The 57,671-nt window shown below is 60.9% G+C and carries 55 protein-coding genes and 1 tRNA gene (1 of these 56 running past the window's edge); 37 read left to right on the top strand and 19 right to left on the bottom strand.

Annotation, left to right across the window (positions count from 1 at the left end; genetic code table 11):
• The 13 genes from pilO to OSA81_09760 form a co-directional block, all read left to right on the top strand.
• Positions 1 to 475 (top strand): type 4a pilus biogenesis protein PilO (gene pilO, locus OSA81_09700; protein MDE0899280.1); only part of this gene is annotated, 475 nt, incomplete at its 5' end.
• Complete coding sequence (locus OSA81_09705; protein MDE0899281.1) at positions 472 to 954, top strand: hypothetical protein; 483 nt, start codon at positions 472 to 474, stop codon at positions 952 to 954. The genes pilO and OSA81_09705, both read left to right, overlap by 4 nt.
• Positions 954 to 1,934: an AMIN domain-containing protein gene (locus OSA81_09710; protein MDE0899282.1), complete on the top strand. Its 981-nt coding sequence runs from the start codon at positions 954 to 956 to the stop codon at positions 1,932 to 1,934. Before OSA81_09705 ends, OSA81_09710 begins: the two co-directional genes overlap by 1 nt.
• Positions 1,935 to 2,077: 143 nt before the next feature.
• Positions 2,078 to 3,283: a chorismate synthase gene (gene aroC, locus OSA81_09715; protein MDE0899283.1), complete on the top strand. Its 1,206-nt coding sequence runs from the start codon at positions 2,078 to 2,080 to the stop codon at positions 3,281 to 3,283.
• Between the two features lie 11 nt (positions 3,284 to 3,294).
• A complete protein-coding gene (locus OSA81_09720) occupies positions 3,295 to 3,825 on the top strand; it encodes a shikimate kinase (protein MDE0899284.1) in 531 nt (176 codons plus the stop codon).
• Positions 3,822 to 6,413 (top strand): type I DNA topoisomerase, encoded by a 2,592-nt coding sequence (gene topA, locus OSA81_09725; GenBank protein ID MDE0899285.1) that lies wholly within the window; start codon positions 3,822 to 3,824, stop codon positions 6,411 to 6,413. Before OSA81_09720 ends, topA begins: the two co-directional genes overlap by 4 nt.
• Positions 6,410 to 7,798: a methylenetetrahydrofolate--tRNA-(uracil(54)-C(5))-methyltransferase (FADH(2)-oxidizing) TrmFO gene (gene trmFO, locus OSA81_09730; GenBank protein ID MDE0899286.1), complete on the top strand. Its 1,389-nt coding sequence runs from the start codon at positions 6,410 to 6,412 to the stop codon at positions 7,796 to 7,798. The genes topA and trmFO overlap by 4 nt, the downstream gene beginning before the upstream one ends.
• Positions 7,799 to 7,800: 2 nt before the next feature.
• On the top strand, positions 7,801 to 8,721 hold the full coding sequence (locus OSA81_09735; GenBank protein ID MDE0899287.1) for a tyrosine recombinase XerC: 921 nt from the start codon (positions 7,801 to 7,803) through the stop codon (positions 8,719 to 8,721).
• Between the two features lie 165 nt (positions 8,722 to 8,886).
• A complete protein-coding gene (gene hslV / locus OSA81_09740) occupies positions 8,887 to 9,450 on the top strand; it encodes an ATP-dependent protease subunit HslV (protein ID MDE0899288.1) in 564 nt (187 codons plus the stop codon).
• The gene (hslU, locus tag OSA81_09745; protein MDE0899289.1) at positions 9,447 to 10,922 is read left to right on the top strand and encodes an ATP-dependent protease ATPase subunit HslU; all 1,476 of its coding nucleotides are present in this window, start codon (positions 9,447 to 9,449) and stop codon (positions 10,920 to 10,922) included. Before hslV ends, hslU begins: the two co-directional genes overlap by 4 nt.
• Before the next feature lie 76 nt (positions 10,923 to 10,998).
• Complete coding sequence (gene gcvT, locus OSA81_09750) at positions 10,999 to 12,108, top strand: glycine cleavage system aminomethyltransferase GcvT (protein MDE0899290.1); 1,110 nt, start codon at positions 10,999 to 11,001, stop codon at positions 12,106 to 12,108.
• A 32-nt stretch (positions 12,109 to 12,140) separates the two neighbouring features.
• Entirely contained in the window at positions 12,141 to 12,668 is a 528-nt protein-coding gene (locus OSA81_09755) for a MogA/MoaB family molybdenum cofactor biosynthesis protein (protein MDE0899291.1), read from the top strand.
• Entirely contained in the window at positions 12,668 to 14,260 is a 1,593-nt protein-coding gene (locus OSA81_09760) for a sigma-54 dependent transcriptional regulator (GenBank protein MDE0899292.1), read from the top strand. The genes OSA81_09755 and OSA81_09760 overlap by 1 nt, the downstream gene beginning before the upstream one ends.
• Positions 14,261 to 14,290: 30 nt before the next feature.
• On the opposite strand, the gene OSA81_09765 is transcribed toward OSA81_09760, so the two are convergent.
• The 9 genes from OSA81_09765 to dnaK all read right to left on the bottom strand — a co-directional run bounded on the left by OSA81_09765 (position 14,291) and on the right by dnaK (position 25,381).
• On the bottom strand, positions 14,291 to 14,857 hold the full coding sequence (locus OSA81_09765; GenBank protein MDE0899293.1) for a hypothetical protein: 567 nt from the start codon (positions 14,855 to 14,857) through the stop codon (positions 14,291 to 14,293).
• Between the two features lie 38 nt (positions 14,858 to 14,895).
• Positions 14,896 to 15,501 (bottom strand): ribosome biogenesis GTP-binding protein YihA/YsxC, encoded by a 606-nt coding sequence (yihA, locus tag OSA81_09770; GenBank protein MDE0899294.1) that lies wholly within the window; start codon positions 15,499 to 15,501, stop codon positions 14,896 to 14,898.
• Positions 15,498 to 18,110: an endopeptidase La gene (gene lon, locus OSA81_09775; GenBank protein ID MDE0899295.1), complete on the bottom strand. Its 2,613-nt coding sequence runs from the start codon at positions 18,108 to 18,110 to the stop codon at positions 15,498 to 15,500. The genes yihA and lon overlap by 4 nt, the downstream gene beginning before the upstream one ends.
• Positions 18,111 to 18,268: 158 nt before the next feature.
• Positions 18,269 to 19,513 (bottom strand): ATP-dependent Clp protease ATP-binding subunit ClpX, encoded by a 1,245-nt coding sequence (gene clpX / locus OSA81_09780; GenBank protein ID MDE0899296.1) that lies wholly within the window; start codon positions 19,511 to 19,513, stop codon positions 18,269 to 18,271.
• A gap of 21 nt (positions 19,514 to 19,534) precedes the next feature.
• On the bottom strand, positions 19,535 to 20,164 hold the full coding sequence (locus tag OSA81_09785; GenBank protein MDE0899297.1) for an ATP-dependent Clp protease proteolytic subunit: 630 nt from the start codon (positions 20,162 to 20,164) through the stop codon (positions 19,535 to 19,537).
• A gap of 17 nt (positions 20,165 to 20,181) precedes the next feature.
• Positions 20,182 to 21,459 (bottom strand): trigger factor, encoded by a 1,278-nt coding sequence (tig, locus tag OSA81_09790; GenBank protein ID MDE0899298.1) that lies wholly within the window; start codon positions 21,457 to 21,459, stop codon positions 20,182 to 20,184.
• 44 nt (positions 21,460 to 21,503) lie between these two features.
• Positions 21,504 to 21,586 (bottom strand) — tRNA-Leu (locus OSA81_09795).
• A gap of 123 nt (positions 21,587 to 21,709) precedes the next feature.
• Positions 21,710 to 23,275, bottom strand: coding sequence for a trypsin-like peptidase domain-containing protein (locus tag OSA81_09800; GenBank protein ID MDE0899299.1), 1,566 nt, complete (start codon positions 23,273 to 23,275; stop codon positions 21,710 to 21,712).
• Positions 23,276 to 23,434: 159 nt separating this feature from the next.
• Positions 23,435 to 25,381 (bottom strand): molecular chaperone DnaK, encoded by a 1,947-nt coding sequence (dnaK, locus tag OSA81_09805; GenBank protein ID MDE0899300.1) that lies wholly within the window; start codon positions 25,379 to 25,381, stop codon positions 23,435 to 23,437.
• A 523-nt stretch (positions 25,382 to 25,904) separates the two neighbouring features.
• On the opposite strand from dnaK, the gene OSA81_09810 reads away from it, so the two are divergent.
• The gene (locus tag OSA81_09810; protein MDE0899301.1) at positions 25,905 to 27,272 is read left to right on the top strand and encodes a hypothetical protein; all 1,368 of its coding nucleotides are present in this window, start codon (positions 25,905 to 25,907) and stop codon (positions 27,270 to 27,272) included.
• A gap of 10 nt (positions 27,273 to 27,282) precedes the next feature.
• On the top strand, positions 27,283 to 28,089 hold the full coding sequence (locus tag OSA81_09815) for a purine-nucleoside phosphorylase (GenBank protein ID MDE0899302.1): 807 nt from the start codon (positions 27,283 to 27,285) through the stop codon (positions 28,087 to 28,089).
• Between the two features lie 11 nt (positions 28,090 to 28,100).
• Here OSA81_09815 and thiD read toward each other — a convergent pair whose 3' ends face one another.
• Positions 28,101 to 28,904 (bottom strand): bifunctional hydroxymethylpyrimidine kinase/phosphomethylpyrimidine kinase, encoded by an 804-nt coding sequence (thiD, locus tag OSA81_09820; GenBank protein ID MDE0899303.1) that lies wholly within the window; start codon positions 28,902 to 28,904, stop codon positions 28,101 to 28,103.
• A gap of 20 nt (positions 28,905 to 28,924) precedes the next feature.
• On the opposite strand from thiD, the gene OSA81_09825 reads away from it, so the two are divergent.
• Both OSA81_09825 and OSA81_09830 read left to right on the top strand, forming a co-directional pair.
• Complete coding sequence (locus tag OSA81_09825) at positions 28,925 to 29,710, top strand: RNA methyltransferase (GenBank protein MDE0899304.1); 786 nt, start codon at positions 28,925 to 28,927, stop codon at positions 29,708 to 29,710.
• Between the two features lie 58 nt (positions 29,711 to 29,768).
• The gene (locus tag OSA81_09830) at positions 29,769 to 30,590 is read left to right on the top strand and encodes a prepilin peptidase (GenBank protein MDE0899305.1); all 822 of its coding nucleotides are present in this window, start codon (positions 29,769 to 29,771) and stop codon (positions 30,588 to 30,590) included.
• Positions 30,591 to 30,956: 366 nt separating this feature from the next.
• Here the strand turns inward: OSA81_09830 and OSA81_09835 are convergent, their stop codons facing one another.
• From OSA81_09835 to OSA81_09845, 3 genes are all read right to left on the bottom strand, one after another.
• The gene (locus OSA81_09835) at positions 30,957 to 31,517 is read right to left on the bottom strand and encodes a gamma carbonic anhydrase family protein (protein ID MDE0899306.1); all 561 of its coding nucleotides are present in this window, start codon (positions 31,515 to 31,517) and stop codon (positions 30,957 to 30,959) included.
• On the bottom strand, positions 31,510 to 32,757 hold the full coding sequence (locus OSA81_09840; GenBank protein MDE0899307.1) for a hemolysin family protein: 1,248 nt from the start codon (positions 32,755 to 32,757) through the stop codon (positions 31,510 to 31,512). Before OSA81_09840 ends, OSA81_09835 begins: the two co-directional genes overlap by 8 nt.
• Before the next feature lie 61 nt (positions 32,758 to 32,818).
• On the bottom strand, positions 32,819 to 33,835 hold the full coding sequence (locus OSA81_09845; GenBank protein ID MDE0899308.1) for a MoxR family ATPase: 1,017 nt from the start codon (positions 33,833 to 33,835) through the stop codon (positions 32,819 to 32,821).
• A 278-nt stretch (positions 33,836 to 34,113) separates the two neighbouring features.
• Here OSA81_09845 and OSA81_09850 point away from each other — a divergent pair, with 278 nt between their 5' ends.
• The 12 genes from OSA81_09850 (at position 34,114) to OSA81_09905 (ending at position 42,817) form a co-directional block, all read left to right on the top strand.
• Positions 34,114 to 34,434, top strand: coding sequence for an AtpZ/AtpI family protein (locus tag OSA81_09850; protein ID MDE0899309.1), 321 nt, complete (start codon positions 34,114 to 34,116; stop codon positions 34,432 to 34,434).
• Positions 34,431 to 34,805, top strand: a complete 375-nt coding sequence (locus OSA81_09855) for a hypothetical protein (GenBank protein MDE0899310.1) — start codon at positions 34,431 to 34,433, stop codon at positions 34,803 to 34,805. The genes OSA81_09850 and OSA81_09855 overlap by 4 nt, the downstream gene beginning before the upstream one ends.
• Entirely contained in the window at positions 34,806 to 35,726 is a 921-nt protein-coding gene (atpB, locus tag OSA81_09860) for a F0F1 ATP synthase subunit A (protein ID MDE0899311.1), read from the top strand.
• A 71-nt stretch (positions 35,727 to 35,797) separates the two neighbouring features.
• On the top strand, positions 35,798 to 36,064 hold the full coding sequence (locus tag OSA81_09865; GenBank protein ID MDE0899312.1) for an ATP synthase F0 subunit C: 267 nt from the start codon (positions 35,798 to 35,800) through the stop codon (positions 36,062 to 36,064).
• A 98-nt stretch (positions 36,065 to 36,162) separates the two neighbouring features.
• Positions 36,163 to 36,753: a F0F1 ATP synthase subunit B gene (atpF, locus tag OSA81_09870; protein ID MDE0899313.1), complete on the top strand. Its 591-nt coding sequence runs from the start codon at positions 36,163 to 36,165 to the stop codon at positions 36,751 to 36,753.
• Positions 36,750 to 37,322, top strand: coding sequence for an ATP synthase F1 subunit delta (gene atpH, locus OSA81_09875; GenBank protein MDE0899314.1), 573 nt, complete (start codon positions 36,750 to 36,752; stop codon positions 37,320 to 37,322). The genes atpF and atpH overlap by 4 nt, the downstream gene beginning before the upstream one ends.
• Positions 37,323 to 37,352: 30 nt before the next feature.
• On the top strand, positions 37,353 to 38,918 hold the full coding sequence (gene atpA, locus OSA81_09880; protein ID MDE0899315.1) for a F0F1 ATP synthase subunit alpha: 1,566 nt from the start codon (positions 37,353 to 37,355) through the stop codon (positions 38,916 to 38,918).
• A gap of 38 nt (positions 38,919 to 38,956) precedes the next feature.
• Positions 38,957 to 39,817, top strand: coding sequence for an ATP synthase F1 subunit gamma (gene atpG, locus OSA81_09885; protein ID MDE0899316.1), 861 nt, complete (start codon positions 38,957 to 38,959; stop codon positions 39,815 to 39,817).
• Between the two features lie 15 nt (positions 39,818 to 39,832).
• Entirely contained in the window at positions 39,833 to 41,266 is a 1,434-nt protein-coding gene (atpD, locus tag OSA81_09890) for a F0F1 ATP synthase subunit beta (protein ID MDE0899317.1), read from the top strand.
• Positions 41,267 to 41,269: 3 nt separating this feature from the next.
• On the top strand, positions 41,270 to 41,581 hold the full coding sequence (locus tag OSA81_09895; protein MDE0899318.1) for a F0F1 ATP synthase subunit epsilon: 312 nt from the start codon (positions 41,270 to 41,272) through the stop codon (positions 41,579 to 41,581).
• A 13-nt stretch (positions 41,582 to 41,594) separates the two neighbouring features.
• A complete protein-coding gene (locus tag OSA81_09900) occupies positions 41,595 to 42,002 on the top strand; it encodes a hypothetical protein (protein ID MDE0899319.1) in 408 nt (135 codons plus the stop codon).
• Positions 41,999 to 42,817, top strand: coding sequence for a PHP domain-containing protein (locus tag OSA81_09905; GenBank protein MDE0899320.1), 819 nt, complete (start codon positions 41,999 to 42,001; stop codon positions 42,815 to 42,817). Before OSA81_09900 ends, OSA81_09905 begins: the two co-directional genes overlap by 4 nt.
• Before the next feature lie 41 nt (positions 42,818 to 42,858).
• Here the strand turns inward: OSA81_09905 and thiE are convergent, their stop codons facing one another.
• The 4 genes from thiE to OSA81_09925 are packed head-to-tail and all read right to left on the bottom strand — an operon-like array spanning position 42,859 to position 45,486.
• Positions 42,859 to 43,497: a thiamine phosphate synthase gene (gene thiE / locus OSA81_09910; GenBank protein MDE0899321.1), complete on the bottom strand. Its 639-nt coding sequence runs from the start codon at positions 43,495 to 43,497 to the stop codon at positions 42,859 to 42,861.
• Between the two features lie 21 nt (positions 43,498 to 43,518).
• Positions 43,519 to 44,505 (bottom strand): endolytic transglycosylase MltG, encoded by a 987-nt coding sequence (gene mltG, locus OSA81_09915; GenBank protein ID MDE0899322.1) that lies wholly within the window; start codon positions 44,503 to 44,505, stop codon positions 43,519 to 43,521.
• Complete coding sequence (gene ruvX, locus OSA81_09920) at positions 44,502 to 44,939, bottom strand: Holliday junction resolvase RuvX (GenBank protein MDE0899323.1); 438 nt, start codon at positions 44,937 to 44,939, stop codon at positions 44,502 to 44,504. Before ruvX ends, mltG begins: the two co-directional genes overlap by 4 nt.
• Positions 44,940 to 44,943: 4 nt before the next feature.
• Positions 44,944 to 45,486, bottom strand: coding sequence for a 4-vinyl reductase (locus OSA81_09925; GenBank protein ID MDE0899324.1), 543 nt, complete (start codon positions 45,484 to 45,486; stop codon positions 44,944 to 44,946).
• Between the two features lie 81 nt (positions 45,487 to 45,567).
• Between OSA81_09925 and OSA81_09930 the strand changes: the two genes are divergently transcribed.
• Positions 45,568 to 45,759 (top strand): YtxH domain-containing protein, encoded by a 192-nt coding sequence (locus OSA81_09930; protein ID MDE0899325.1) that lies wholly within the window; start codon positions 45,568 to 45,570, stop codon positions 45,757 to 45,759.
• 93 nt (positions 45,760 to 45,852) lie between these two features.
• Here OSA81_09930 and OSA81_09935 read toward each other — a convergent pair whose 3' ends face one another.
• On the bottom strand, positions 45,853 to 48,060 hold the full coding sequence (locus tag OSA81_09935; GenBank protein MDE0899326.1) for a PBP1A family penicillin-binding protein: 2,208 nt from the start codon (positions 48,058 to 48,060) through the stop codon (positions 45,853 to 45,855).
• A gap of 241 nt (positions 48,061 to 48,301) precedes the next feature.
• Between OSA81_09935 and OSA81_09940 the strand changes: the two genes are divergently transcribed.
• The 4 genes from OSA81_09940 to OSA81_09955 all read left to right on the top strand — a co-directional run bounded on the left by OSA81_09940 (position 48,302) and on the right by OSA81_09955 (position 54,513).
• Complete coding sequence (locus tag OSA81_09940; protein MDE0899327.1) at positions 48,302 to 49,501, top strand: hypothetical protein; 1,200 nt, start codon at positions 48,302 to 48,304, stop codon at positions 49,499 to 49,501.
• A 5-nt stretch (positions 49,502 to 49,506) separates the two neighbouring features.
• Positions 49,507 to 50,643 (top strand): 3-dehydroquinate synthase, encoded by a 1,137-nt coding sequence (aroB, locus tag OSA81_09945; GenBank protein ID MDE0899328.1) that lies wholly within the window; start codon positions 49,507 to 49,509, stop codon positions 50,641 to 50,643.
• Positions 50,644 to 50,708: 65 nt separating this feature from the next.
• The gene (locus OSA81_09950; protein ID MDE0899329.1) at positions 50,709 to 52,310 is read left to right on the top strand and encodes a class I adenylate-forming enzyme family protein; all 1,602 of its coding nucleotides are present in this window, start codon (positions 50,709 to 50,711) and stop codon (positions 52,308 to 52,310) included.
• Between the two features lie 118 nt (positions 52,311 to 52,428).
• On the top strand, positions 52,429 to 54,513 hold the full coding sequence (locus tag OSA81_09955) for an NYN domain-containing protein (protein MDE0899330.1): 2,085 nt from the start codon (positions 52,429 to 52,431) through the stop codon (positions 54,511 to 54,513).
• Between the two features lie 131 nt (positions 54,514 to 54,644).
• Here the strand turns inward: OSA81_09955 and OSA81_09960 are convergent, their stop codons facing one another.
• Positions 54,645 to 54,848: a hypothetical protein gene (locus tag OSA81_09960; GenBank protein ID MDE0899331.1), complete on the bottom strand. Its 204-nt coding sequence runs from the start codon at positions 54,846 to 54,848 to the stop codon at positions 54,645 to 54,647.
• Positions 54,849 to 55,014: 166 nt separating this feature from the next.
• Between OSA81_09960 and OSA81_09965 the strand changes: the two genes are divergently transcribed.
• From OSA81_09965 to OSA81_09975, 3 genes are all read left to right on the top strand, one after another.
• On the top strand, positions 55,015 to 56,427 hold the full coding sequence (locus OSA81_09965; GenBank protein ID MDE0899332.1) for a hypothetical protein: 1,413 nt from the start codon (positions 55,015 to 55,017) through the stop codon (positions 56,425 to 56,427).
• 92 nt (positions 56,428 to 56,519) lie between these two features.
• On the top strand, positions 56,520 to 57,269 hold the full coding sequence (locus OSA81_09970) for an electron transfer flavoprotein subunit beta/FixA family protein (protein MDE0899333.1): 750 nt from the start codon (positions 56,520 to 56,522) through the stop codon (positions 57,267 to 57,269).
• A 57-nt stretch (positions 57,270 to 57,326) separates the two neighbouring features.
• Positions 57,327 to 57,671 carry the 5' portion of an electron transfer flavoprotein subunit alpha/FixB family protein gene (locus tag OSA81_09975; protein MDE0899334.1) on the top strand. The gene runs 645 nt beyond the window's last position, so the window shows 345 of its 990 coding nt (coding positions 1-345); the start codon lies at positions 57,327 to 57,329; its stop codon lies beyond the right edge, outside the window.

Below are 57,671 nucleotides of genomic sequence, written 5' to 3' on the forward strand. Positions count from 1 at the left end.
GGAGTCGCTTGAGATTCAGAATAGACAGGCGGGTGTGATCCTTTCCCGTGAAGGAGCCGATCTCGAAGAGAGGATGGAGCTCTACGAGCGTCACGTTGCGCGCTTAGAAGAACTGATTCCCGCGCGGGAAGAGGTCGCGATGTTTTTCGATGACATCCAGAGCAGAGCTCGTCGACAGAACGTGGACGTTCTGGGTCTCAATCCTGAGCCCATAGAGAGGGCCGGCCCTTACGACAAGACTGGATACCACATGACGGTCGTAGGCGAATATCACGACGTCGCTCGGTTCCTGGTCGACATCGCAAGCCTCTCTCGCATCCTCACTCCTGTCCAGGTAGACCTTTCCCTGTTCGCAACCCCGCTCACGCGTCCGAATATGGAGAACCCGGTACAAGCCACTTTCCGTATCGAAACATACTTGCTCCCGGATCAAGCTGCGCTCGCCCCAGCCGAATTGCCCGGAGGCTCAGGATGATGCTACCCCGATATTTGACGGTGACTGCGGTTGCATTAGTTCTTGTTCTGGCCCCCGCTGAGGTGCGAGCTCAGAACCCCGACACACCGCCACCGGGACCGACAGTGGATGTGGAACTTGTGGGTGAACGGGAGGTGTTCCAGTATCCCGAGTGGACTCGCCGCAATCCATTCACCGCGTTCGCTGGTGGGACGAGCGGCGGCCCCCGATTTGAGCGACTGTCCCTCATCGGCTTGATTTATTCGCCAGAGGGGAACAGCGTCGCTGTGCTCAGTACCCGTGGCGTCGCAGTGGCGGAGGACGGCACAACCAGGCCCATCGAAGGTGATTCGTACAGTATGAAAGTTGGTGACAGCATTGGTAATACCACAGTCGTCGAAGTCCGCCGCGACGCCGTAATCGTCGACGTCGAAGTCTTTGATTCAATCGCGCGCCATACCATGACATTCGTATCCAGGATCCAGGGAGGCACCCCTTGATGTCGATTTTTGCTCTATGGGTGAGCACGCTCCTGGCATTCGGCGTGTCCGTCACCGAGGTGACGATCATCCCGATGGCGTCGCAGACGAGCGTCCTCATTGCGATGGACGGGGAAGTTTCCTATCGAGACTTCACCTTGGAGGCACCACACCGGCTGGTGCTCGACCTCATGGGTGCACAGCATGCGCTGTCGGCGGATGACTTCGCCGCAGTGAACCGAGGTGGGATTGTCTCGATGCGGACGAGCCAGTATTCAGACGACGTTGTTCGAATCGTCTTAGATCTAGACCGTGAGCTTGGGTACAGCGTGATCCCGGATCAGCGGGGCCTTCGAATCTCTCTTGAAAACCCGATGGGAGATTTCGAGCCGTGGTCCTCTGCCCGGATCGCGCGTCCGTTCGATCCGGCCGAGATAGTCTTTGCGCCGCAGTCCTCGCAGGTGCAGGAAGCGCGACGGATCTCCGCCACATGGATGGAAGCACCCGTCAATGACGTACTCCTCGCGTTCGCCGCATTCTCCGGGAAGTCGGTCGTACCGAGCTCCAATGTGACTGGCTTCGTAACCGCGGACATTAACGATCAGCCCTGGGATATCGCCCTCAGGTACATCTTGCAGGGCCAAGGCCTCAAAGCTGAAGAGTCGTCCGAAGGAATCATCCGGGTCGACAAGATCTCTGATTTGAAGGATCGGGAGGGGATCGAGAAGATCCTGACTCATCGCCACCGAATCTCACACGGCACCGCCGATGAGACGAATGCGGCTGTGACCGCATTCCTGCGGGAGCGCGGTAGTTCGACGGGCAGCACCGCTACGAACACGCTCGTAGTTTCTGATATCGCACGCGTTCAGGATGCCATCGCGGGGTTGTTAGGGCAGTTCGACATCGAGACACGCCAGGTCTCTGTTGTGGTCATCGAAGTGACAGGTGCCTCAAATCAGGCCGGTACCGACTCGGTGAAGGTGACGATTATTCGATAGAGGCACCGACTTGGCCTCCATTAGGACTAATTCTATAAAGTTAAGGACGCACTCCGGCTAGACCGTGGGATCAAGCCCGGCGTTAAGGGGTTGGTGCGCCTTGCTCGGTTCTCTCCCTAGGACGCTCATGCGCTGGTGTAAACATGGCCCGGATCACATTCCATACGGCTGGTGAATCTCACGGACGGGCGCTTACAGCCTTGACCGAAGGGATCCCTGCGGGTCTGGATCTTGATGTTGTTAGAGACATCAATCCGGAACTGAAACGACGTCAGGCAGGCTACGGTCGCGGTCGCCGCATGCAAATCGAGTCCGACCAGGTCGAACTCCTAAGTGGTGTGCGCCTAGGGGAGACCCTCGGCTCGCCAATTTCGATGTTGATCTGGAATCGGGACTGGGAGAACTGGACGACTGCTATGAGCCCGACCACCCCGGCTGAAGGTGAGAACCCCAAAGCTCTGAGACCCCACTATCTGCCGCGTCCAGGACATGCGGACTTGGTCGGAGCGTTCAAATATGACCGCCGGGATGTCAGGGATGTTTTGGAACGCGCCAGCGCGCGAGAGACGGCCGCTCGGGTGGCGTGTGGCGCCGTGGCCCGGCGGATGTTGACGGAGGCAGGGATCAGCCTCGGAAGCCATGTCACGTCCATTGGCGGTGTGGAGGCTGACGTCGGTTCACCCCCCCAGGGCCTCAACGAGGAATCGGACAGCAGCCCCGTGCGATGCCTGGACTCCGCAGCTGCAGAGGCGATGATGGAGGAGATCGACAGAGCCAAGGAGCGGGGGGACACACTGGGTGGTGTGTTCGAGGTGGTGGCTACGGGTCTTCCGGTGGGCTTGGGGAGCTACGTCTCATGGGATCGGCGCCTAGACGGTCGACTCGCCCAGGCGGTTATGTCCATTCAGGCCGTGAAAGGTGTCGATCTGGGTATTGGATTTGCCGGGGCGATGAGATCTGGGTCCGAGGTTCACGACCCCATCGTTCGAGATACCGCCAAGCTACGATCAGGAGGAATCGGGCGCGCATCGAATCGTGCGGGCGGGCTCGAGGGTGGTGTGACGACAGGAGAACCGCTCGTGGTCAGGGGAGCTATGAAGCCGATCTCTACCCTTCGCAAGCCGCTTGCCAGCGTTGATCTAAGGGACGGTGCGGTCGGCGACGCCGCGGTAGAGCGCAGTGACGTCTGCGCCGTGCCGGCCGCCGGTGTGGTTGCCGAGTCCATGGTCGCGCTCGTTCTCGCGGATGCACTCCTCGAGAAATTCGGTGGAGACTCGATGGGTGAACTCATGCGCAACATGGACGGGTATCTGGACAACCTTCGACGGCGAGGCTTCGGCCCACGTTGATCGGTGGCGAGGTGTCGCGTGTTTTACTGATCGGCTTCATGGGTGCCGGCAAGACGGAGGTCGGCAAGGCACTCGCCGACTCCCTCGGTTGGCACTTTTCCGATTTTGATCAGGTGGTTGAGCTGGACGCAGGGGAGACCATCGCTCAGATATTCGACAAGGAAGGAGAAGTTGGCTTCAGGCGGCGTGAGGCCGATGTCGGCCGCAGACTGCTGGCTGAGCCGGAGGTTGTTCTGGCCACGGGGGGAGGTTGGGCGTCCGAGGAGGGTCGTGTGCGTGCTGTGCCGCCGGGTACGGTGACTGTTTGGCTGGACGTCACCGCTCCGGAGGCGCTCCGTCGAACGAGAGAGGGAGGCCTGACCCGACCGTTACTTGTTGGCGGTGACATCGCGGAATACGTCGCTGAGCTGATGAAAATTCGGACTCCATTTTACTCCGAGGCACAGTACAGAGTGGACACGGAGGGCTCGACCGTAGAAGATGTCACGGCGCGGATCCTGAAGATCCTCGCGAATCACCATCACAAGATCAGCGCTGAATGAGCGATAACGGCGACAAATATCTCGTCATCGTCGAGTCCCCCGCGAAAACGAGGACCATCGGCAAATACCTCGGCCCGAACTATCAGGTCGAGGCTTCGGTGGGGCACGTACGTGATTTGCCGACGAAAGAGTTGGGTGTCGACGTCGATCACGATTTTGAGCCGACCTATGTGACGATTCGAGGCGCCGGCCCGGTTCTGACCAAGCTTAAGAAAGCGGCCAAAGAGGTCGACTCGATCATTCTCGCGACCGATCCGGATCGTGAAGGCGAGGCGATCGCGTATCACGTCGCAGAACAGCTTGGATATAAGAAGAACCCTGAGCGTTTCCAACGTGTGATCTTCCGCGAGATCACGAAGGCTGCGGTTCAGAAGGCCATCGAGAACCCGGAGGAATTAGATCTCAAGAAGTTCGAAGCGCAGCAGGCCCGGCGTATTCTCGACAGGCTCGTGGGGTACAAAGTCAGCCCGCTTCTCTGGAAACCGATCAGGCCCGGACTGTCGGCGGGTCGAGTGCAAACCGTGGCGCTCCGCGTCATCTGTGAGCGAGAAGACGAGATTAAGGCGTTCGACCAGGAAGAGTACTGGTCCATCACGGCTCAGCTGGAGCGAGCCGAGCAGCCATTCGACGCCAAGCTCCATCAGATCGACGGCAAATCGTTCACGATCGACAATGAGGCCACCGCCACCGCCGCCGTTGACGCGGTGCGCGCGGTGCCTTTCTCGGTCACGAGCGTAAAGCGCAGAGAACGTAGGAAGAATCCGACCGCGCCGTTCAGTACTTCGACGCTTCAACAGGCGGCGGCCAAGGGCCTGCGCTTTTCGGCGAAGCGAACCATGTCGAACGCGCAGCGCCTGTACGAGGGGCAGGAGATGGGCTCCCGCGGACAGCTGGGTCTCATCACCTATATGAGAACCGACTCCACACGAGTGGCGCCGTCAGCTGTGGAGCAGGCGAGGACCTGGGTGAAGGATGAGTTTGGTGACGACTACGTCCCCGCCGCTCCGAATCTGTACGGTGGGAAGAAGCAGCGCGCCGCCCAGGACGCCCACGAAGCGATTCGTCCGACGGACGTCACGATCCTGCCGAGTGAGGTCGAGCAGTACGTTGAGCCTGATCAGGCCAAAATGTACGAGCTCATCTGGCTGCGTTTTGTCTCGAGTCAGATGTCTCCTGCCATATACGACACCACCACGGCTGACTTCGACCTGAAGGGCGTGGACGGCAAGGCGTATCTGTACCGTTCCACCGGATCGATTGTGAAGTTCCAAGGCTTCACCCGGCTGTACCTGGAAGCCACGGAGGCAGGTGAGAAGCGTCGTCTGGATGACCTCGAGCCGCTACCCGAGCTTAACGAGGGCGATGGCGCGGACACGAAGGGTATCGAGCCCCGTCAGCACTTCACGCAGCCGCCGCCCCGCTACTCCGAAGCGAGTCTGGTCAAGGAACTGGAGAAGCAGGGGATTGGCCGGCCGTCTACATACGCGTCGATCATTTCTCTCCTTTTGTCTCGAAAATACGTCGAGCTGGAGCAACGCCGATTCCACCCGACCGACTTGGGTGAGGTCGTCGCGAAGCTGCTCGTTCGAGTGCTGCCGAATATTTTCGATGTAGAGTTCACGAGTCGAATGGAAGACGAACTCGACCGAGTGGAAGATGGCGAGGTCGAGTGGCGAGTTCTCCTCGCGGACTTCTATCCGGGCATGATGGAGCGCATTAAGGCCGGCGAGAAGGAGTCCGACAGCATTATCAAGGAGATCTTGGCTGCCGAAGGGGAGGTCTGCGACAAGTGTGGCAAGCCGATGCTCGTCCGCTGGAATCGGTACGGCCGCTTCCTTGGCTGCTCCGGTTACCCGGATTGCCAGAGCACCCGCTCTCTCGACGGATTCAATCCCGAGGGAGAGGAACTCGGCGTGCACCCGGTAGAGGGACGTACCGTGCGACTCAAGTATGGCCCGTATGGCCCTTACGTTGAGCTCGACGCAGAAACCGAGGACGCGAAGCCGAAAAGGGTAAGTGTCCCGAAGGAAAAAGAGCCGACTGACGTCGACTTTGACTACGCCCTGAAGCTGCTGCTGCTTCCGCGTTCCGTAGGCGTCGATCCCGCGACGGGGAATGAGATCGTCGCGGGCATTGGACGCTTCGGTCCCTTTGTAAGGAGCGGAAAAGTATTCGCGAGCCTAGCAGTGACCGAGGAACTGTGGACCGTGACCGTGGAAGAGGCGGTTGAGCTCGTAAAGGCGAAGCTTCCGCTCAAGGAGTTGGGCCCACACCCGGAGACCGGCGATGATGTGGTGGTGAAGCCCGGCCGATTCGGGCCCTATGTTACCGACGGAAACGTCAACGCCACGCTCCCGAAGGGTGCGGAGCCCGAAGAGGTGGACATGGCGATGGCGGTTGAGCTGCTCGCTGAGAAGGCCAAGCGTGGCGGCGGGCGGGGACGCAGGGGTGCGAAGAAGAAGGCCGCACCTAAGCGGAAGCCCGCCAAGAAGAAGACTGCCGCGAAGAAGAAGGCCGCACCTAAGCGGAAGCCCGCCAAGAAGAAGACTGCTCCGAAAAAGAAAGCCGCGACGGAAGCCGACGGGTGAGCGACGTCACTGTGGTCGGTGGGGGACTCGCCGGCTGCGAGGCCGCGCTGCAGCTGGCGGGGACGGGGCATTCGGTGCGCTTGGTTGAGATGCGTCCTGAAAAGGGCACTGAGGCCCACCAGTCCGACCGGTTGGGTGAGCTGGTGTGCACCAACTCGTTCAAGAGCGAGGCGCCGGAGAACGCACACGGACAGCTCAAGCGTGAGATGCGATCGCTGGGCTCTGTTCTGCTTCGCTCCGCTGATGCCACCAAGGTGGCTGCCGGCTCCGCTCTCGCAGTGGACCGCCAACTGTTCGCGGCAGCGATGACGGACGCGGTGGAGTCGGAACCAGCGATTGAGATCGTCAGGGAGGAGTGTTCTGTGATTCCCGATGGGCCGACGATCATCGCTACCGGCCCGCTTACCTCCGGCGCGCTCTACAAGTCGATCGAATCGGCGCTCGGCGATGGCGGACTGGCTTTCTTCGATGCGATCGCGCCCATCGTGCATCGGGACAGCCTCGATGATTCGATCGTCTTTGCGGCCGGCCGGTTTGATGAAGATGCAGATTACCTGAATTGCCCGATGGATCAGCCCGAGTACGAGGCCTTCATCGTTGCGTTGAACGCGGGGGAGGCCCACGCCGGTCATGACTGGGATGCCGTTCCATACTTTGAAGCCTGTCTCCCGATCGAGGTGAGTAGTTCGCGCGGAGCCGAGACGCTCCGCTTCGGGCCCATGAAGCCGATCGGGCTGACGGACCCCCGAACCGGCGACCGGCCGTGGGCGGTTGTGCAGCTCCGCCGAGAAGACCGGGCCGGGCAGATGTGGAACATGGTCGGTTTCCAGACCCGCCTTCGCACCGGAGAGCAGCGTCGCATCTTCTCCATGATCCCGGGGTTGGCCGAGGCTGAATTTCTCCGGTGGGGTTCGATCCACCGGAACAGCTATCTGAACTTTCCGGAACGCCTCACTGAGTACGGTGCACTCCGCGACCGTCCCGACGTCGTGTTCGCCGGGCAGCTGACGGGTGTCGAGGGATACACGGAGTCCGCCGCCAGTGGGATACTGGCCGGTTTGAATATGAACCGGCTGTTGTCTGGGGAAGATCCTGTTGTTCCGCCGCCGACCACGATGATGGGTGGGCTCTACAGGTATCTGCGAGATGCCGCACCCGGCCGCTTCCAGCCGATGAATTCGAACTGGGGCCTAGTCGATCCGCTACCGCGCCGGGTCAAGAACAAGAAAGAGAAACGGGTCGTGCTCGCGAAGCGTGCTCAGGAGGACTTTTTGGCCTGGATGAGCGCCAACGGTTTCGAGGTGGCCGACGACGCACCTGCCTATCCCCCGGTGCCCGTGACCGAGCCCGCAGCCATAGACGCGGAGCCGGCGCCCGCCGGCTGATCGTGACCCCTCGTCGCCCTGAGGTCTCGGAGTTCCTCCGTCATCTCGCCGACGAGCGTCAGCTCGCCGAGAACACGACAAAGGCCTACGCCCGCGACCTGAGCGAACTCGAGGCGTTCCTCAGCGACTACCTCGGGCGAGAGGGCTGGAGCTGGGACGATCCTGAGATCGATCGACTGGCGCTTCGTGCGTTTCTGGGATGGTGTGGCCGGAAGGGATGGGCCAAGCGCACGACCGCGCGAAAACTTGCGACGGCGCGCACCTTTTTCGCCTTCCTTCATCTAGAGGAGCGGATACCGGTGAATCCGGGTCGCACGGTGCGGGCTCCCAAACTCGAGAAGAGGTTACCCGGCCACCTGACGAGCGGAGATATAGCAACCGTCTTCGACTTCGCCGAGGCGGGGGCGGCTGAAAACACACTCGCAGGGACGCGTACGCTTCTCATACTTGAGATGGCGTACGGAAGTGGGCTGAGACTTTCAGAGATCTACGACATCGACGAGGGCTCGATCGATCGAAAGTCGGGGCAAGTACGTGTCATGGGGAAGGGGTCTAAGGAGCGAATCGTCCCCGTGACGAGTTCGGCGCTTCGAGCACTGGACCGGTACGAGAATCGCCGCGGAGAGGTCATTGCTTCCGATGAGACGGCGCTGCTCGTGAACGCGAAGGGCGGTCGACTGTCTCGCAGGTCCATTCAGACCGCGGTCCGCAGCTGCCTCGAGAAGTCTGCGGGCGCGAGTGGCCTCTCCACGCATTCGTTGAGGCACAGCTTTGCGACCCATCTCATGGAGGCCGGTGCGGACCTTCTCGCGGTTAAGGAGCTTCTCGGGCACGTATCCCTTTCCACCACGCAGATTTACACGCACACGAGCAAGGAGCGCCTTCTTCGGGTATACAAGGACGCCCATCCGCGCTCCGACTGACGAATCCAGACCATCAGTCGGAGATTGTTGCGACCACCTGCCAGATCGGCAGAATTCTCGTTAGATTCGTAGCCCCGCACTTGCTGATATTCGTCGAACACGCCGTGGATGCCCCGCTGGGGCGATCTGGCCCTCTTCGACGCTGAAACGAGAGACGTTCCGCTGATGAGTCTGCCCGAAGTTCGTGCCACCACCGTACTCGCCGTTCGAAAGGACGGAGCAGTTGCCATGGGAGGCGACGGCCAGGTCACGATGGGAGATACCGTTGTGAAGAATACCGCCCGAAAGGTGCGCGTCCTCATGGACGGTCGCATCATCGCGGGCTTCGCTGGCGCGGTCGCTGATGCGTTTACCCTGTTCGAGAAGCTTGAGGAGAAGCTGGAGCGTTATCCGGCAAACATGCCGAAGGCCGTGGTCGAGCTGGCCAAGGATTGGCGCATGGACCGCTATCTCCGTCGACTCGATGCGCTCCTGGCGGTTGCCGACTCCGACCACCTCTTCCTCGTGTCTGGAAACGGTGACGTCATCGAGCCCGATGACGATGTGATCGCGATCGGCTCGGGGGGTTCGTATGCCCTCGCCGCAGCGAGAGCATTGATGGAGCATTCGGAACTCGCCGCACCTCTGATCGTGCGAAACGCACTCGAGATCGCTGGAGATATCTGTATCTACACCAACCGTGACATCGTCGTCCTGGAACTGGGCGCGGATGAGGGAGACGAGGGATGACGACCGACGCCCTAGAGCGTAGCGAGGAATCCCCACCGGTGACGCCCCAAGGTGCCGAAGAAGAGGTGCCGTGGCTCGATGAGTTGACCCCCCGACAGATTGTCGGAGAGCTCGACAAGTACATCGTGGGACAGGCCGACGCGAAGAAGGCGGTTGCGATCGTGCTCCGCAATCGCTGGCGGCGTCAGCGCGTCGAGGAAGAGATGCGCGACGAGATTGCACCCAATAACCTGATCCTTATCGGACCGACCGGCGTCGGAAAGACCGAGATCGCCCGTCGTCTGGCCCGTCTTGCGGGTGCTCCATTCCTCAAGGTGGAAGCGTCGAAGTTCACGGAAGTCGGATATGTCGGCCGAGACGTCGAGTCCATGATTCGTGACCTCGTCGACATCTCCATCAATCTTGTTCGAGCCGATCGGGAGTACGAGGTGCAGGGAACCGCTGAGGATCGCACGCACGAGAAGTTGCTCGATCTGCTTCTCCCCGCTGCGAATCCGGAACCGGTGCAACAGGAAGGGGAGGGCGTCAGTGTTTTCGTGGCGGGGCCGCAGGGAGTCGAGGCCCAGGATCCTGAGGGGGTCGAGGAGCGTCGCGCCCGGACTCGGGAGAAGCTCAGTAAGCTCCTGAAGGACGGGAAGTTGGAAGAGCGAGAGGTCGAAATTGAAGTCACGCAGTCGACATCCATCGATGGCATGATGATTCCGATGGGTGGCGGTGAAGGAATGGACCACAACTTCACCGAGATGCTTCAGGACCTGCTCCCGAAGAAAAAGAAGCGCCGGACAGTGTCGGTTGCGGAGGCCCGTCGCATCCTCATGCAGGATGAGCTGGACAAGCTCGTCGACATGGATGAGGTGGTGAGTGACGCGCTGTACCGTGCGGAGGAAATGGGCATCATCTTCCTCGACGAGATCGACAAGGTCGCGGGGACGCGGGGCGGCCAGGGGCCGGACGTAAGTCGTGAGGGGGTGCAGCGCGATCTGCTTCCGATCGTCGAAGGTTCGACGGTCACCACGAAATACGGACTGGTTCGGACCGACCACATCCTCTTCATCGCGGCTGGGGCGTTCCACGTCTCCAAGCCGTCAGACCTGATCCCGGAACTACAGGGTCGATTCCCGATTCGTGTCGAGTTGCAGACGCTCGGTGAGGCTGAGTTCATCAGGATTTTGACCGAGCCGAAGAATGCGTTGATCGATCAGTACAAGGCACTTATAGAGACCGAAGGCGCCTCGATCGAGTTCTTGGAGGAAGGAGTCGAGGAGATCGCGCGGGTCGCAATGGAACTGAACGATCGCATGGAGAACATCGGTGCCCGGCGGCTCCGGACCGTCCTGACCACCGTACTTGAAGACGTCATGTTCGAACTGCCGGAGACCTCAGCGGACGGAGTCCTTGTCGACCGCACTTTTGTCCAAGATCGCCTGAAGGGCGTGGCCGAAGATGAGGATCTCAGCCGCTACATCCTTTAGGCGGCTGAGCGGACTGGTTCGATATCACCATCTTTTCATCCAATAACACTACCCTAGACCGACGGGAGCGCGCCGCATGAGCGACGTCCTCAAGAACACCCCGCTGAATGACCAGCACGTTGCCCTCGGCGGCAAGATGGTCCCCTTCGCTGGCTACTCGATGCCGGTTCAGTACCCCTCCGGTATCACGGCCGAGCACCACGCCGTTCGTACTGCATGCGGCTTGTTCGACGTGTCCCATATGGGCGAGTTCATGGTCCGCGGCCCTGGTGCACTTGATCTGGTCCAGAGGATCTCAGTGAACGATGCGGCGACCATCGAGATCGGGCAGGCGCAGTACAGCGCCATGTGCCTGGAGTCGGGGTGCGTCATCGATGACCTCATCATTTACCGATTCGAAGATCGGTACATGCTGGTGGTCAACGCGTCGAACATGGAGAAGGATTGGGCCTGGGTGCAGCGACACGCGACCGATTTCGAAGTCGATGTCGAGGATGTTTCTGATCAGACCGCATTGTTGGCCTTGCAGGGACCCAACGCCCGGGAAATCCTTCGCCCCCTGGCGGATCTCGATGTCGACACCGTGAAGTACTATCGCTTCCGCGAAGGCACCGTGGCTGATGTACCCGCGGTGATCTCGGGGACCGGGTACACCGGCGAAGATGGCTTTGAGCTCTATGTGCCGGCGGATCGAGCCGCTGAACTATGGGCTACGCTTCTCGCCGCCGGCTCTGAGCAAGGGCTGATCCCGGCCGGACTGGGGTCACGTGACTCGCTTCGCCTCGAAGTCGGGTACGCGCTATACGGCAATGACCTCGACGAGGAACACACGACACTCGAGTCGGGACTGGGCTGGGTCACGAAGCTCGACAAAGGCGACTTTGTGGGACGAGAGGCTCTCGCTGCGCAGAAGGCATCGGGTGTGACAAGGCGACTCGTCGGGTTGCGCTTGACGGAGAAGGGATTTCCCCGCCCGGGCTACTCCGTGGTCTCTGAAGGAGCTGTCGTCGGGAACGTGACCAGCGGTACGGTCAGTCCGACACTCGGTTTCGGGGTCGCGCTTGGTTACGTACCGGTCGAGCTGTCCAAGGCCGGAACAACCGTGCAGATCGACGCGCGTGGTCGTCTTATCGACGCGGTCGTGCAACGTCCACCTTTCTACACCGAAGGCTCGATCCAGCGCTGATCGACGTTCGACGTCGGCCCGCCCATCACACTATGACTGAGACCCCTGACATTCGAGTCGGTATCCTGACTGTGAGTGACCGGTCTGCCCGAGGCGAACGGAAGGACGTCAGTGGCCCGCGCATTGCGGCCTGGTGTGAGGAGCGTGGTTACGCTGTGTCGGAGCAGAGCATTGTCGCTGACGAACAGGAGTTGATATCACCTCGTTTGACCGAGTGGGCGGCCGGCGGCTGCGCTGTCGTGATCACGACGGGTGGCACGGGCCTCACGATTCGCGATGTCACGCCGGAGGCGACACGGTCCGTACTCGATCGGGAAGCGCCGGGAATCGCTGAGGAAATCCGGCGCCGGGGGTTGGAGGCCACGCCCTACTCGATCCTGTCACGTGGAGTCGCGGGGACGATTGGACGCACGCTGGTGGTGAACCTCCCGGGCAGTCCAGGCGGGGTCGCGGATGGCCTCAGCGTTCTGGCCCCGATTCTGGAGCACGCCGTCGCACTCTTGCGAGGCGAAGATGCCCCGCACAGGGTTCTGGACTCTCCTGCCAAACTGAGGGAGTGATGGACGCCCACGTCCTAATTTCAACGCACGATCTGCCGCGGGCGGGTGAACTGCGCCTTGGGTTCGAAGCGGCAGGCTACGCCACCGATCTCGTCACGCCGGCGGAGCGCCTGGGTGCCGATGATGGTGCCGCACTCCTTATCCTGACAGGTGGGCTTGAGAATGCGGGAGGGAAGCTGGCCCAGCAGGCAGCCGACGTCCTGCACATTCCGATATTCGCATTGGGTGCGGCTGAGACCCAGTCCTCCGGGCAGTTGGCAGGCTTCGAGGAGGTCTTTCCTTGGTCGGCCTCGGTCGATGATATTGTGTTGCTTGGATCGCGTGCGGTTGAGCGAAAGCGCCTTCGACTTGTTACGGGAATCGTCGGGTATACCGACGCGATGCGTCAGGTTCTGGAGCGTGTCGTTCAGATCGCCCCGACTTCCTCGACGGTTCTCGTGACCGGAGAGTCCGGTACGGGTAAGGAGCTTGTCGCTCGGGGGATACACGCGTTGTCCGCTCGGCGTCACCGGCCGTTCATAGCTGTCAACGTCGCAGCTCTCTCCGACACGCTTTTGGAGTCTGAGTTGTTCGGCCACGAGAAGGGCGCCTTCACTGGAGCGATCGCGGCCCGAAAGGGTCTGTTCGAGCTCGCCGATAGTGGGACAATCTTCCTGGATGAGATCGGCGAGATGCCCTTGTCGACACAGACCAAACTGCTCCGTGTTCTGGAGCAACGGGAGTTCCATCGAGTCGGAGCGGAGTCCACGATTAAGGTCGATGTGCGCATCGTCGCGGCTACCAACCAAGACCTGAAGCAGCTGATCACGATCGGTGACTTCAGGCGAGACCTCTTCTTCCGGCTGAATGTGCTTGGCATCGAACTACCCGCACTCAGGGAACGAAAAGCTGACATCCCGCTACTCGTCGAATCGTTTGTCAAAGATGTCTCCGACCGGAACGACAGGGAGTTCCCTGGAATCTCGCCCGAAGCCATGCAGCTACTCATCGAGTACACATGGCCGGGCAACATTCGGGAGTTGAGGAATCTGGTGGAGTCCATGGTGGTGCTGTCCCACGGACGAGTGATCCGGCCCGAGGACATCCCAGAGGAGGTCCGCGCAGGGCACGGCGGGGCAATGCTGTCTGCACCGGTACCGCGGGTCACTGAGGGTACCGGTGGGACGCTGAGACCCGAGCTCGAGTTCGTTTTTCGGACGTTGGTGGAGCTCCGTGTCGACATGGATGACCTGCGACGGGACTTCGACGTCTATCGAGGGGGCGTCCCCCATGACGGGAGTCGGGCGATCGTCGGTCGCGTGGGGAGCGGAGACGCAGTTCTGTCCACGCGGGGGGAGGACGAAGCACTGGGAGGTATCGAGATCGCGGCGTACTCACCGGGCGTCGTCGAGGACGTCCCTGAGCCCGCGGTGGTGCCGGAGGCTGGTGTGGTAGTGTTCCGGCCCGGCATGACGATCGATGACATGGAGAGGGCCGCGATCGCCGCGGCCCTGGATCAGGTGAACGGTAATCGGAGAAAGGCGGCAGAACTCCTGGGTATCGGTGAGCGCACGCTCTACCGGAAGATTACGAAGTACGACCTCGAAGCCTGACATGGCCTGCTTGGCATTGTTCGGGCGATCTCAGCGGCCGATGCCTGACCGCGCTCGAGTTCGACCTCGCTCCGCCTGGACTCGAGGCAGGATGCCGCTCCAGGCGCTCGTCTGCTCGAGCCCGTAGGCCAGTATCAGGTCGGAACCCAGATCTAGGTCACCAGAGAACGCATAGACCGCCATCTCCGTCTGCTGCTGTTGTACCCGCCGCTGGCCCCAGCTTGGAGTGATCGGCAGGATCGCGAGTGAGCGCATCCGAAGCCCCCGAGAAATGAACTGGACGTCTTCCGGAATAAACCGAAGATCCGCCTGGACTGAGTAGAACGACACGACAAAGAGTGAGCTGCCGGGCGGTGCGGATGAGCGGCTGGCGTCCGCGATCCCCGACAGACGAGCGTAGGTGTCGGGGGCGGTGACTCTAGTGACTGCTTCATCCAGAGGGATTGCTTTGATTTCGAGGCCTCGGCTCACGAGCGAGATCGTGACTTCATCCTGGAGCATCGTCCCAAATCCTGCCGGGGGCAGTTCCTGTGAGCCGACGGCCGAAAATCCGTTCTCGGGTGCAGGGGCGATCGTGCATGCGGATCCGATCAGCACTAGTGCGACGCACCCGACGGAGAGTCGCCTGCTCGGGATCACGTGTCGCCCGCCGATGCCTCGAGTATGTCGTCGAGGGCCCCAAGGAGTGCATCCCGGCCCTCGCCCGTCTTGGACGAAAACGGGATCAACTGCGAGTCGTCCAAGGCCAGCGCCTCCATAGCTCCAGAGATGGCCTGGGCTCTCTCGCTACGCTTCAGCTTGTCAATCTTGGTCAGTACAATCATCGCTGGGAGACCCACATCGGACAGGTACCCGACCATGCGGTGGTCGTGCTTCGTCGGTTTGTGCCTGGCATCGACAAGGTGCACGACCGCGCGAACACCCCCGGACTCCCCGAGATACCACTCAATGAGTCCACTCCAGGCATCCTTCATCTCTCCGGGCACCTTCGCGTAACCGTACCCTGGAAGGTCGACCAGAAAAAAATCGTCATTGACCCGGTAGAAGTTGAGGGCCTGGGTTTTCCCTGGCTTGGCAGAAACGCGCGCGATCTTCGCACGGGTCCGCCGGAGCAGGGTATTGATCAGTGAAGACTTGCCGACGTTCGATCGCCCGGAAAAGGCGACCTGAGGCAGTGTCCCGGGCGACGGGCCGCCCACATTGGCGATCGTGCCCGCGTATTCGACGGTCTTGATCTTCATCCGTGCGGCAGCGGAACCCCGATATCCGGGTTCGTCTCCTTTCGAGCCGAGTCAGGTCGCCGTGCGAGCACCGCGTCCATGACCTCGTCCATGGACTTCACAAGTGTGAATGTCACACTGTCGAGCACTTCGCGGGGAAGCGTCTCCAGGTCGTTCTCATTAGCCTTCGGAAGCACGACCTGCGTCATACCGGTCCGCAGGGCCGCGACCGCCTTTTCCTTTACTCCACCGACGGCGATCACTCGACCCCTCAGAGTGATCTCTCCGGTCATCGCGACATCGGCTCGCGTTGGGGTGTCCGTAAGCGCGGAAATCAGAGCGGTGGCGATCGTAATACCGGCTGATGGTCCGTCCTTCGGAGTCGCGCCTTCGGGGATATGGATGTGAACGTCGATTCTCTTGTGAAAGTGGGAGTCCAGTCCCAACAGCTGGGCGCGTGACCGGGCATATGTGACAGCAGCCTGGGCCGACTCCTTCATGACGTCGCCCAGGGTACCTGTGAGCCGCAGATTGCCCGAACCCTCGACGATCGCGACTTCAACGTCCATAACCTGACCGCCCGCGATCGTCCATGCGAGTCCGTTTGCGATCCCCACCCGATCACCGTCCTCGTCGCGCTCGGGCGGCTGGTAGCTGGGTGGCCCCAAGAGTTTTTTCAGACCGGATGCCTCTACGATTCGTGAACCCTCCGCGCCCTCGGCAACTGCGCGAGCGATCTTTCTCGCCACCTTGGACAGGCGCTGGTTGAGCTCGCGTACACCGGCTTCTCTAGTGTAGCGATCGATGATTTCGTGGAGAGCTTCAGGAGCCAGCGTCACCGCGTTCTCTGGAAGGCCATGCTGCTCGGCCTGCTTTGGCCACAAAAAGCGCTCGGCAATTGCGCACTTTTCCGTGTCCAGATACCCCGGCAATCGGATGACCTCCATTCGATCACGTAGCGGCTCCGGAACCTCCTGGAGCGTGTTCGCCGTCGCTACGAAAAGGACATCGGACAGGTCGTAGTCGAGTTCTAGATAGTGGTCAGTGAACGACCGATTCTGTTCCGGATCGAGCACCTCGAGAAGTGCAGCCCCTGGGTCTCCGTGGAAGTCCCTGGCGAGCTTGTCGATCTCGTCCAGCAGGAAGACCGGATTTTTCGTGCCGCTGCGACGCATGCCCTGAATTATCCGCCCTGGAAGAGCTCCGACGTAGGTCCGCCTGTGGCCGCGGATCTCGGCCTCGTCTCGCACCCCCCCAAGGCTCACCCGCACGAACTCGCGCCCGAGCGCGTGTGCAATGCTTCGGCCCAGTGACGTCTTTCCGACCCCGGGTGGGCCGACCAGGCAGAGGATCGGCCCTCGCATTTCTTTGACGAGCGAAAGCACCGCGACGTGGTCGAGCACTCGCTCCTTCACTTCGCTCAGTCCGTGATGTTCGGCCTCCAGGATTTCGGAAGCGTGTGCCACGTCGAGGTTGTCTTCGGACTTCGCCGCCCATGGCAGGGACACGAGCCAGTCGAGGTGGGTACGGATCACCGCCGCTTCGGGCGCAACCGGGTTCAGCTTCTTCAGCCGCGAGAGCTCCTTCTTTGCCCTCTTTCGCGCGTGAGGAGGGAGGTCTCGCTCCTCGATCTGGGTTGCGATCTCTTCCCACTCCTCGGGCTCGTCGTTGACCGCATCTCGGCCGGAGGATCTCGCCCCAAGGTCGAAGGGCGAGTTTTTCCCTCCGAGCTGTAACTGAATCTGCCGATCGAGCTTTCGCTCGATCCGAAGGATCTCAAGCTCTCGTAACAGCATTTCACCAAGGATCTCGAGCTGTGACTCCAGCGCCGTCGCCTCGAGCACTTCCTGCTTCTCGAGGGAGGGGACGATGAGGTGCCCGGCCACGAGGTGAGCGAAGCGCACCCGGTCCCCGTCGGTTGAGAGCATCGCGGAGAACTCCTCGGGAATGCGCTCATGCAGGCGGGCGTACTCCGCATACAGGCGGCGGACTTTCTCCCATGCGGCGTCGAGGCCTTGGCCGCTGGCGACTAAGCGCGCGATGTCCGCAGCTGAATCCGCGGAGGGCTCGGGCTTGTCGTTGGATTCCGCCCGAGATGCCTCCCGCGGGATCGGCACTGACTCTCCAGGCTCAAGACCCGCATCAAACGCGTCTTCGGCTTCCTGAATCGCGTCAGAAAGTCTGGACGGGGTATAGGGCAGGAGGAGGGAGTCCGGGGGAGGAGCGCTGCGTTCGACATCAACCTCGGCCTCGCGGGACACGAGAAGCTCGATCTTCGCGCGCAGGGCTTCCGTGGTGGTTGTCAGCCGGAGAATCCGCGCCCGACCCAAACCCTCTAGCACCACGCGTGAGGTACCATCCGGGAGCGTCGTGACTTGGACGACCCGCGCGACGGTCCCTATCCGAAACAGATCGTGGCTGGCCGGGTCGTCAACGGACGGATCTTTCTGCGCTACCAAGAGCACTAGACCGTCGTCCTCCTGAGCCGCCTCGAGTGCGGCGATCGAACGGTGGCGCCCAATTAGGATCGGCAACACGATATACGGAAAAAATACGAGGTCGCGGAGCGCCACCACGGGGAGGCGCTCCGGGACTTCTACGTGGTCTTCGGCCCGGATCAGGGTGGCCATGTTCGAGGCGGTCTGCGAGCTCCCGAGGGGTGCTCTGGAGTTCTGTGCGGTTTGCAACGACTGCGTATCGTACGCCCGTGTACCCAGGCACAAAAGGGAGAGCCCCCGGTGACGTGGTCACTGGGGCTTATGTCGCCTAGACAACATCTTTCTGCCGGTTACGCCTCCAGAGCTTGCTCCTGAGCGTGAAGCAGAAGGAGCGGCGAGACATCGTCCTCGATGGACTCTTTTGTGATCACGACTTTCCGTACGTCGCTGCGCGAAGGAATCTCGAACATGACGTCGCGCATCGTTGTTTCGATGATTGAGCGAAGACCACGTGCACCGGTGCTCCGGTCGAGTGTCTTCTTCGCGATGGCTTGAATCGCTTCTGCGTCGAAGGTGAGGCCAACGCCCTCCAGCTCGAACATCTTCTGGTATTGCTTCACGAGCGCGTTCTTCGGTTCCTGGAGAATCTTGGTGAGTGCCTCTTCGTCGAGCTCGTCGAGGTGTACGCTGACTGGCAGTCGTCCGACGATCTCAGGAATCAGCCCGTAGCGCTGCAGGTCTTCGGGCTCGACATATTGCATGAGCCCACCCTCGACGTCCCAGTCCTTCCGTTCTCCGGCTTCGGAATCAGCGAAGCCGATCGATTTCTTGCCGATGCGTGCCTCGATGATCTGTTCCATACCGTCGAAGGCACCACCGCAGATGAACAGAATGTTGCGTGTGTTGATCTGGATGTATTCCTGCTGGGGGTGCTTTCGGCCACCCTGAGGAGGGACACTCGCGATCGTGCCCTCCAAGATCTTCAGAAGAGCCTGCTGAACACCTTCACCCGAAACGTCTCGCGTGATCGAGGGGTTCTCGGACTTCCGCGCAATCTTGTCGATTTCATCGATGTAGACGATCCCGCGCTCGCACTCGGCGACGTTGAAGTCGGCCGCCTGCAGAAGTCGGACGAGAATGTTCTCGACGTCTTCACCTACGTACCCCGCCTCGGTGAGCGTGGTGGCGTCTGCGATGGTGAATGGGACGTGCAGTGTCCGCGCGAGCGTCTGAGCGAGAAGGGTCTTGCCGACACCTGTCGGTCCGACCAGCAGGATGTTGGCTTTGTCGATTTCTACGTCGTCGAGCACCCCCTGATGACTGACCCGGCGATAGTGATTGTACACCGCCACCGAGAGGGCCTTCTTCGCGGTCTCCTGTCCGATCACGTACTGGTCGAGCGTGGACTTGATCTCGGCCGGAGTGGGTGACGGGATAGTCTGTTCCTGAGCTTCCCGCTCCTCTTCCTCTGCGAGGATCTCGTTACAGAGCGAGATGCACTCGTTGCAAATGTAGACGTTCGGTCCGGAAATGAACTTCTTGACGCTTTCCTTGGACTTCCCACAGAAGCTGCAACGAAGATGCTTGTCGGTCATATCGACTCCCTAGTCTCCTGACTACTCGGCATGATCCGAGTCAGCTGGTTTTCCTGCGGCCGGCTGAACAGGACCTTCGATCACCCGGTCGATCAGGCCGTACTCAACGGCCTGGTCCGGGCTCATGAACCGGTCGCGATCTACATCGCCCGCGACCCGCTCGATCGTTTGCCCCGTATGCTTGGCAACAATACCATTCAATTTTTCGCGGATATGCAAGATTTCTTGTGCTTGGATCTCGATGTCTGAAGCCGTTCCGTGTGATCCGCCGGACGGCTGGTGGATCATAATTCGGGAATTTGGCAGCGCATTTCGCTTGCCAGGTTCGCCCGCGGTGAGAAGAACCGCGGCCATGGAGGCAGCCATGCCGACGCAGAAGGTGGACACCGGCGCCCGCAGGTGCTGCATGGTGTCGTAGATCGCGAGCCCGGCGTAGACGCTTCCGCCCGGCGAGTTGATGTACATAAAAATGTCTCGATCTGGATCTTCCGCATCGAGGAAGAGCAACTGGGCGAGGATGATGTTCGCCACGTTGTCGTCGATCCCGGTGCCGAGAAAGACGATCCGGTCCATGAGGAGCCGGCTGAAGATGTCGTAGCTGCGTTCGCCCCGGCTGGTGCGCTCTATAACATACGGTGGGTAGATCGCCATGTGGTTTGCTTGTCCTGTCAGGCTTCTGGTGCGTCGGTGATTTCGGACTGTCCCATCAGGAACCCGAACACAGCGTTCTCGGTCAGTTCCCGTTCCATCGTCTCGAGGCGGCCGGCTTTCTGCAATTCGGCATACACCTTCGCCGGCTCGGTGTTGTTGGCCTCCGCGATCTCTTCGATACGTGCGTCAATATCGTCGTCACTCGCCTGCAGGCTCTGGATCTCCGCGAGTCGTTCGATCACGAGAATCCTCTTTACTGCACTTTCTGCTTCCGGACGGATCTGCTCCCGGAACTCTGCGATCTTCTCGGCATCGACGTTCTCCGGGTTCCCGATGATCTGATCGGAGTAGCGAGTCACCATCGATCCCGGCACCTCAAACGGGTTCGCGTCGATCACGAAGTCGAGAAGTCGGCCACGCACTGCCGCGTCGGCCTGCTGGCCGGCTTCCTTCTCCATGTCCTCGCGGATTTTGGCCTTGAGTTCATCGATCGTCTCGAAATCACCGACCTGTTTCGCCAGTTCGTCGTCCAGGGCAGGAAGGTCCATCGCTCGGCGGGACTTCATAACAACACGGATTTTCTCCGAGTCCCCTCGCCGCTCCTCGTCCGGGAAATCCTCTGGGAACGAGATGTCGAAGTCGCCGGTTTTGCCCGGCTCAAGTGTCCGGATTGCGCCTTCGATATCAGGAATCGCATCTCCAGACCCGACCACGAGGTCGTAGTCCCGCCCCTCGTCAGCAGCTTCGCCGTCGTCGCCGAGGCGGGTGATGCTGACGGAGACCATGTCTTTTTCCTCCGGCACCCCTTCCTCCATCGGCTGCCAGACACCGTTCTGCTCCTGAATGCGCTCGAGAACTCCTTCGATCTGCTCGTCGGTGACCGGCTGTGACGGGCGTTCAACGACGAAACCACTCGTGTTGGACACGTCGAAGACTGGCTCGATGTCGAACGTGATCGCGAACGTCAGGTCTTCTTCAGGCTTGTATTGGAGGTCCTCGATCTCCCCTTCACTGATCGGCCGGAGTTCCTTGGCCGCCAGTGCTTCCTTGTAGGCCGCCCCGATCAGCTTGTCGAGGGCCTCCTGACGAAGGGATCCTCCGAAGCGGGACTCAATGACTTTCGTGGGCACGCGGCCCTTCCTGAAACCCTTCAGTCGGGCTTGGGAAGCGAGCCTGCTCGCGGCTTTGCGTTCTTCGGCCTGCACGATGACGGCGGGCACGGTCACGCTCATGCGGCGTCGCCATCCGTCATGTTCCTCAACGGATATCTGCAGGTTGGATGCGTCCAGATTCATACGGTCACGCGGTCGTTGTGTACTTGAAAGGAGATGGTGCAAAGTGCGAAAGGGGGGACTCGAACCCCCACGGCACGAGGCCACGGGATCCTAAATCCCGCGCGTCTACCAATTCCGCCACTTTCGCGCTTGAGAAAGATATACCCGTGCGGTAGGGGGATGAAGCATGGAGCGCCGAACCCGTTGGTCCAGCGCCCCATATCGTCCTTACTCAGGCCCCGCGAACCGGCCTGGATCTAACGCATGGCCGCTAGGGCATACGGACGTTCACGACTCTCTCTTCGCCGACTCTGTCTAGGAAGTGGAGCGAGATAATCTGACCAGTCTCGATGCCATCGAGTGCCGCCCGAACGTCGGAAGGCAACTGAATATGTTGATCGTTGATCTGGATCAGTTTCGTGCCCCGGTAGGCGGCGACCCCCCGTCGCTCCGCCGCGCTCCCGCGCGCCACGTCGGTGAGGATGACACCGTTTGGGTCATCCCACGCTTCCGCGGCGCCGCTTCCATCCAGAGCCTCGACCTGGATTCCAAGACGCTCCTCGGCATTCCCGGGTGTGGCCACGACTACCGTCGGGATATTGTTGATCGGAGCTTCACCCAGCAGGACGTCGACTTCGGTGCGCTGCATATTCCGGTAGATCGTCAGCACCACCCGATCACCCGGCCGGCGCTCGGCGATCTCGGCCTGTAGCTCAGACACATATCCAACGGGCTGTCCGTCGAGCCCGACGATAACATCTTCCGGCTCGAGGACTCCGATCGACGGTCCCTCGGGAACTCCCTGCACGAGGATGCCCGAGACCGAGGGGAGTCCATAGATTTCAGCGTCCTCTGACTCGACGTCCTCAATCTGGACGCCGATGCGGGGCCGTCGCACATGTCCATACTCAACCAGATCTTCCATAACCCGGCGCGCCAGGTTGATCGGGATGGCGAATCCGTACCCTTGATAGACTCCGGTCGTCGATGCGATCGCAGAATTTATGCCCACGACCTGACCGCGCAGGTTCACCATCGGACCACCGGAGTTCCCGGGGTTGATGACCGCGTCGGTCTGGATGAAGTCCTCGATCGCGTACCCGGAGAGGGATCGATCGAATCGCGGATCGTTGAAGATGTCCTGCTGGAGGAGCCGCAGTCCGCGACCGCGTGCGCTGATGATTCCAGCGGTCACGGTGAAGTCGAGCTGGGTGGATGCACCGAAGCCCGGGTTCCCGATCGCTAGGATCCACTCGCCGACCTTGATCTGATCTGAATTCCCGAAGGCCATTGTCGGCAAATTCTCATCGACGTCGACCTTGATGACTGCGACATCGGTGAATGGGTCCGCGCCGACGATCCGGGCAGGGAAGTAGCGACGGTCGGGGAAATACACCCGCACGTCGGTCGATCCCTCGACCACATGGTTGTTCGTAAGAATATACCCGTCGTTCGAGACGATGAACCCGCTACCGCCAGAAATCGCCGACCGCGGAGGTTCAGCCTCACCTTGGTTCTGCTCATCGAAGAACTGGCGGAACTGCTCAGGTACTTCTTCGCGACTCCTCGGCTGGACGGTCCGCCTGCTTTCGATTCGGACCACCGCTGGCGTGACCGCGTCGGCCAAGTTCGTGAAGGCGTCACTGAGATCGAGCGCCGGCTGAACGGCAGACGCAGGCACCTGGACTTCCGCGGCGATTGAGGGCATCGCATGCGATGCGCTCGTCCACCCCAGCCCGCTCGCAACGCCGACCGCGAGGAGACCCACCGTCGCCGCGACGATGACAACTCGGGACTTGGCCTTCAGAGGGTCATACATCGACTTCTTCTCCGTCATCTATGCGCTCGGAACCGCATCTGGCGGCCGCCGACCATGGTCCAGGATACACGAGAAGGTCCGACTCCGGTCCGGCCTTCTCTTCTACCATACTACACCTGTCTTGGACAGCGATACGGAGTCGGTGAGTTGCCCCACCGACTCCGCCGCCCATCCGTTCTACTTCTCTTCGTCGACGATCTCGTAGTCCGCTTCGACCACGTCTTCATCATCGGAAGGAGCTGCATCGTCCGCGACCTCGGCCTCCTGGTCGTCGAACTCCGCTCCAGCTTCGTCAGCGCCCTCTTCCGCAGACTCCGCGGCCTGGGACTGATACATCTCCTGTCCCGCCGCGCTGAACGCCTGCATCAGTTCATCACGCGCTGTGTTGATTACTTCTAGGTCGTCGCCCTTCAATGCTTCCTTGGCGGCGGTCGTCGCCTCATCGAGGCGGGACTTCGCCTCTTCCCCGACCATCTCGCCCCACTCGGCGCTGTCCTTCTCTACCTGGTACACGAGTGAGTCGAGCTGATTGCGAGACTCGACCTTGGAGCGACGCTCCTCGTCCTCCGCCGCGTTTGCCTCGGCTTCCTTCACCATGTCGTCGATCTCGGTGTCGGACAGGCCACTCGATGCCTCGATGCGGATCTTCTGTTCCTTGCCCGTCGTCTTGTCGAGCGCGGACACCTGCAGGATTCCGTTCGCGTCGATATCGAAGGTCACCTCTACCTGAGGCAGGCCGCGGTGTGCCGGTGGAATGCCGGTGAGCTGGAACTTGCCGATGGTCTTGTTGTCCATCGCCATCTTCCGCTCACCCTGGAGCACGTGGATCTCGACCGTGGTCTGGTTGTCCTCAGCCGTCGAGAACACTTCAGCTTTCTTGGTCGGAATCGTGGTGTTTCGCTCGATCAGCGGTGTCATGACCCCGCCCAGCGTTTCAATGCCGAGGGATAGAGGTGTGACGTCGAGAAGTAGGACGTCCGTTACCTCACCGGCAAGCACCCCACCTTGGATCGCCGCACCGACGGCCACGACCTCGTCCGGGTTCACGCCCCGGTGAGGATCCTTGCCGAAGAACTCCTTCACGATTTCCTGAACCTTGGGGATCCGGGTCGAGCCACCGACGAGAATGACCTCGTCGATGTCGTCGGTCGTCAGCCCAGCGTCCTTCAACGCAGCTGCCATCGGAGGAATCGTCCGCTGGTTCAAGCTCTCCACTAGCTGCTCGAATTTGGCCCTTGTGAGGCTGTAGTTCAGGTGCTTCGGACCGTCCTGAGTGGCAGTGATGAACGGCAGATTGATGTCGGACGACATCGTCGTCGACAGCTCCATCTTGGCCTTTTCTCCGGCCTCCTTGAGGCGCTGGAGTGCCATGGAATCCGTGGAAAGGTCGATGCCCTGATCTTTCTTGAATTCTTCGACAAGCCAGTTGATGATGCGCTGGTCGTAGTCATCTCCACCAAGGTGGGTGTCACCATTCGTCGACTTGACCTCGAAGACACCGTCTCCGAGCTCGAGAATCGAGATGTCGTAGGTACCACCACCGAGATCGAATACCGCGATCTTTTCTTCCTTCTTTCGCTCTAGGCCGTATGCCAGCGCTGCAGCCGTCGGTTCGTTGATGATCCGAAGCACTTCGAGGCCCGCAATCTTGCCGGCGTCCGTGGTCGCCTGACGCTGAGCATCGTTGAAGTAAGCGGGGACGGTGATGACAGCCTGGTTCACCTCGGTGCCCAGGTAGTCTTCAGCGGTCTGCCGCATCTTTTGGAGAATCATCGCACTGATCTCCGGCGGCGTGTACGACTCGTCCGCGTTGGGGATCTTCACCGTGACACGATCTTTCGCGCCCCGCGTCACGTCGTAAGGGACGAGCTTCTCTTCCTCACCTACTTCGTCGTGACGACGGCCCATGAACCGCTTGATGGAGAACACGGTGTTCTCCGGGTTCGTGATCGCCTGACGGCGGGCCACCTGGCCCACGAGCCGTTCCCCATCTTTGGTGAACGCGACCACTGAGGGGGTCGTGCGTCCGCCTTCTGCATTGGGGATCACGACGGGCTCACCACCCTCCATGACCGCGACCACTGAGTTCGAGGTTCCGAGGTCGATGCCGATGACTTTACCCATGCTCTCCTCTTCATGTTGATGTGTTTGTATGTACTGGGCACGAGAAGTGCAAAGGTTATGCCCGTAATAGAGGGGGAGAAGCCGCCGGATTGGCGCGTTTCGTGGTCCGCGCCTGTCACAATGGCAGTCATTCTGTCGTGACACATGATCGGGCGATACTTTTCCGCGCTCTTCCGACCCTCGTCCCCACTTTTTCCGCTTCCTCGCGCGTACCGGCCGATGTTTCCGCTCCGAGATCACAATCCGACTGAGATCTTCCCGATCTTCACGATCGTGATCGGCCTCCTGACGGTGGCCGCGTGGATTCTGGTCCAGTGTTTAGCAACCACAAGCTGGTGGCGGCGAAGAGGGACGGCGTGGTATTGGCCCGGGAGGATCTTGATCACAACGGCTGGTGGTGACCTGGTCCGCGTTTGCCTCCGAGCCTGGTTCGAGGCAATGTCCGGCGCGAGACGCTGGCCTGCGTCTCATCGGACCTCGGGTCCAGTGCCTGACTAGTTGAGAGCTCAACCGAGTACCTGACATGATTGCCGTCGACATGCTGGCGTCCTTGCCCCAGATCGCGGTCCCGGATGCGGCTCTTGGAACACCGATTGTGGATCGCCTCCGGTCCGTGCTTGGACTCTTCGTGCTGGGAGGAATCGCGTGGGCGCTGAGCACGAACCGGTCCGCGATCCAGTGGCGATTAATCGGGTGGGGCGTTGCACTTCAGATCCTGTTCGCGCTTTTCATTCTCAAGACCGCGCTCGGCGAGTCGATCTTCGACGTAGCGGGCGGGCTGGTCGTGGGACTCCTGGGCTTTACGCTGAACGGAGCTGAATTCGTCTTCGGCAACCTTGTCTATGACACCGTACCGGTCGGCATTATTGGTCAAGGCGGATTCGCTGCGATACCGAATCAGGTGGTGCGCACCGGAGCAACGTTCGCATTTTTCGTGCTGCCGACGATCATCTTTTTTTCTGCACTGATGACTGTACTCTATCACCTCGGAATCATGCAGGTCATCGTCCGTGGCTTCGCCTTCGTGATGCAACGGACCATGGGCACATCTGGCGCCGAGACCTTATCCGCGGCCGGGAATGTCTTTGTGGGTCAGACGGAGGCACCACTTCTCATCAAGCCCTTCATCGCGAAGATGACTCAGTCGGAGTTGATGGCGTTGATGACCGGCGGTTTTGCGACCGTCGCCGGTGGGGTGCTCGCCGCCTACGTGGGGATGTTGGTCACCTACTTCCCCGATATTGCAGGACACATGATTGCCGCGTCGGTGATGTCGGCACCGGCTGCCCTGGTCGTTGCAAAATTGATGGTGCCAGAGACTGAAGAATCCGAGACGTCAGGATCTCTCGATATCGTCGTCGAGACGCCTGACGTGAACGTGATCGATGCCGCGGCGCGCGGTGCCTCGGAAGGGTTGCATCTGGCTCTGAATGTCGGTGCGATGTTGCTGGCCTTTGTAGCCCTGATCTACATGTGCAACGGCATGCTCGGCTGGGCCGGATCGCTGGTTGGCCTGACGGATTTGACTCTCGAGAAGATCCTCGGACTGGTCCTCGCGCCCCTCGCCTGGCTGATGGGTGTGCCATGGGCTGATGCCTCGACTGTAGCGTCACTCATGGGCGTGAAGACGGTGCTGAATGAGTTCATCGCCTATCTGCAACTGGCGGGCACCTTGAGTGGAGATCATTCACTACAGCCACGATCGATCATCATCGCGACGTATGCCCTTTCCGGCTTTGCCAATTTCGGCTCGATCGCCGTGCAGATTGGGGGGATTGGTGGCATTGCCCCTGAGCGCAGGCATGACCTCAGCAGGCTCGGTCTCCGAGCCATGGTCGGTGGCTCTCTCGCAGCCTTCATGACTGCGACGGTGGCCGGGATGATCCTCTGACGTGACTGGGGTGTTTGACGCCAACCGGGCTGCGGATTTCATGCGGTCCCGACAAGTGGGCAGTCCTTCTGCAGCGGTTGTTCTGGGATCTGGACTCGCTGAACTGGAGCAGATGCTCGAAGCGTCTGCCGTCGTGCGCATGGATGAGTTGCCAGGTCTGCCTTCGACCACGGTCCAGGGCCACGGCGGGCGGTTCGTCTTCGGTCGCGTTGGATCGAGAGAGGTGCTGCTCCAGGGGGGGCGGTACCACGCGTATGAAGGGCACCCGAACCGAATCTTAACCGCCCCCATGCGCGTCCTCGCCGCCCTCGGGGTCGAGGTCGTGATCATGACAAACGCCGCCGGAGGCCTCAGGTCAGACCTTCGGCGTGGCGATTTGGTTCTCTTGGAGGACCAAGTCAATTTCTCGTTTCGGGCACCTCTCGCAGGACCGGTGGAGGGTTTCGAAGATCGATTCCCCGATATGAGCGCCCCCTACGATCTAGAACTTCAGGGCATTGCTACCGGAGCGGCCATGTCCCTTGGGATTCCACTGTCTCGCGGGACTTACGCCGGCGTGCTTGGCCCTGCCTACGAGACTCGGGCGGAGGTGGGTATGCTTCGAGAGTTGGGTGGCGACGTCGTCGGGATGTCTACCGCTCCGGAGGTCATTGCCGCCCGGGCAGCCGGGCTGCGGGTGCTGGGTCTTTCTCTGGTCACGAACCGTGCGACGGGCCTGGGGGAAGCGCGCATCGCCCATTCCGACGTTCTGGAACAGGGAGCTCAGGCCGGGGCTCGATTGTCGCGGTTGGTCCTCGAGATTCTTCGGACGATCTGAGTGTCGTCGACTCAATCCGTCGGGGCGAAGTGATTCACCGGCCCGTGGCCGCTGCCGAGGCCCGGAGCGCTCCCGATCGCTCGATGGATGAAGCAAACTGCTGCGTCGACCGCATCGGCGACTCCGTCACCGCAGGCGAGCCTTGCGGTGATCACGGCAGAAAGGGTGCACCCGGTGCCGTGAGTGTGGCGCGTCTCAATTCGTGGACGTGGCCACCGGTGCTCGACAGTCCCGTCCCAAAAGATGTCGATGACCTCCGTGTCGAGGTGCCCGCCGGTGACGAGAGCTGCGCCCGCACCCTGATCAACGAGAGCCCGGGCAGCGTCCCCCATCTCGGCCGGGGTCCCGACGGGACGCCCCGTGAGCAGAGAAGCTTCGTCCATGTTGGGCGTGACGATGGTCGCAAGGGGAAGGAGGTGGGTCCGCATCGCGTTCTCCGCGTCCGGTGCCAGAAGGCGATCCCCACTGGTCGCCACCATCACTGGATCCATGACGTAGCCCCGGAGTTGATGCTGTCGAACGGCATTGGCGACCCCCACCGTGATGGCATTAGTCGCGAGCATACCGGTTTTGAAGGCTGCAGGGCGAATGTCCGATACGACTGCGTCGATCTGCGCGAGTACGACTTCGAGCGGAATCTCGTGTATCGTGTGCACGCCGGTGGTATTCTGTGCCGTGACTGCGGTTACCGCGCTGGTTCCGAATACTCCGAACTGATGAAAAGTCTTCAGGTCGGCCTGGATACCGGCACCGCCGCCGGAGTCACTGCCGGCAACAGTCAGTGCTATCGGGGTTTTCGTCGAATTCACCATCATGATGGAAGGTCGCTACGGCCGTGGAACTGAGCCAGCATCGAGCGCGTCTGATCCAGCATCTCCGGAAGCGCAAATCCCGCGAACGTGAAGGACTGGTTCTGGTCGAAGGCGTCCGGGCAGTCACCGAGGCGCTCGATGCGGGGGCACGGGTGTCTTTCGCCGTCGCGGCACCAATCGCCGGAGCGTCTTATATGGGACGGGACGTGGTCGATCGCCTCGCCGATGTCGACGTAGTCGACGTGGACGATAAGACGCTCGTTTCCCTCTCGGACACGGAGCGCCCCCAGGGCCTCATGTTGGTTTGCGAGCAACCCGAGTCCGATGCCAGCCAGGTCGTTGGCACGAGCACGCTGATTCTGGACGCGGTTCAGGATCCAGGGAATGTCGGAGCACTGATTCGTTCGGCGGTCGCATTCGGCTTTGGTGGTGTGGTTGTGCTGGACGGTACCGGGGACCCATGGGGGGCCAAAGCGGTTCGAGCGGCCGCAGGGATGACGTTTCGCATTCCCGTGCACTCCTGTGGTGCCGACTCCGCGATTACGGCGATCAGTGAGAGTGGCTCGACCCTGTACTGTGCCTCTGCCGAAGGCGAGCCGCTCCGAGGCCTGCGACAAGGGCGCGGAACGTCGGCCAGAGGCGTGGGGTTCGCGCTCGTGCTCGGGAACGAGGGGGCCGGGGTTCGGGAAGCGCTTCGAGAGGCAGCAGACTTTATCGTCTCAGTGGAGATGAACGGCGCTGCCGAGTCATTGAACGTGGGGATCGCGGGGTCGATTCTGATGCACGAACTGACACGGACAGACGAGTGAACCAGCGGGAGGCGGAGGGATTGAGCCAGTTGGAGTTGAAATCTTGATTGAGTGGGCCATGCCATTACTGGCCGGGGGGTATGGGTTGTTGATTGGGTCCTTCCTCAACGTCTGCTCGCTCCGCTGGCCGGTTGACGAGTCGGTGGTTCGTCCCCGGTCCAAGTGCCCGAAGTGCAACACGATGATCGCCTGTTACGACAATATTCCGGTAGCCAGCTGGATCGTGCTTCGTGGAAGGTGTCGGTCGTGCGGTGTGCCTGTGTCGATGCAGTACCCGCTAGTGGAGCTCACGACCGGGCTGATGTGGGCAGGAGCCTTCGCGCTGCATGGCCCGTCGTGGGAAGCACTGAGAGGGAGCGTCTTCCTGACGATGCTGTTAGGCATATCTATCTCTGATGCCCGGTTCTACATCATTCCCGACCAGTTTTCGATCGGTGGTGCCGTGATCGGTTTCGGGATGTCTTTTCTTGCCGGTGGCATCGGCTGGACTCAGTCGCTCATGGGAGCCGCCGCGGGATACGGAGTGCTCTGGTTTGTTGGCGCGACCGGCACCTGGATGATCAAGCGGCTGCAGCCGGGCCGGCTGGAGGAAGCAGGCGTCGATCAGGCGATGGGTGGTGGAGATATCAAGATGATGGCGATGGTAGGCTCGTTCCTCGGACTCTGGGGGGTGGCCCTGACCATTTTCCTTGGCTCGGTCGTCGCACTCGTGACGATTCTGTTGCGGGCGATCTTCGCGATGGCAAAGAGCGGTACAGAGAGCGACGAGCTTGAGCGCTTGATCCCCTTCGGCGTATTCCTCGCGGCGGGGGGTGGGGTCGCCTGGGTTTGGGGAGCTGCCCTCGTGAACTGGTACCTGTCGAGCGTGATCGGATTGTAGGCCAGGCCAGGTAGCTCCTCCCCATTATTCGCCCTCCCACGAAACAATAACCAGCCCTCCGAACTACTCCAGTACCGCCGACTGAGCCGATGCGGAAAAGCTCCGGAGCCGGGTCGCAAGGGCGAAGGCGGAAGCGCTGACGAACTCCGGTAGCGCTGGATTCTTACTCATGGGTCGGAGCAGTCTCTCTTATAGCCGCACTGCTCACAGGTGAGCTTGCAGTGGAGGTTCAGCATTTCGTTTCCGCACAGGTCACAGAGGAAAACCTGTTCTTCGGGGGGGAGGTCGCCGGGCGGGCGGGATTTTTCGCGGCGAGGAGGAGTGCTCCCAGCCACGGACGCACTCGGACCGGGTGGTCCCGGTGCGTCACTCACTGGTAACTCGGCCGATACCTGCAGCGAGGTACTGCCGGGATAGCGCCACGTAGTGTGCGCCGCCACCCTTGATCCACTCGGCGGCAGACCCCTCGATGGTTTTTTTAACCACACCGGGGACCCCCGCTACCACGCTTCTGGCTGGTATCTCAGCACGCTCGAGCACGACGGTATTGGCCGCGAGAACACACTCGCTCCCTACCACCGCCCGTTGCAGAATTACCGCATTCATCCCGACGACGGTCCGATCTCCGATGGCGCAGCTTTCGAACTTCGCTCCGTGTCCGACCGTGACGTCCTCGCCAATCACGGTGGGAGCCCAGTCACCTACATGGACAACGCAGTTGTCCTGTACGCTCGTCCGTGCGCCGACGACGATCCCGTGATTCGGGTTGTCGCCTCGAAGCACCGCTCCCCACCAGATGCTGCATTCCGCACCGATCGTCACATCGCCGATGATCACGGCGGTCGGGGCAACGAAAGCGCTGGGGTCAATTCGAGGGACCTTCCCATTAAAAGGTATGATCGTTGGAGTCGGGGTCAGTTCAGCCACCGTCCACGTCCGCAATGTCCAGCTTGGTCACTCTCGCCCGGAGTACCTGGGTATCGGATGCATCGAGCACCTCGATGCGCACGGCTTCTGTCTCGAAGTGTTCGCCAAGCCGTGGTACGTGGCCGAGTTCGTCCAGAATGAAGCCGTTTAGCGATCGGTGCTCGCCCTGCGGCAAGTTCACATCTAGAGCCTCGTCCAGATCGCGCAGGTCTACGCCGGCCTCGCATTCAACCACTCTGTCCGAGATCACCGTGATCTCCTCTTCTTCGACGTCCGTCTCGTCCCGGATCTCCCCGACGAGTTCCTCCAGTACATCCTCAAGCGTCACGAGTCCGTCAATTCCGCCGAACTCATCTGCTACGATGCCCATGTGAATGCGTCGAGCCTGGAAGTCCTGTAGTAACTGGGCGCACGAAGAGGAGCCTGGCACGAAGAATGGCGGGTGCGCCAACTGCGCGAGGGGTACGTCGCGCTCACCCTTTGCGTACCGAGCATAGGCTTCGCGGACGTAGACGATGCCAGTGATGTCGTCTACCGACTCTCGATACACCGGGACCCGACTGTGGGGCACCTCTTCGAGTTCGTCGATCACCTCAGCCAGAGTCAGAGCTTCACTCCAGGCGAAGATGTCCACACGCGGAACCATCACATCCCATGCGGTCAGTTCGTCGAGGCGGAAGGCTCTTTCCACCAGACGATTTTCGCCTGCTTCCAGAAGTCCTTCTTCCTCGCCGATCTCTTGGATCTCTCGCAACTCGCGATGCTCATCCGTGATCGCGTCGTCGTTGGCCCCGAGTCGGTCCTCGAGCTTGTTGACGGGCATCGTGAGCGGTCTCGCGACACGTTCGACGACGAGTAGCATCGGAGAGGCGGACAGAGCGAGTCGCACAGGGCGCCGGGCTGCGATCATGTGAGGAATCAAATCCGCGACCAGCACGACGATCACCATTCCGATCAAGATACTGGGGACGGGGCCCAGCATCCCCCACGTTGACACGTCCGTTAGTGCGATAACCGCCAACGCACTCAGGTTGAGGGCCTGAGTGACCAACCGAACGCTGGCCTGAACGTTCTGCTTATTTCCTCGCAATCGATTGAGTGTCTCCGCTCCATCGAATCCTTCTTCGATAAGCGTACGCACACGGGATCGCCCGATTTGGAACACGGCGTCGTGCACGGCCGTGAGCACGGCCGAGGTAAGTAGTAGGGCAACAACAACGGCCGCAGCGATCGCGATCATCGCCGCACCTCCCGCCGCCGGCTTCTACTCGGAGGTTGGTCTTCTTTCTGTGTCCCTCGACCTACGTCCAACCCTCGCTCTCCTCCAGGAGTTCGCGAATCACGTCCCGCGTGCTTCGACCATCGGCTTCTGCCTCGAAATTGAGAACGAGTCGGTGGGCAAGAACTGCGGGCGCTACTGACCGTACGTCATCATACGACGGGATAGCGACTCCCCGCGACGCCGCCAGAGCTTTCGCGCCCAGCACGAGGTACTGCGATGCGCGCGGTCCGGCGCCCCAAGAGACATATTTTCCGGTGACGCCTGCGGCCTCACTTCCAGGGCGAGTGGCTCGTGCCAGGCGGACAGCAAACGACACCAGGGAGGGTGGCGCCGGAATGCGACGGACCATCTTCTGGAGGTCGATAAGTTCTTTGGCGGAAAGGACCGGTTCGACGGTCTGCTCTTCACCACCCGTCGTGCGCATCGCGATCTCCTCTTCCTCCGACTTCGAGGGGTAGTAGATCGGTAGCTCCAGCATGAAGCGGTCGAGCTGAGCCTCGGGCAAAGGGTAGGTCCCCTCTTGCTCGATCGGGTTCTGCGTCGCGAGCACGAAGAACGGAGGTGGGAGGATGTATGTGTCGCCCGCTGCGGTAACCGACCGCTCCTGCATCGCTTCGAGCAGCGCCGCCTGTGTCTTGGGCGGTGTCCGGTTGATCTCGTCGGCCAGAATGATGTTTGCGAAGATCGGGCCTTTTACGAATCGGAACACCCGGCGGCCCGTCGTTCGGTCCTCCTCGATTACCTCGGTGCCCGTGATATCTGTGGGCATGAGGTCAGGCGTGAACTGGATCCGACTGAACTGAAGATCCAGCGCCTCTGCTACCGTCTGGACCAGCAGCGTCTTGGCTAGGCCCGGGACGCCAACAAGGAGGGCGTGACCGTTCGCCAGTAGAGCAGTCAGCATCTCATCGACCACCTCCTTCTGACCGACAATGCGCTTCTTTACTTGTATGCGCATCTCGTCTGCGACCTCGGCGGCCCGTTCGAGCAGCTCGACGTCGCGGTCAACGAGGGGGGCTTCGGCAGTCGTCGTCATTCAGTAGTTCGCTCCGGCTCCGGAGGTTGTCCGGAGTCTGGCTTTCACCGGTGTGAAAGGCACCCGGGGTCCGGGCGTGGATGGCCGCGAAGATTGAGCCCAACCGCGCGATCCGTCAAGCAGAACGGGACTGGCCGGCCGGCATCGGCAGCATCCAGGAATTCCGAGGTGCTATCGAGCCTTGATTCGAACAAGTGATCGGGGGTATCAAAAACGTGATTCATCCCCGTAAACAGGGGCCTTCAGTCGCTTGCGCTTTTTTTCACAAGGACTACCTTATGATGGCTGGACGGGGTGTCGATTTCATGCGATTTCGGACCCCGGAGGCCCGAAGGAGCGAGGCCTTGATCGACGACCAGAAGGTGTCGGAGCAGCGACGCGAAATGATGCGCGCCTCCGGTCAGTTCATGGGTCACGGTCTTACTTGGGCTCTCGCCGTTTTGCTCTTCATGGGAATTGGTGCATGGGTGGACTCAAAGGTGGGTTCGGCTCCGATCCTCATGGTCATCGGTGCGTTCGTCGGCGGCGGCGCAGGTTTCTACAGCTTGTATTCACATATCGTGATCAAACCGCGTGAGATGGGCCAAGACCCTGAATGAGTGCTTCTCGGAAGTACGCGGCAGCCGGTGTGTGTGCCATTGCCCTGATCGTAGCGGGCCTCTGGCCGTTTCTCGATGTCGCAGCACGGAACGGGGTGCTGGTAGCAGCAGTGACAGCGCTCCCGATTCAGGTAGCGGCCTTCGCGGTCCTTATCCGGTATCGGGGTGAGCTCAATGGCTTTCTCGCGGCCTGGGTGGGCGGGATGATGATCAGAATGCTGGTGGTTGCCGTGGTGGCGGTCGCCGCGGTTAGAACTGATGCGGAGGGTGCGGTACCTATGCTGCTTGCTCTGGTCGGTTTTTTCTTCGGATTACTTCTTCTCGAGCCGGTGTATCTCCGGGGCCGGTCGAACCAGACGGTTGAAGCATAGATGAGGCTTCTGGCGATGCTACAGGGCGGTGCACGGGCCGTTCAGGAACACGGAGCTGCTGAGAGCGGTCCTGATCTGCAGGGCATGCTCATGCACCATCTCCTCGATGGGTCAGAGATCGAGTTCCAGATCCTAGGGAAGGGACCGGTGATTCATCTGCCGCAGTGGGCCCCGGTCCATATCGGCCCGCTCACGCTGGACCTGTCACCCACGAAGCACGTGGTCTTCATGTTTCTTGCTGCGATCATCTGCTTGGCAGTATTTCTGCCGATTGGACGGGCGATGCGAGACAAGTACACCACCAAGGCGCCGACGGGTTTGGCCAATGCCATGGAAGGACTGGTCGTCTACTTCCGCGACGAAGTGGTGCGTAGAAACATCGGCCATGGAGCCGACGCGTTCACGGGGTACATCCTCACGCTGTTCTTCTTCATCCTTGCCATGAACTTCCTTGGGTTGGTGCCGTTCGGTGCTACCCCGACGGGCAACTTCATGGTGACCGGCGCGTTGGCGCTGGTGACGTTCGTTGTAGTCGAGGTTACGGGGATGCGGACCCTTGGCTTCAAGGGCTACATGGGCACGATCTTCTATGCACCCAAGGGCCTGAATCCGGTCGGAACTGTGATCATGCTGATCATCCTGACCCCGGTTGAGTTCCTCGGGAAGCTGACAAAACCATTCGCTCTCATGATTCGACTGTTCGCGAACATGATGGCAGGACATACGCTCGTGCTCTCGCTGCTCGGACTGATTTTCATGTTCGCGAGCGGGGGGCTTGTGGTAGCCGGAGGCGTCACGGTTGCATCGATCGCCATGGTCTCGGGCATCATGATTCTGGAGGTCTTCGTGGCGTTCCTCCAGGCATACATCTTCGCGATGCTGACCTCGGTCTTCATCGGGCTGATTCGCCACGCGCATTAGGTAGCACGCAGTACCAAGTACGAATTTGATTTCAATCCGTCGTTAGACGACAAATTTCCAAGGAAAGCGAAATGCTCTACGGAATGCTCGCTGTTGTTCAGGAAGCGGCTACGGCCTCCGGGGGACTTGATCTTCTCGGTGCCGGAATCGGTATCGGCCTCGCGGTCATGGGTGCTGGCATCGGCATTGGCCAGATCGGTAACGGTGTCGCGCAGGGAATCGCACGTCAGCCTGAAGCTGCCGCGACGATCCAGACTGCCGGGATCATTCTCGCTGCGCTGATCGAGGGCGCTGCGCTCTTCGGTCTCGTCATCACGATCCTCTACAAGTTCTTCTAAGCCGTTTCAGCCACTGCCTTCGGGCGGTAAGAAACGAGGGGTCCGCAGCAGTCTGCCGCGGGGCCTGTGACTAGAAGAACGACGGAGTCATCATGAGAGTGAGTCGAGCTACAACGGCCATGCTCGCGCTGTCGGCTTCCGTGCCCCAGGTACTTTGGGCGCAGGGTGGCGGAGAGGGTGGAGGAGGTCTGTACGATATCAATACGGGTCTGAGCGCCTGGACGCTGGTCGTATTCGGCATCCTCGTGTTCATCCTCGGTAAGTACGCTTGGAAGCCGATCTTGGCGGCGGTCGAGGCCAGGGAGAAGGGCATTCAGGCTGCTCTGGATGGGGCTGCGGCCCGCAACAAAGAAGCGGCTGGATTGTTGGCCGAGCACAAGGAGCAGTTGGCGGACGCGCGTCGTCAGGCCAACGAGTTGATCGCGGAAGGCAAGGCTGTCGGCGAAACAGTGCGAAAGGACATCGAGGAAAAGGCACGTGCCGAAGCACAGAGCATCGTGGATCGGGCGCTTGCGGAGATCGAGCGCGAGCGGGATGCGGCACTCGATATTCTCCGAAAGGAATCCGTCGAACTCGCGCTTGCGGCGGCCTCACGCCTGATCCAGGAGAATTTTGATCAGGCGAAGGATCGCCAGCTCGTCGAGCGGTATCTGAGTGAGCTCGGGGCCGGTGGGCGAGTAGACACGTGAGAGATGAGACCGTAGCGAAGAATTACGCCGAGGCGCTCTTCGAGCTCGCGGGTCGTAATGATGCGCTGCAGGGGTATGGCGATGCGATTGAGACGATGGCCTCGTTTGTTGACAGGGATCCGAAGTTTCGGGTTTTCCTAGAGACACCCCGGATCGACGATGCCGACAAGAAAGAAGTCGTACGCAAAGCCTTTGGCGAAGCCTTGCCGAAGCATGTCGTGAACTTCGTTCTCGTAACGATCGACAAGCGCCGCCAGCGGTTGCTTCGCTCGATCGCGGCGCAGTACCACGCGCTTCTCGATGCCCACATGGGTCGAGCGCACGTTCAGGTGACAGTGGCTCGTCCGACCGATGATGCTACGAAGACGATGATCGCTGAGAAGATGTCGGCGATTCTCGGGATGGAAGCGATTCCCCATGTCCGGATTGATCCCGGCATTATCGGGGGACTCGTTGTTCGCACAGGAGACACGATTTACGACGGATCGATTCGCCGCCGCCTCGACGGAATGCGTCGACGGTTGCTTCAGGCTCCGCTGCCCGCCGCCGGCGGTGCAGCCGAAGCTTGATCGATTCATAACTCTTAGGACCACATAGAGATGGCCAACGACTCCCAGCTCCGCGCCAGCGAGATCAAGGACGTCCTTCTCAACGAGATTGAGCGCTACGAGGACGAGCTTCAGGCCGAGGAAATCGGCGAAGTCCTTGAGGTGAAGGATGGTATCGCTCGTATCTACGGACTCACGAAGGCGATGGCGTCGGAGATGCTCGAGATCACCTCGTCAACCTCCGGTGACACCGTTACCGCGCTCGCGTTGAACCTCGAAGAGGACAACATTGGCGCGGTCATCATGGGTGACTGGACGAGTCTCCATGAGGGCGACCAGGTCCGCCGGACGGGCCGCGTGCTCGATATCCCGGTCGGGCCGGGGTACCTAGGCCGAGTCGTCGACTCGCTGGGTGAGCCGCAGGATGGACACGGACCGATCGACGGAATCGACGGCTCGCGCCAGATCGACATCGTGGCGCCGGGCATCGTGAAGAGGCAGCCGGTCAGCCAGCCGATGCAGACGGGCATCAAGGCCATCGATTCGATGATCCCGGTTGGTCGTGGACAGCGCGAGCTGATCATCGGGGATCGCGGGACGGGCAAGACGGCCGTCGCGGTGGATGCGATCATCAACCAGAAGAACACTGACGTCATCTGCATCTACTGCGCGATCGGTCAGCGGGCCGGTAAGGTGCGTAGCGTGGTGGAGACGCTGCGTGAGCACGGGGCGATGGACTACACGATCGTCGTGACTTCGAACGCGTCCGATCCGGCGCCCATGCAGTACATCGCACCCTACGCAGCGACGGCGCTCGGTGAGTACTTCATGTGGCAAGGCAAGCATGTTCTCGTCGTCTACGACGATCTCTCGAAGCAGGCTCAGGCGTATCGTCAGTTGTCGCTGATTCTCCGCCGGCCTCCGGGACGTGAAGCGTATCCCGGTGACGTCTTCTATCTCCACTCCCGGCTATTGGAGCGCGCCGCCAAGCTCTCTGATGAGATGGGTGGCGGGTCGCTTACCGCCCTTCCGATCGTTGAGACGCAGGGTGGCGACGTGTCGGCGTATATCCCGACCAACGTCATTTCGATTACGGATGGTCAAATTTTCCTTGAGCCAGACTTGTTCAACTCAGGGGTCCGCCCAGCGGTCAACGTCGGAATTTCGGTGTCACGAGTTGGTGGTGCAGCCCAAATCAAGGGCATGAAGAAGGTCGCGGGACGCCTTCGTCTCGATTTGGCTCAGTACCGCGAGCTTGAAGCCTTTGCCCAGTTCGGCTCTGACTTGGATCCCATAACCCAGCGTCAGCTGGCCCGGGGTGCGCGGACCGTGGAGATGCTGAAGCAGCCGCAATACCAGCCGATGGCGGTGGAGAATCAGGTCGCGGTGATCTACGCAGTGACTAACGGTCTGCTCGATGACATCGAAGTGTTGAAGGTTCGTGATTGGGAGCGCGGCTTCCATGAGACCATGGGCGCGAAGCATCAGGACATCCTGGATGGCATCCGCACCGGTGGTCAGCTCACGGATGAGCTGACCAAGCAACTGGTCGCAGCGATCGAGGCGTTCAACGCTTCATTTATGGCTGAGCAGGAAGCTCTCATGACCTCGGCCTGACGCAGACCACTTCGACCAGATAAAGAGGGAGAGACGACGTGGCAGGCGACGCGGACGTAAAACGCCGGATCAAGTCAGTTGAGAACACTCGACAGATCACGCGCACTATGGAGCTTGTGGCGACTTCGAAGTTGAAGCGCGCGACGGACCGAGTGCATGCGGCGCGTCCTTATGCGGATGCGCTCCACGAGATCGTAGGGGGGCTGTACTCCCCGGAGCTGAGTGAAAAGTACCCGATCCTTCGCCGTCCGGACGAGGTGAAGCGGGCTGCAGTTCTGTTGCTCACTGCGAATCGCGGACTCTGCGGTGGGTTCAATTCGAACCTGATCAAGCAGGCCCGGAACGTCATGGACGACCTTCGGGGGCAGGGAATTGAGGTGGAGCTGCACATCGCTGGAAAGAAGGGCGTGGCGTACTTCCGTTTTCGTGGTGAAGAGATCACGACGGAGCGGATCGACGTCAGCGACCATCCGACGGTGGAAGATGCGGAACAGATTGTTGCCCCCGTACGAGATCGTTTCGAGAACGGTGACGTGGACGCGGTCTACCTCGTCAGTTCGAAATTTTACTCGGCGATGTCCACTCCGCCGTACACGCGTGATCTCCTGCCGATCACCGGTGAAGAAGGCGCGTCGTCAGCGGATGTCTATATCCTGTCGCCGAGTGGGGACATGATTCTGGAAAGGATTCTCCCAGCGTACATCCGCAACGCCGTCTACACGGCGCTGGTGGAGAACGCCGCCGGGGAGCAGGGCGCCCGGCGCGCGGCGATGAAAAGTGCAACCGATAACGCCGGTGATGTGCTTGAGCACCTCACTCGGTCCTACAACCGGGCCCGTCAGGCCCAGATCACGCAGGAGATCGCCGAGATTGTCGGCGGCTCCGCCGCCCTCGAGTAGGGATACAGGGACATCATGACTGATTCTACAGGAAAAGTCGTTCAGGTCATCGGTCCGGTACTCGACGTTGAGTTCGACGCCGCGCACCTGCCCGAGATCTATAACGCGCTCTCGCTCAAGACGACGAACGAGGCCGGTCAGGAAATCGAGGTGGTCGCCGAGGTGCAGCAGCACATCGGTCGAGGCCAGGTGCGTGCCGTCTCAATGTCGTCCACCGATGGTGTGACGCGCGGTATGGACGTCACCGATACCGGTGCCTCGATCTCGGTACCGGTCGGCGAGGCCGCACTCGGTCGAATCCTCAACGTGCTCGGTGAGCCGGTTGATGAGATGGGTCCGGTCGGAGGTGAGAATGCTGCCGAGGTCGAGCGTTGGCCGATCCATCGGATGGCGCCGAAGTTCGACCAACTTGAGCCGAAGACCGAGATCTTCGAGACGGGCATCAAGGTCGTGGACCTGTTAGCTCCCTACGTGAAGGGTGGAAAGACAGGTCTCTTCGGTGGTGCTGGTGTCGGAAAGACGGTCATCATCATGGAGCTCATCAACAACATCGCGATGGAGCACGGTGGGAAATCCGTGTTCTGTGGCGTTGGAGAGCGGACGCGTGAGGGCAACGACCTCTGGCTCGAAATGAAGGAGTCGGGCGTTCTCGAATCGACGGCTCTCGTTTACGGTCAGATGAATGAGCCTCCGGGAGCCCGCCTCCGGGTTGGACTCTCAGGCCTTACCATCGCTGAGTATTTCCGAGACGTTGAGGGCCAGGACGTGCTGCTCTTCGTCGACAACATCTTCCGCTTTACTCAGGCGGGTTCCGAGGTGTCGGCGCTGCTTGGCCGTATGCCATCTGCTGTGGGATACCAGCCGACGCTTGGTACCGAGATGGGTGAGCTGCAGGAGCGTATCACCTCGACCGCTTCAGGCTCAATCACATCGGTGCAGGCGATTTACGTTCCAGCCGATGACCTTACGGATCCGGCGCCGGCGACCGCGTTTACGCACCTCGATGCGCAGACCGTTCTGTCGCGAGCCATTTCGGAGCAGGGCATCTACCCGGCCGTTGATCCTCTCGATTCCAGCTCGCGGATCATGGATCCGCAGTTCGTGGGTGAGCGGCACTACAACGTTGCAACCCAGGTTCAGGCGATCCTTCAGCGCTACAAGGATCTTCAGGACATCATCGCAATTCTCGGAATGGACGAGCTGACCGAGGAAGACAAGATCATCGTCGGGCGGGCTCGTCGTATCGCTCGCTTCCTGTCGCAGCCGTTCTTCGTGGCGGAGCAGTTCACCGGTATTCCCGGCCAGTACGTGAAACTCGACGAGACCATCGAGTCCTTTGAACGTGTGGCAAACGGTGAGTTCGATCACCTCCCTGAGCAGGCCTTCTACATGCAGGGTGGTATCGAGGGTGTGATCGCAGCAGCCGAAAAGCTCGCGGCCGAGGGCTAGAACATGGCCTCGCTGAACGTGCGCGTCGTGTCGCCTGACCAGATCGTCTTCGAGGGCGAGGCGTCCGCGCTCGTTGCTCCTGCCTGGGACGGGCAGGTTGGCGTTCTTCCGGGGCATGCTCCGATGCTGACACTTATCGGATCCGGTGAACTAAGTGTCGATCGTCCCGGTGGCGGGACCGACACCTTCCATGTGGCCGGCGGGGTGCTCAAGGTCGAGCGGAATACCGTCACGCTCCTCACCGAATACGCTGGTGATGAGCCGGCTCCGGCGGAGCTGGCCGTTTCTGTGGCTGTGACCGAGGACACTGAGTAGAGGGGACGTCAGTGTGACAACCGACATTGCGATCACCGAGCGAGGGACCGTCGTCAGTTGCGGGGATTCACGGAATTTTGAGCGGACCCACGAAGCAATCGCTGCTCTCGCAGCTAGTAAGGGATTCTCAGAGGATCTTCCGACCGTATGGGATTTGTCTGCCGTTACCCCGGGAATCCTCTCAGCCGATCACATGCGAGCATTCTCTGCTCCCGTGTCCAGGGTTAGGGAGGGAACCGCTCGTCCACGCGTCGATGTGGTGGCGCTTCATGATGCGGTGTTCGGTGAAGTAAAAATGTTCACCGTCGTGAATGCTGACCGGATTCAGGCTGCACTTCCAGTCTGTCGCGACATCGAAGAGGCGAAGGTCGGGGCTTTCTCGCTGGATGACGGCGCCGGCGCGGACGCTAGCCACCAATGAAGCTCGACCTCCACATCCACACCACTGCCTCAGATGGATCGTGGTCTCCGGCTGCCATCGTCCACGCGGCGGTCGAGGGCGGCTTGGATGTCATCTCTATCACCGATCACGATACGACGGCTGCGGTCGCGTCTGCGCAGGAAGCGGCAGGCTCGGCCCGTCTGCAGGTGATCCCCGGCATCGAGGTGTCTTCGACGCATGTCGGGCGCGACATCCATGTCCTTGGGTATTTCGTGGATCCGGGATCTGACGCCATGCAGGGACATGCGGTTCGAGCTGGGCGCCGTCGAGAGAGTCGAATGAAGGAGATGATCGAGCGACTGGACGCCCAGGGCGTCCATGTGACCTTCGCCGATGTAGAGCGGGCAGCTGGCCCCGACCGCGTCGTCATTGGTCGCCCCCATCTGGCTAAAGCGCTGGTGGAGGCCGGGTACGCTTCATCGTCGCCGGAGACCTTTCGTACTCTGATAGGCGATAACAACGACGCCTTTGTGCCGATGCATCTCCTCGACCCGATGGAGGCGGTCGAGTTGATTTTGGCCTCGGGCGGTGTGCCGATCTGGGCCCATCCTCCGGGAGACATGGTGGATGGGCTGCTGCCACTGATGAAGGAAGCGGGGCTCAGGGGTCTGGAAGTCTACCGTCCGAGGACCAAGCGCACAGACCTGCTCAGGCTTGAATCGATCTGCAAATCGACCGGGCTCTTGATGAGTGGTGGATCGGACTGGCACAATCCGGACTATGGAACGGCCTTGGGCGACTTCCACGTGGACGCGAATGAGATCGAGGCGTTGCTGAGGGTGGGCGGGCTCTAGAAGCAGGGAAGTCCAGCCCCTTCCGTTAGTAGGTCCGCGCGTCAGCTGAAGGGTCGGAGTAATGCACGCACTGCCTCGCTCGGATCCGGGGCACCCATGACCGCCCTGATCACCGCGACCCCTGCGGCACCCGTCTCGTCAGCGATCTCTCTCGACCTGACCACTGTGACGCCGCCGATTCCGACGACGGGTACATCTACTGCCAGTATGACTTGTTCCAGTCGGTCGATTCCGATCGCCTCGCCCGCATCGGATTTGGTGGCGGTCCGATAAACGGTTCCACATCCGAGATAGTCGGCGCCCTCGGAGACGAGGCGGTGAGCCTCTTCGGGATCGTCCGTGGAGGTGCCGATGAGAAAGCGTTTCGGCACAATGGGTCGTATCGCCGCGACGGGAATATCGTCTGGCCCGACATGCACTCCGTCCGCACCGATGGCGAGCGCAACGTCTAGGCGGTCGTTGATGAAGAGCAGGGCCCCCGCTGCACGAGTGAGCGGGAGAAGAGCCCGACCGGTGGCAGCCAGTTCCCGAGCTGGCGCGGTTTTGTCACGTAGCTGAATCGAGGGTGCACCAGCGGAGACCGCCGCCTGCACGACGTCGAGGACGGTTCGTGGCTTCGCGATGTCAGCGTCGGTGATGACGATCAGCCGGAGACGGTCACGGAGATTAGCGGTCGTCATGCACCTGACGATGACCCGGTATCAGGCACCTTCTCTCGCCTTACGGGAGCTGGCTTTGGCGGCGTTGTGCTCAGCCAATGTAGCTGTGAAGACGTGCGATCCGTCCGGCCATGCGACAAAATACCAGAGATCATGCTCCTCAGGTGTGAGCGCAGCGTCGATGGCAAGTTCGCCTGGCTGGGCGATGGGTCCGGGAGGCAGCCCAGGCTGGGTGTAGGTGTTGTACGGGTTGTCCGCGACCGAGTCGATGGCCGCGTAGAGCAGCCGAGCCCGATATCCGCCGAGCGCGTAAATTACAGTGGGGTCAGCCTGGAGCAGCCAATGTTCGCGGATCCGGTTTGCATACACGCCCGCAATTCTGGGCATCTCCGAGACCTGCCTCGCCTCAGTCTGGACGATAGACGCCAAAGTGATCACGTCTCTTTCGTTGCGGTCTCCCAGAGCTTCGCGTCGTGCCGGGGTCCAAACCGCCTTATACCGATCAACCATCGCCCCGACCACGGCGTCCAGCGGGACGCCGCGCGCGAAACGATACGTATCAGGGAAGAGGTAGCCTTCGACCGTGGGTCCAGGCACGCCAAACCGCTGGGCGAGGGCCGGGTCACGGAGCGCCGCGACAATCTCTGTTTCGGAGTCGCCCGTGAGCTCCGCGAGCGTGGGGACCATCTGCCAGATGGCGAGCCCTTCGGCGAAGGTGACCGCAATCGTCTCTACCCCACCCCGTGTGAGCTGCCGCAGTGCTGATCGGACAGAACTTCCGGTCTCCATTATGTATGTGCCGGCCTTCAGGTCACGATCTGCGCCCAGGACGCGGGCGTAGAGGTGAAAGCGTTTCGCACTCCCGATCACATGGTGATCTTCAAGGATCCGGGCCACGCGCGGTGAACCGGCTCCTAGTGGGATCTCGACGGTGACAGGGGTGCTCGGCCGTTGTTCGACAAAAAAGACTGTGGCCATCGCAACGATCGCGACCGCGGTCGCCAGCCGAACCCTGCTGCCGATTCTCACCGGGCGATGCCTGGGTTGTCGAGCCAAGCCTGGAGGATCAGCTGTGCAGCGACCGCGTCGACACGCCCCTTCTGCTCCCGGACGTTCTTGGGAAGATCCATACTACGGATGGCTCGCTCTGCCCGGACCGAGGTCATACGCTCGTCCACATATGCCACGGGGACACCGAGCCGCTCACCCAGAGTATCCCCCACTCGCCGGACTTCTGCGCACCAATCGTTCTCCGCGCCGCTCAGTCCGAGGGGCAGCCCGACGATGACATGCCCGACGTTGTGTGCTCGTCCGATTTCCGCCATCCGAGAGATCGGGGCGCGCTTCCCAGTTCGGCGTACCAGCGTCTCGAGTGGCGTGGCTAACGTATTCGTTGGATCACTCACCGCGACGCCTACTCTCTTCTCACCGAAGTCCACACTCATCGCCCGGGAACCGCTCAAGGGATCAGAGAGCCTCGAGGGCGGCGTTCAAGTCCTCGCCCTCGAGAAGGTGTCCGTGGAGGTTGTGGATCGCCGTCTCAGAGCCGAACGCGAAACCACAGGAGCCATCACCTCGGGTTCGACATTTGACCTCGAGCACCGCAATCGGGCCTCCTGTGAGCTGTGAGAGAAGGCCGGAGAGAAATCCTGTACTGAAACTACAGGACCCATCAGACGTGACATTATCGGGAGAAGCTTCGGCCCAGTCGGAGGAGCCCAGAAGCCCGATCCCTGGGTGCGGGTCGCTGCGTGTCAGCGTGCCCCAGCCGCGCTTGGAGAAGTAGTCGGTGAGGTTGGACCAAAAGCCGCTCACACTGAGGTTGAAAGCGTGGCCTCCCGCCTCCTGATTTACGTTCCCTGCCGCCGCGAGGCCTGCCTGGTACCCTGCGTGGTGGAGGGCACGGACAGTTTCGAGCGCGCCGGCCGCCTTCGCCAATTCGGTGCGTAGCGAGTCGAAGACAGAGACCGGTATCGCGATCTCGCGGGGTCCTCCACCGTTTCTGCTCATCGGGTCTCCTCGTGCATGTTCTCTTGGGGCGTGGCATGGCTAATATAAACAACAAAGTGCGACCATCGCTGGAGGCACAACATGAATTCCGATCAGGAAGGTCTGGTCGTCAGTTTCGCATTGGGCATCGTGCTCGGTGCGATCATCGGCACGGGAGTGGGGTTGCTTGCTTCGCCTCAGTCGGGGAAGCTTCCCCGACTGACGGTTACTCGTCGGGCCAGACGAGTCCAGGCGGCGGCATCGGGCAGTCTCGACCACCTCGCCCCGACCTGAAGGCGAAGATCGACGACGCCGTCTCCGGGGATCAAGAACGGGTCGGGTAAAAAGCGACTCAGCTCCTCGACCGTTCGTGCCCAAAGATGTGGCCTAGTTCCTGCTGCCCCGTACTCGCGGGAATCGGAAGCGTCGGTTCGATCGATCGCACAGATCGGTGGGCTCCGTACCGGGGATGTAGTACTCCATGTACTGGTCCTCCTCCGGGCACCAGCGCGAAGCCAGCTGCCCTGTCTTTCGATCCACGAGAAGGGCGTTGAGTCCCTCCGGCATGGGCCACTCTTCCGGGATGGCGAGAAGGGGCAGTGCCTCTTCCACACCATTCTCTTCATCGGCCTCCACACCAGCGTAAACGCGACGCATGAATGCCCCCCAGACGGGGGCAGCCAGCGCACCACCGGTTGCCACAGTGCGGCTATCCAGGTCAAAGATTGGCCTAGGGTTATCCATGCCGAACCACAGCGTGGCCAGCAGGTTGGGAGTAAACCCGGAGAACCACACGTCCGTGCCATCGTTCGTCGTCCCGGTCTTGCCCGCAGCCGGCACGGAGTAAGGAAGGCCAGCGCGAACTCGAACCGCGGTCCATGCTGTTCCGCGGCGGACGACGTCCTGAAGCATGTCGACCACGATGCGTGTCGGAAGGCTGTCGAGGACCACGGTCCGCTCAGGCTGAGGTTCCCAGACCACTCTGCCCGCATCGTCCTCTACGCGCAGAATCGGGAACGGACGGACTTTGGTCCCCATGTTGGGAAAGGCCGAATACGCTTCTGCGAGCTGGAGCGGAATCACCTCTGCGGCTCCGATCGTCGTCGAGGGATATCGCTCGATCTGTGTACGGATTCCCATGCGCTGAGCCGTCTGAGCGACCGTCTCGATTCCGACTTCCTCCCAGCCGAGCTTGATCGCGATCATGTTCGTCGAGGTGTACAGCCCTTCGCGAATCGTCATGGGCCCCTTGAACTCGTTTCCGAAGTTGGAGGGGCGCCAGTCCTCGCCTTGCAGCTGCGGATAGACGACCGCGTTGTCTTCAAGGACGTACGATGCCGGAATGCCGGTGTTGATCGCGGACGTATAAACGAATGGCTTGAAGGCAGACCCCGCCTGACGTTGAGCCAGACGTGCGCGGTCGAACTTCGACTGCTGGTAGTCGCGTCCGCCGATCATCGCTTTCACATGTCCCGTCTCGGGATCGAGAGCAATGAATGCACCTTGCAGGTACGGGGTCGAGCCAGGGAACTCGGCAACGGTGTCGAAGTCGGCGAAGATCGGGTGCTTGAACCGATCGTCCGTTTCGATGTCATTCCATCCGACCTCCATCGCCGCCCTCGCCGCCGACTGCACCTCAAAGTCGAGCGTGGTATAGACGCGGAAGCCACCGCTGTAGATCTCCGACCCGAAGCGGTCGTCCAGAATTTGTCGGACCCACTCCTCGAAGTACGGGGCGATCCGTGTGACATCGCTCTCAGGCTCCGATTCGGGGAGAGGGAAGGCCTTCCACCGCGTGGCTTCGGCGCTCGTCAGGTACCCCTCAGTCGTCATGCGATCGAGAACGAGGTTCCTGCGAGCCTTGGCCCGGTCGGGATATCTGAACGGATCGTAGCGTGCCGGGACATTGAGAATGGCGGTGAGGAGCGCGGCTTCAGCCACGTTCATGTCCATGGCGTCCTTCCCGAGGTACCCGCGCGCCGCATTCTGGAAGCCGTACCCACGGCCCATGTAGATCTCGTTGAGGTACGCTTCGAGGATCTGATCCTTCGTGTAGGACGCCTCCAGTTCAAGGGCGACTTGGACCTCCTTGAGCTTTCGCACGTACCGACGGTCGAACCCGATCTCATCGAACATGTTTCGGGCGAGCTGCTGGGTGATCGTGCTCCCACCACCCTGCTCCCGACGGAATGTCAGAACACCGAGGATGGCCCTCGTGATGCCGATGGGATCAAAGCCCCGATGCTCGTAGAACCGTTTGTCCTCAGTGGCGACGATGGCCTGCGCCACGTAGTCGGGCAGGGCCTCAATGGACATCGGCGTCCGCCGCTCGAATCCGATTTCAGCTATCTGTTGGCCATCGTGCGTGAGGACCTTGCTCATCTGCTCATGCTGGAAGGTCCTAATCTGTGCGATCGACGGACACTCGTTTCCGGCACAGAGGTTCTGCCAGGCCCCCCACGAGCCCCCGAGTCCAAGGGCGGCGATGAAGGTCGCCCCGAGGAGAAACTCCGTCGGATACCAATAGCGGGAGAGTTTGGCGGCGATGCCTGCTTTGCCACCGTTCTTCGATCTGGGTTTTGCGCGTGCCATCATGGTCAGGGGATCTCTCGGGCCTCGATTAGGAGCATGACTCAAATGATTGCAATTCGAGTGCCATGCCCCGTAACAGAAGGAAGCTAGCCTTCTAGCGGGGCGAGCCTCAAGCATATTCGCCACGGCTCCAAGACAGACGTGTACCTCTACCTATCTGCCTTGACCAGCGTCACCGCTCCGACCAAGCTCTGCTGTCACTCCGCGCTCACGCCTCGCCTTGCTGATGAAGCCGATTCGTCAATTGTCGACTGCACTGATCTGCCTCGCCGCACTCGCTGCGGGGTGCGGCGCTCAGGCAGGATCAGAGCTCGTCGTATCGTCTGACCGGGAGCTTCGCAGGCTCGCGGCCGAAGTCCTTCCAGATATTGCCGAACGCTCGGGTATGGAGCTCAAGGTACCGGTCCGGCTCGAAGTTCGGACGCGCGACGAACTCGAGCGATACCTCGAGTTCAAACTTGATGAGGAATTGCCGCCCGAGGAGGCTCAGGCGAGGGTCGACGTTTATGCAATGCTGGGGCTGCTTGACCCCGATACAGATCTGCGGGCGCTCCTGCTCGGGCTGTACGGCGAACAGGTCGCCGGTTTCTACGAGCCTGATTCGACCGCCTTTTTCGTCATCGAGGGTCAGTCGGTAGCGACTCTGCGGCCGCTACTCGTGCATGAGCTCGTGCATGCGGTTCAGGATCAGTCCGTCGATCTGAGAGCACTCAGCGACTCTGACCTGGGGAACGACCGGGCGACGGCTGCAATGGCGGCCATCGAGGGACATGCGACGCTGGTGATGTTCGAGTATCTCGCGGAGCAGATGGCGGGTACACCACTCGACCTAGCCACGGTATCAGATTTTGCCGCTCAGATACGACCGGCGCTTGAGGCCACGGCACAATTCCCGGCGCTGGCGAGTGCGCCGAGGATCATTCGGGAGTCGTTGCTTTTTCCCTATGTCGAGGGTGCGATTTTCGCTCATGGTCTGTGGAGCGAGACGGACCGAGTGGTTCCTTTCGGTGACGCGATGCCGCTGTCCACTGAACAGGTGTTCGATCCGGCCGCGGCATCTCCGGTTGAGCTCGCTGTTGAGGTGTCCGGGGCCACGCAAGTGCTGACGGATGTCCTCGGGAGCCTCGAGTTGGGGATTCTCATCGAGGACGTGCTTGGCGTCGCGAAGGGAGCCGGAGGTCGTGCGGGGGGCATGGCTGATGGGTGGGACGGCGATCGGTTTGTTCTGGTGGACGTCGCCGGCGAGGGGCGCGCGCTCTCGTTTGTCACGCTCTGGGACAGTGAGAAAGCTCGAGACGCGTTCTCTAATCGTGTCGAGGTGCGAGGCGAGCACTTCGGAGCAGTGCCTCGAGTGGAACGGACGAGCATCGAGGGACACCCCGCATCGATCCTGAGCGTGGGGCCTGACTTCTCGGCTCACTTCACCCTCGCGGCATCGCGATAGATCTGATGTCAAAGGCCCTGCCGAATGAACTTGGTCGAGTTATGGTCACCAGTGGGGCTGGTGACTATCCGGTGATTGTCGGCCCGGGTACGACCTCAGGACTTCCAAGCCTACTTCTCTCGCTCGCCGCCCCCCACCGTGTCGCGATGATCACGGACAGTCACGTTGGGCCTCTTTATGCTGATGCACTGGCCGCGACATGTCGGGCGGAGAGCTTGGACGTTGAGGTGTTCCAGTTCGAAGCGGGCGAGGCTTCAAAGACAAGGAAGACCTGGGCAACCTTGACTGATCAGATGCTCGAAGCGGGCATGGGTCGAGATACTGTGGTGGTTTCGGTCGGTGGTGGGGTGTCGACGGATCTCGCGGGCTTTGTGGCCGCAACATTTCTCCGCGGGGTGCCGGTAGTGCAGGTGCCAACGAGCTATCTGGCGATGATCGACGCCTCGGTCGGAGGCAAGACTGGAGTGGATGTGCGGGCCGGTAAGAATCTGGTCGGTGCGTTCCACCCCCCCTTGGCAGTCGTGATCGATACCACCTTGCTCGAGACCCTTCCCGTCGCGGAGCGTGCACAGGGGCTGGTTGAGGCACTGAAGCACGGGGCGATCAGAGACGAGTCCTACTTCGACGCTCTGATTGGCGACCTCGGTGCGCTGCTTGCGGCGGAGCCGATCCGGGCAGCAGAGGTCGTGCTGTCTTCCGTGCGGATCAAAGCGGAGATCGTTGGGCAGGACGAACGGGAGAGCGGAGTCCGCCAGATCTTGAATTTTGGACATACGATTGGACATGCGATGGAGGCGGCCTCCAGCTATGTCCTCGGCCACGGTGCTGCCGTTGCCATGGGCATGAAGGGGGAGGCGGCTGTCGGAGAGGCTCTGGGGGTCACCCAGGCCGGGACACGCCGTCGCCTGGACGACGCCCTCGCCCCGCTTCTCAATGTTGCAGGAGAAGATCCGCGGTGGATCGCGTCGACGCTGGACGTCGATTCTGTGATGAGTTTTCTCTGCAAAGACAAGAAGGCTCGCGCAGGGAGGCCTCGGTTTGTGCTACTGGAGCAGATTGGTACCGTCGCGGCGGGCAAGAGATGGACGCATGCAATTCCGAGTGATCTCGTGCAGGACTCGGTTCTCGGAGCAACACAGTGACCGGTCTTTCATTGTAGTGCGATCATCTATAATAGTCTCGCAGACCTCACCCCTTCGGAGGTGCAATGGCGCTCACCGAACAGGTTGACGGTTCCACCATAGCGTCGGTTCTCGCGACACGTGCGACGACCGATTCGGGTCGTCCCTATCTGCTATTCGACGAGGACCTTTACAGCTACGGGGCCGTAGACACGCACGCCGAAGCGCTCGCGGCTGGTCTGGCGGGTCTCGGAGTGGAACCGGGGGACCGTATCGCTCTCGTACTGCCGTCCTGCCCGGAGTTCGTGATCTCGATGTTCGCGGCGGCGAAGCTCGGGGCGGTCGTCGTACCCTTGAACCCTCGGCTTGCGACGCCGGACTTGCAGTACATGCTTCGCCATTCGGAGGCCGTGTGCGCGGTCATCATCGAACAGGATCGAGGGACCGATTTCCTCCATCTGTTCGAAGAGATCATGCCGCAACTCCCGGACCTGCGTTACCTCGTGACGGTTGGCGCAGAAGAGCTCTGGTACGACGAGACCATCTATCAGTTCGAGGACCTCCTCTCTGCAGGTGCCGGTCGGGATTTTCCCGCTCCGGAGACAGAGCCAGGGGACTGCTTCGCGCTTCTGTATACTTCGGGTACGAGCGGAAAACCCAAGGGTGTGGAGTTGAGTCACGCAAACCTTCTCGCCGTGGCTGCGGGAACGGCGGAAGCTATCGGTCTCGAAGAGACGGACCGAGTCATTGGTATCTCCGGACTCTTCCACGTGTTTGGGCTTTCGCAGGGGGTGCTGGGGAGTGCGTTGGTCGGTGCCTCGGTCGTGCTTCTCGACGACGCGGGAGCTGGCGAAGTTCTCGATGCGGCGGAGAAATACAAGGCCACCGTTCAATACGGGATTCCGACGTTGTTCTTATCGCAACTGTCGTTGCTTGCTGAGACTGCGCGGGCTACCGATTCGCTCCGTCTGGCGGTCGTCGCGGGTGCACCCGTAAGTGATGAGTTGATGGCCGATCTGTCCGACCGTTTCGGTGCTACGGTGCTGGCCGGCTACTCGGTTACAGAGACGGCATCAACGGTAAGTGTCTCGGTCCCCAGTGATTCACCCCAACAGCGCCGCTTTACCGTCGGACGACCGATCTCTGGCACCATGGTCCGGATCGTAGAAGCGGCCACGGAAGGCGACGTAGAGCTTCCGGTGGAGAGTGTGGGTGAGATCCGAGTGAGGGGGCCGGGCGTTATGTTGGGCTACTATCGACAGCCAAATCAGACCGCCGAATCCTTTGACGCCAATGGCTTTTTCTGTACGGGGGACCTCGGCCTGGTGGATGAGGATGGGTTCCTCCATTTGGTAGGCCGTACGCGGGACGTTATCATTCGCTCTGGTTTCAACGTGTACCCCCGGGAAGTCGAGTCTCGAATTGAGTCTCACCCGGCGGTTCAGGAAGTAGCAGCGATCGGCGTGGCCGATGAGTTGCTTGGTGAAGCCATCTGTGCCTGCATCGTCCCTGTCGAAGGTGCGATCGTCACGGATCACGAGATCGTAGACTGGTGCCGCGAAACACTCGCGGACGACAAGGTCCCCGATATCGTCCGATTCGTCGACGAACTACCTCGGACTGACACGGGTCAGGTACGGCGGGTCGAACTCGCCCGAGCCGTTCATTCGGAAGGGCAATCGACCTGACGGGAAAGCAGCGCCCGCTGTGGGCGTTCCCGAAGGCTTCCCCGACCTCTGTCGCGATCCAACGACGTGGTTGAGGTGGGGAGGCCTCGCATCAGAACAATTCAGTAAGCGAGACAAAATGAACGTGCCGTACACACGCGCCCCTCACCAGGGAATCGGCGGACACTCAGGTCACGACGCGACGCACGCAGCCCTCCTCATCGACTTCGATAACGTAACGCTGGGCATGCGTAGTGAGCTTTCAAAAGAGCTTAAGAGTCTCCTCGATTCCGACGTCATCAAAGGCAAGGTGAGCGTACAGCGCGCCTATGCCGACTGGCGTCGCTATCCCCAGTACATCGTGCCCCTCTCCGAGGCGTCGGTCGATTTAATTTTCGCGCCGGCCTATGGGAGCAACAAGAAGAATGCGACCGATATCCGCATGGCGATCGACGCGCTTGAACTCGTATTCATACGTCCGGAGATCGGCACATACATCTTGCTTACAGGAGACGCGGACTTTTCGAGCCTCGTCCTGAAGCTCAAGGAATACGGGAAGTACGTAATCGGAGTGGGCATTCAGGAATCAAGTTCCGACATCCTCGTCCAGAACTGCGACGAGTACTACTCTTACACCAGCCTCACCGGCCTCACGAAGACGACTGAGCTGAACAATCGCGAAGGGCGGGATCCCTGGCTTCTGGCCAAGGACGCGGTCGCGAAAATGGTCCAGCGTGGTGACGTGATGCGATCCGACCGGCTCAAGCAGGTCATGCAGGAGCTCGATCCGACGTTCGACGAAGGAGCCATCGGCTTCTCAAAGTTCAGCAAATTTCTCGCGGAAGGGTCGTCGCGTGGCGTGGTGAACCTTCGAAAGCTCGAGAACGGGCAGTATGAGGTTGAGCCAGGAAAGAGTTCGAGTAGTGACCGCCCGGAAGAGGGGCGGAGCCGCGCGAGTCGCAGTCGAGGCGGCCGTAGCCGTGGTGGACGGGGGCGTGGAAGCCGTAGCGATCGCGGGCAGGAGCGCACCGACTCAGTTGGCGCGACGGAGACGTCGTCGAGTCCGGAGGACGTCGATCCATTGCGCGCTGCGTACGACGTTCTTAGTCAGGCTCTCTCGACTCTCCGTGAAGCTGGCCGGGATCCGGTTCGGGACTCTGATGTGAAAAGGAAAATCCTCGAACGTGACCGCTCCTTCGATGAGACGGAGCTCGGCTTTGCGAAGTTCAGTAAATTTCTTGAGCAGGCGTTGCAAGATGGAGTGGTAACCCTGACAAAGACGGAAGCGGGAAATCACGACGTGTCGTTGGCGGAGGGAGTCACCGCTGACTCTCCGACGTCAGGGGTAGCTGCACCTGCTGTCGAGACACAGGCTCCGGTCACGACGACCGCAGTAGAGAGCCCGGCCGAGGTTGCCGCACCGGCAGCTCCGCCCAAGTCGGAAGAAAAAGAGACCAAACGAGGCCTGTTCGGCTTCCTGGGAGCTCGGCGGGGATCCACAAGCCGCCGTGGCGGTAAAGATGGGTCATCGCTCTTTGGGCTCGGGAACATCGTTTCTTCGTCTTCTGGCGAGCCGACGCCAAAGCGTTTTGCGGACGACCGTCCGTCCAATCCGCGATCGGGTGGTACCGGAGTGGCCGCTACTGAGATGAACGAGCCTGACGAGTCCGGCGAGACCGACTATGACGAGCCGGATCTGCGGATTGATTCGGCAGTCGTCGACTACGGAGACAACGACGAAGAACCGGACGAGGTAGTGGCAGCGCCGCCGACCCGGTCTTCAGGGCCTCGGAAATCAGGCTCTGCTACCTCCAGTCAGTCGCCAGCCGTGTCCGCTGCGCCCACGTCGGAGTCGCCAGCGGTGTCGTCCACTCAGGAAGCGCCCTCCGGTTCTGCTCCGTCTGAGAGCGTAGAGGGGCTGGGCTTGCCGTCCGACCCCGGAGCGATAGTTCGCTACCTCACGCATCGGTACAAGGGCGTTGGCGAGAAGACTGCCGAGACGCTGGTGGAGACTCTGGGCGCTGACATTTTCCGAACCATGCAGGAAGATCCGGACCGCATCGGAACCATCGTGCCTCCGGGACGTGCGGAGCAGGTCCTCGAGGCCTGGAAGTCTGACTTCGAGCGCAGGTCTGGAGCCAAGACCAGTGGGTCGAGTGGGTCTGAGTCCGGCACTGGTGGACGTTCCGGCGGTGGGCGGGGACGCGGAAGAGGTCGCAGCTGACCCGACCGTAGTACCCCCCTGTCGCCGCACCAATCGACCTTCCTGACGGCCAGGGATTTTCTCAAGCACGTTTTACTGTCAGCCCGTGGCGATGGTCGCACGCGCGCTTCTTGGCTCATGTCTTGTTTGGCTTATAGAGGGCCGGTTGCGCACTTGGGGTCATCGTCGAGGTTGATGGCTTCGGTCAGACCGTTCTGCATCAGGGCCTTCTTCCAGTCGAGGGCATCGATATGATGACTCGACGGCGGCAGGGCGGCCTCGATAGCTGCCGATCCGGGTAGACTGGTCCAGGCGTTGGAGATTTCCGACGATTTGTATGTACATGATCGATCCACCCCACCCCTCCTGTTGGTCCCCGGGTGGGCGGTCGAAGACGACCGTGTGGGCGTGTCTGCAAAGATAGAAATCAGTGTAGCGGCGGATCGGCTCCATCGGTTCTATGTTCGAGGCACCGACGGGGTGTCGAGACACCCCGCGTGAACCGCTCTGGAGTGAAGATGCATGAGTGACCCGACCTGGATTTCGGTCCTGCCCCCGATTCTCGCGATCGGTCTCGCGATCTGGACTCGGCAGGTCTATCTCTCGCTCGCGGGGGGACTCTGGTTTGCGTGGACGATTCTTGAGGGATGGAATCCGCTGACCGGAGTTTCTTCGGCGCTTGAAGGTGCCGTCGCAGTGTTTGCGGACCCGGGTGATACTCGCGTGATCATGTTCACGCTCGTTATCGGCGCCCTGATCGCGACCGTTCAGGCCTCGGGGGGCGTGCAGGGATTCGTCCACCAGCTCGAAGAGCGGAAATGGGTTGACTCTTCGAAACGGTCCCAGCTGCTTGCATGGATCGTGGGCGTCGGAATCTTCATCGAGTCGAATATTACTGTGCTGGTAGCAGGTACTGTCGCTCGCCCGCTTTGTGACCGATACAAGTGCTCGCGGGAAAAATTGGCGTACATCATCGACTCTACTTCGGCACCGATCTGCGTTCTGATTCCGCTCAACGCATGGGGGGCTTACAACCTCCAAATCCTCGAGGGACTTGGCGTCGAGAATGCGCTTGGCGTCTTCATCCAGTCTATTTTCTTCAATTTCTACGCATTCGCTGCCGTACTGCTCGCCCTCCTGGTGGTTCTGTTCGGCATCGACATCGGGCCCATGAAGAAGGCTGAAGAGCGAACCCGTAACGGGCAGGTTCTCTGGCCGGGTGCTATGCCCATGATCGATGAGGAAGTGCTTTCCACAGCACCGGACCCGAGTATCGAGCCTCGGGCGAAGAACATGATTCTGCCCATTCTGGCCATGGTCCTGTTCATGCCGGTCGCCCTCCTCATCACGGGTTCGGGCGACATCCGAGAAGGCTCCGGATCGACGAGTGTGCTCTGGTCTGTTGGTGTTGGTCTCGTCCTGTCCTGGATCATGCTCAAGGCGCAGGGAATTTTCACTGTGGAAGAGCTGGTCAAGCTCGCGCTCAAGGGTGCCGGTGCCCTCGTGCCGTTGGCTCTCATTCTGTTGCTTGCGCTGGCCCTGGGTGATGTCATCCAGATGCTTGGCACCGGCGTCTATGTCGCGCAGGTCACGGCGGGGACCATGCCCAACTTCGTTTACCTGCCGCTGATCTTCCTGGTTTCTGGCGGGATCGCTTTTTCGACCGGGACGAGCTGGGGCACGTTCGCCATCATGCTGCCGATCGCGGTGCCGGCGGCCATGACTCTCGGGCTGCCTCTAGCGCCGTTCGTGGCGGCTTCGCTCGCGGGTGGCGTGTTCGGAGACCACTGCTCTCCGATCTCAGACACGACGATCATCTCCTCGATGGCAGCAGCGACGGATCACATCAGCCATGTCCGCACGCAAATCCCCTACGCACTCATCTGCGGAGGGATTGCCACCGTCGCGTTCGCGATCCTCGGAGCGACCCTCTAGACAAGCGCTCGAAAACAGCGTTTCGATTCACTATATTGGGGGCGGTGCGGCCCTGGCCGCCGTGAGAAAACACCGTACGTGGAGCGAGTCAGTTGAACGTCATCGTGTGTGTAAAGCGCGTCCCAGACACTGAGGCGCGCATCCGTGTCGACAGTTCCGGGATTGCCATCGACAAGGCGGGTATCAAGTATGACTTGAGCCCGTACGATGCCTTCGCGGTAGAGGCCGCTCTTCGTGTCAAAGAGGCCGCCGGCGAAGGCGAGGTCACCTTGCTCACGCTCGGTGATTCGTCGACGCAAGAGACGCTTAGAAAAGGACTCGCAATGGGAGCAGACCGGGCGATCCTCCTTACTGGCGAGGTCAGCCTGGACGGTCTCGCGACGGCAAAGGCTTTGGCAGCAGAGCTGGACGGATCCGATGCCCCACTCTTCCTGTTCGGGATTAAGGCGGCCGACTACGATCAATCACAGGTTGGACCTATGGTCGCTACACTCGCGGGTCGTCCGTGCGTCACGGGTGTGTCCGGCTTCGATGTCGAGGCTGGGAGGGTGGTTTGCCGGAGAGAGGTCGAGGGCGGTAGTGAAACCGTCCACGTCGACCTCCCCGCGGTGCTTTGCATGACTAAGGGCCCGAACCAACCACGCCTTGCGGCGCTCAAGGGAATCATGGCAGCCAAGAAGAAGCCACTGGACGAAAAACCAGCTGTCTCCGGAGTGGCCCGAGTGCGTCTGGTCGCGCTGACGGAGCCGCCGGCGCGCGAGCCGGGCAGGATCGTCGGAGAGGGTGCCGACGCAGTTGCTGAACTCGTTCGCCTGCTTCGTGAAGAAGCAAACGCGATCTGAACCCGCTGTTCGATCGCTAGCCCCATCCCATCTGGAATTCTTACGGAGTAGTCAGACATGGCGAATGTACTCGCCTTTGCAGAGCAGCGAGACGGTCAAGTTGGTTCAGCAGCTCGCGAGGCCGTCGGCGTCGCGGCCCAGCTCGCCGAATCACTAGGCGGCAAAGCTCACGCTTTGGTACTTGGGGGCTCGGGGTTATCCGCCTCGGCTGCAGCGCTTGGTGAGGTAGGTGCCGCTGCGGTCGCCGTGGGCGAACATGACGACCTGAGCGATTACAACCCCGAGGGTTATGTCAATCTGGTCGTCGATCACGTAAGGGCGGGCGACTACGGTGCGGTCATTTTTGGGGCGACCACTCTGGGCAAGGATCTGGCACCTCGGGTCGCGGCTCGACTCGACGTG

Source organism: Longimicrobiales bacterium, from assembly GCA_028823235.1.
In the GTDB taxonomy this organism is placed as follows: domain Bacteria; phylum Gemmatimonadota; class Gemmatimonadetes; order Longimicrobiales; family Gaopeijiaceae; genus UBA2589.

Bases quoted from the DNA above. Each gene is read 5' to 3' on its own strand.
- dnaK (MDE0899300.1), bottom strand. From the start codon at position 25,381: ATGGGTAAAGTCATCGGCATCGACCTCGGAACCTCGAACTCAGTGGTC.
- thiE (MDE0899321.1), bottom strand. From the start codon at position 43,497: ATGACGACCGCTAATCTCCGTGACCGTCTCCGGCTGATCGTCATCACC.
- aroC (MDE0899283.1), top strand. From the start codon at position 2,078: ATGGCCCGGATCACATTCCATACGGCTGGTGAATCTCACGGACGGGCG.
- OSA81_09935 (MDE0899326.1), bottom strand. From the start codon at position 48,060: ATGATGGCACGCGCAAAACCCAGATCGAAGAACGGTGGCAAAGCAGGC.
- OSA81_09710 (MDE0899282.1), top strand. From the start codon at position 954: ATGTCGATTTTTGCTCTATGGGTGAGCACGCTCCTGGCATTCGGCGTG.
- OSA81_09850 (MDE0899309.1), top strand. From the start codon at position 34,114: ATGATGGCTGGACGGGGTGTCGATTTCATGCGATTTCGGACCCCGGAG.
- yihA (MDE0899294.1), bottom strand. From the start codon at position 15,501: ATGAAGATCAAGACCGTCGAATACGCGGGCACGATCGCCAATGTGGGC.
- topA (MDE0899285.1), top strand. From the start codon at position 3,822: ATGAGCGATAACGGCGACAAATATCTCGTCATCGTCGAGTCCCCCGCG.
- OSA81_09810 (MDE0899301.1), top strand. From the start codon at position 25,905: ATGATTGCCGTCGACATGCTGGCGTCCTTGCCCCAGATCGCGGTCCCG.
- OSA81_09840 (MDE0899307.1), bottom strand. From the start codon at position 32,757: ATGATCGCGATCGCTGCGGCCGTTGTTGTTGCCCTACTACTTACCTCG.
- OSA81_09930 (MDE0899325.1), top strand. From the start codon at position 45,568: ATGAATTCCGATCAGGAAGGTCTGGTCGTCAGTTTCGCATTGGGCATC.
- OSA81_09705 (MDE0899281.1), top strand. From the start codon at position 472: ATGATGCTACCCCGATATTTGACGGTGACTGCGGTTGCATTAGTTCTT.
- OSA81_09950 (MDE0899329.1), top strand. From the start codon at position 50,709: ATGGCGCTCACCGAACAGGTTGACGGTTCCACCATAGCGTCGGTTCTC.
- lon (MDE0899295.1), bottom strand. From the start codon at position 18,110: ATGGCCACCCTGATCCGGGCCGAAGACCACGTAGAAGTCCCGGAGCGC.
- OSA81_09895 (MDE0899318.1), top strand. From the start codon at position 41,270: ATGGCCTCGCTGAACGTGCGCGTCGTGTCGCCTGACCAGATCGTCTTC.
- hslU (MDE0899289.1), top strand. From the start codon at position 9,447: ATGACGACCGACGCCCTAGAGCGTAGCGAGGAATCCCCACCGGTGACG.
- OSA81_09955 (MDE0899330.1), top strand. From the start codon at position 52,429: ATGAACGTGCCGTACACACGCGCCCCTCACCAGGGAATCGGCGGACAC.
- OSA81_09925 (MDE0899324.1), bottom strand. From the start codon at position 45,486: ATGAGCAGAAACGGTGGAGGACCCCGCGAGATCGCGATACCGGTCTCT.
- thiD (MDE0899303.1), bottom strand. From the start codon at position 28,904: ATGATGGTGAATTCGACGAAAACCCCGATAGCACTGACTGTTGCCGGC.
- atpD (MDE0899317.1), top strand. From the start codon at position 39,833: ATGACTGATTCTACAGGAAAAGTCGTTCAGGTCATCGGTCCGGTACTC.
- OSA81_09845 (MDE0899308.1), bottom strand. From the start codon at position 33,835: ATGACGACGACTGCCGAAGCCCCCCTCGTTGACCGCGACGTCGAGCTG.
- clpX (MDE0899296.1), bottom strand. From the start codon at position 19,513: ATGACCGACAAGCATCTTCGTTGCAGCTTCTGTGGGAAGTCCAAGGAA.
- OSA81_09800 (MDE0899299.1), bottom strand. From the start codon at position 23,275: ATGACGGAGAAGAAGTCGATGTATGACCCTCTGAAGGCCAAGTCCCGA.
- OSA81_09965 (MDE0899332.1), top strand. From the start codon at position 55,015: ATGAGTGACCCGACCTGGATTTCGGTCCTGCCCCCGATTCTCGCGATC.
- tig (MDE0899298.1), bottom strand. From the start codon at position 21,459: ATGAATCTGGACGCATCCAACCTGCAGATATCCGTTGAGGAACATGAC.
- gcvT (MDE0899290.1), top strand. From the start codon at position 10,999: ATGAGCGACGTCCTCAAGAACACCCCGCTGAATGACCAGCACGTTGCC.
- OSA81_09755 (MDE0899291.1), top strand. From the start codon at position 12,141: ATGACTGAGACCCCTGACATTCGAGTCGGTATCCTGACTGTGAGTGAC.
- atpB (MDE0899311.1), top strand. From the start codon at position 34,806: ATGAGGCTTCTGGCGATGCTACAGGGCGGTGCACGGGCCGTTCAGGAA.
- hslV (MDE0899288.1), top strand. From the start codon at position 8,887: ATGAGTCTGCCCGAAGTTCGTGCCACCACCGTACTCGCCGTTCGAAAG.
- aroB (MDE0899328.1), top strand. From the start codon at position 49,507: ATGTCAAAGGCCCTGCCGAATGAACTTGGTCGAGTTATGGTCACCAGT.
- OSA81_09855 (MDE0899310.1), top strand. From the start codon at position 34,431: ATGAGTGCTTCTCGGAAGTACGCGGCAGCCGGTGTGTGTGCCATTGCC.
- OSA81_09785 (MDE0899297.1), bottom strand. From the start codon at position 20,164: ATGGCGATCTACCCACCGTATGTTATAGAGCGCACCAGCCGGGGCGAA.
- atpA (MDE0899315.1), top strand. From the start codon at position 37,353: ATGGCCAACGACTCCCAGCTCCGCGCCAGCGAGATCAAGGACGTCCTT.
- OSA81_09865 (MDE0899312.1), top strand. From the start codon at position 35,798: ATGCTCTACGGAATGCTCGCTGTTGTTCAGGAAGCGGCTACGGCCTCC.
- OSA81_09830 (MDE0899305.1), top strand. From the start codon at position 29,769: ATGCCATTACTGGCCGGGGGGTATGGGTTGTTGATTGGGTCCTTCCTC.
- OSA81_09905 (MDE0899320.1), top strand. From the start codon at position 41,999: ATGAAGCTCGACCTCCACATCCACACCACTGCCTCAGATGGATCGTGG.
- OSA81_09760 (MDE0899292.1), top strand. From the start codon at position 12,668: ATGGACGCCCACGTCCTAATTTCAACGCACGATCTGCCGCGGGCGGGT.